The organism is Paenibacillus arenosi (assembly GCF_014841135.1).
Lineage (GTDB): Bacteria > Bacillota > Bacilli > Paenibacillales > Paenibacillaceae > Paenibacillus_B > Paenibacillus_B arenosi.
Window position 1 is genome coordinate 1 of record NZ_JACYTN010000008.1, and the last position, 57671, is coordinate 57671.

At 44.0% G+C, this 57671-nt stretch carries 50 protein-coding genes and 1 riboswitch; of the genes, 18 read left to right on the forward strand and 32 right to left on the reverse strand.

Annotation, left to right across the window (positions count from 1 at the left end; translation table 11 throughout):
• Positions 1-388 (forward strand): transposase (locus IFO66_RS12220; protein WP_192025426.1); only part of this gene is annotated, 388 nt, incomplete at its 5' end.
• 183 nt (positions 389-571) lie between these two features.
• On the opposite strand, the gene IFO66_RS12225 is transcribed toward IFO66_RS12220, so the two are convergent.
• From IFO66_RS12225 to IFO66_RS12235, 3 genes are all read right to left on the reverse strand, one after another.
• A complete protein-coding gene (locus tag IFO66_RS12225) occupies positions 572-1366 on the reverse strand; it encodes an SDR family oxidoreductase (protein WP_192025427.1) in 795 nt (264 codons plus the stop codon).
• A 67-nt stretch (positions 1367-1433) separates the two neighbouring features.
• Complete coding sequence (locus tag IFO66_RS12230; protein WP_028594094.1) at positions 1434-1889, reverse strand: chemotaxis protein CheX; 456 nt, start codon at positions 1887-1889, stop codon at positions 1434-1436.
• Between the two features lie 194 nt (positions 1890-2083).
• Entirely contained in the window at positions 2084-3406 is a 1323-nt protein-coding gene (locus IFO66_RS12235) for a glycoside hydrolase family 125 protein (RefSeq protein WP_192025428.1), read from the reverse strand.
• 271 nt (positions 3407-3677) lie between these two features.
• Here IFO66_RS12235 and IFO66_RS12240 point away from each other — a divergent pair, with 271 nt between their 5' ends.
• Positions 3678-4703, forward strand: a complete 1026-nt coding sequence (locus tag IFO66_RS12240) for a zinc dependent phospholipase C family protein (protein WP_192025429.1) — start codon at positions 3678-3680, stop codon at positions 4701-4703.
• A gap of 173 nt (positions 4704-4876) precedes the next feature.
• Here the strand turns inward: IFO66_RS12240 and IFO66_RS12245 are convergent, their stop codons facing one another.
• Positions 4877-6421, reverse strand: coding sequence for a Ppx/GppA phosphatase family protein (locus IFO66_RS12245; protein ID WP_192025430.1), 1545 nt, complete (start codon positions 6419-6421; stop codon positions 4877-4879).
• 352 nt (positions 6422-6773) lie between these two features.
• Here IFO66_RS12245 and IFO66_RS12250 point away from each other — a divergent pair, with 352 nt between their 5' ends.
• Positions 6774-9509 carry a calcium-translocating P-type ATPase, SERCA-type gene (locus tag IFO66_RS12250; protein ID WP_337912962.1) on the forward strand — a complete coding sequence of 912 codons (2736 nt, stop codon included), beginning with the start codon at positions 6774-6776 and terminating at the stop codon, positions 9507-9509.
• Positions 9510-9621: 112 nt separating this feature from the next.
• Here the strand turns inward: IFO66_RS12250 and IFO66_RS12255 are convergent, their stop codons facing one another.
• A complete protein-coding gene (locus IFO66_RS12255; RefSeq protein WP_192025524.1) occupies positions 9622-10431 on the reverse strand; it encodes a GNAT family N-acetyltransferase in 810 nt (269 codons plus the stop codon).
• A 37-nt stretch (positions 10432-10468) separates the two neighbouring features.
• Positions 10469-11737: an MFS transporter gene (locus IFO66_RS12260; protein WP_192025432.1), complete on the reverse strand. Its 1269-nt coding sequence runs from the start codon at positions 11735-11737 to the stop codon at positions 10469-10471.
• A gap of 400 nt (positions 11738-12137) precedes the next feature.
• Between IFO66_RS12260 and IFO66_RS12265 the strand changes: the two genes are divergently transcribed.
• The 3 genes from IFO66_RS12265 (at position 12138) to IFO66_RS12275 (ending at position 15129) form a co-directional block, all read left to right on the forward strand.
• Positions 12138-13040 carry a LysR family transcriptional regulator gene (locus IFO66_RS12265; protein ID WP_192025433.1) on the forward strand — a complete coding sequence of 301 codons (903 nt, stop codon included), beginning with the start codon at positions 12138-12140 and terminating at the stop codon, positions 13038-13040.
• A 47-nt stretch (positions 13041-13087) separates the two neighbouring features.
• Positions 13088-13903: a histidinol-phosphatase gene (locus tag IFO66_RS12270; protein WP_192025434.1), complete on the forward strand. Its 816-nt coding sequence runs from the start codon at positions 13088-13090 to the stop codon at positions 13901-13903.
• Positions 13904-14175: 272 nt separating this feature from the next.
• Positions 14176-15129 carry a cation diffusion facilitator family transporter gene (locus tag IFO66_RS12275; RefSeq protein WP_225445717.1) on the forward strand — a complete coding sequence of 318 codons (954 nt, stop codon included), beginning with the start codon at positions 14176-14178 and terminating at the stop codon, positions 15127-15129.
• A 167-nt stretch (positions 15130-15296) separates the two neighbouring features.
• On the opposite strand, the gene IFO66_RS12280 is transcribed toward IFO66_RS12275, so the two are convergent.
• On the reverse strand, positions 15297-16046 hold the full coding sequence (locus IFO66_RS12280; protein WP_192025435.1) for a metallophosphoesterase family protein: 750 nt from the start codon (positions 16044-16046) through the stop codon (positions 15297-15299).
• A 160-nt stretch (positions 16047-16206) separates the two neighbouring features.
• Positions 16207-17202: a metallophosphoesterase gene (locus IFO66_RS12285; RefSeq protein ID WP_225445718.1), complete on the reverse strand. Its 996-nt coding sequence runs from the start codon at positions 17200-17202 to the stop codon at positions 16207-16209.
• A gap of 143 nt (positions 17203-17345) precedes the next feature.
• Here IFO66_RS12285 and IFO66_RS12290 point away from each other — a divergent pair, with 143 nt between their 5' ends.
• The gene (locus IFO66_RS12290) at positions 17346-18707 is read left to right on the forward strand and encodes an aldehyde dehydrogenase (protein ID WP_192025436.1); all 1362 of its coding nucleotides are present in this window, start codon (positions 17346-17348) and stop codon (positions 18705-18707) included.
• A gap of 142 nt (positions 18708-18849) precedes the next feature.
• Here IFO66_RS12290 and IFO66_RS12295 read toward each other — a convergent pair whose 3' ends face one another.
• From IFO66_RS12295 to IFO66_RS12310, 4 genes are all read right to left on the reverse strand, one after another.
• Entirely contained in the window at positions 18850-19227 is a 378-nt protein-coding gene (locus IFO66_RS12295; RefSeq protein ID WP_192025437.1) for a hypothetical protein, read from the reverse strand.
• 422 nt (positions 19228-19649) lie between these two features.
• Positions 19650-20414 (reverse strand): succinate dehydrogenase iron-sulfur subunit, encoded by a 765-nt coding sequence (gene sdhB / locus IFO66_RS12300; protein WP_192025438.1) that lies wholly within the window; start codon positions 20412-20414, stop codon positions 19650-19652.
• A 2-nt stretch (positions 20415-20416) separates the two neighbouring features.
• Positions 20417-22174 (reverse strand): succinate dehydrogenase flavoprotein subunit, encoded by a 1758-nt coding sequence (gene sdhA, locus IFO66_RS12305; protein ID WP_192025439.1) that lies wholly within the window; start codon positions 22172-22174, stop codon positions 20417-20419.
• A 17-nt stretch (positions 22175-22191) separates the two neighbouring features.
• Positions 22192-22866: a succinate dehydrogenase cytochrome b558 subunit gene (locus IFO66_RS12310; protein ID WP_192025440.1), complete on the reverse strand. Its 675-nt coding sequence runs from the start codon at positions 22864-22866 to the stop codon at positions 22192-22194.
• A gap of 344 nt (positions 22867-23210) precedes the next feature.
• Between IFO66_RS12310 and IFO66_RS12315 the strand changes: the two genes are divergently transcribed.
• Positions 23211-24128, forward strand: a complete 918-nt coding sequence (locus tag IFO66_RS12315) for a LysR family transcriptional regulator (RefSeq protein ID WP_192025441.1) — start codon at positions 23211-23213, stop codon at positions 24126-24128.
• A gap of 165 nt (positions 24129-24293) precedes the next feature.
• On the opposite strand, the gene IFO66_RS12320 is transcribed toward IFO66_RS12315, so the two are convergent.
• Together IFO66_RS12320 and IFO66_RS12325 are read right to left on the reverse strand one after the other, a co-directional pair.
• Positions 24294-24959, reverse strand: a complete 666-nt coding sequence (locus IFO66_RS12320) for a potassium channel family protein (RefSeq protein ID WP_192025442.1) — start codon at positions 24957-24959, stop codon at positions 24294-24296.
• Positions 24960-25073: 114 nt separating this feature from the next.
• Positions 25074-26432 (reverse strand): TrkH family potassium uptake protein, encoded by a 1359-nt coding sequence (locus IFO66_RS12325; RefSeq protein ID WP_192025443.1) that lies wholly within the window; start codon positions 26430-26432, stop codon positions 25074-25076.
• A 63-nt stretch (positions 26433-26495) separates the two neighbouring features.
• Positions 26496-26653: riboswitch (cyclic di-AMP (ydaO/yuaA leader) on the reverse strand.
• A gap of 262 nt (positions 26654-26915) precedes the next feature.
• On the opposite strand from IFO66_RS12325, the gene IFO66_RS12330 reads away from it, so the two are divergent.
• Entirely contained in the window at positions 26916-28643 is a 1728-nt protein-coding gene (locus IFO66_RS12330) for a CPBP family intramembrane glutamic endopeptidase (protein WP_192025444.1), read from the forward strand.
• Between the two features lie 149 nt (positions 28644-28792).
• Here IFO66_RS12330 and uvrC read toward each other — a convergent pair whose 3' ends face one another.
• Complete coding sequence (gene uvrC / locus IFO66_RS12335) at positions 28793-30778, reverse strand: excinuclease ABC subunit UvrC (protein ID WP_237684621.1); 1986 nt, start codon at positions 30776-30778, stop codon at positions 28793-28795.
• A 398-nt stretch (positions 30779-31176) separates the two neighbouring features.
• Positions 31177-31497, reverse strand: a complete 321-nt coding sequence (gene trxA, locus IFO66_RS12340; protein WP_028594075.1) for a thioredoxin — start codon at positions 31495-31497, stop codon at positions 31177-31179.
• 243 nt (positions 31498-31740) lie between these two features.
• On the opposite strand from trxA, the gene IFO66_RS12345 reads away from it, so the two are divergent.
• Positions 31741-31890 (forward strand): YqzM family protein, encoded by a 150-nt coding sequence (locus tag IFO66_RS12345; protein WP_192025446.1) that lies wholly within the window; start codon positions 31741-31743, stop codon positions 31888-31890.
• A gap of 262 nt (positions 31891-32152) precedes the next feature.
• Here the strand turns inward: IFO66_RS12345 and dnaI are convergent, their stop codons facing one another.
• The 5 genes from dnaI to IFO66_RS12370 form a co-directional block, all read right to left on the reverse strand.
• Positions 32153-33142, reverse strand: coding sequence for a primosomal protein DnaI (gene dnaI / locus IFO66_RS12350; protein WP_192025447.1), 990 nt, complete (start codon positions 33140-33142; stop codon positions 32153-32155).
• A gap of 87 nt (positions 33143-33229) precedes the next feature.
• Positions 33230-34801, reverse strand: a complete 1572-nt coding sequence (locus IFO66_RS12355) for a DnaD domain protein (RefSeq protein WP_192025448.1) — start codon at positions 34799-34801, stop codon at positions 33230-33232.
• A 126-nt stretch (positions 34802-34927) separates the two neighbouring features.
• Complete coding sequence (locus IFO66_RS12360) at positions 34928-35470, reverse strand: flavodoxin family protein (protein WP_192025449.1); 543 nt, start codon at positions 35468-35470, stop codon at positions 34928-34930.
• 149 nt (positions 35471-35619) lie between these two features.
• Complete coding sequence (locus tag IFO66_RS12365) at positions 35620-37455, reverse strand: ABC-F family ATP-binding cassette domain-containing protein (protein WP_192025450.1); 1836 nt, start codon at positions 37453-37455, stop codon at positions 35620-35622.
• Positions 37456-37961: 506 nt separating this feature from the next.
• Entirely contained in the window at positions 37962-38243 is a 282-nt protein-coding gene (locus tag IFO66_RS12370; protein WP_192025527.1) for a YuiB family protein, read from the reverse strand.
• Positions 38244-38530: 287 nt separating this feature from the next.
• Here IFO66_RS12370 and hemQ point away from each other — a divergent pair, with 287 nt between their 5' ends.
• Positions 38531-39280 (forward strand): hydrogen peroxide-dependent heme synthase, encoded by a 750-nt coding sequence (hemQ, locus tag IFO66_RS12375; protein ID WP_028594070.1) that lies wholly within the window; start codon positions 38531-38533, stop codon positions 39278-39280.
• Positions 39281-39420: 140 nt separating this feature from the next.
• Here the strand turns inward: hemQ and IFO66_RS12380 are convergent, their stop codons facing one another.
• Positions 39421-39675 carry a hypothetical protein gene (locus IFO66_RS12380; RefSeq protein ID WP_192025451.1) on the reverse strand — a complete coding sequence of 85 codons (255 nt, stop codon included), beginning with the start codon at positions 39673-39675 and terminating at the stop codon, positions 39421-39423.
• A gap of 3 nt (positions 39676-39678) precedes the next feature.
• A complete protein-coding gene (locus IFO66_RS12385) occupies positions 39679-40875 on the reverse strand; it encodes an NAD(P)/FAD-dependent oxidoreductase (RefSeq protein WP_192025452.1) in 1197 nt (398 codons plus the stop codon).
• 590 nt (positions 40876-41465) lie between these two features.
• Here IFO66_RS12385 and IFO66_RS12390 point away from each other — a divergent pair.
• Entirely contained in the window at positions 41466-42401 is a 936-nt protein-coding gene (locus IFO66_RS12390; RefSeq protein ID WP_237684622.1) for an NAD(P)/FAD-dependent oxidoreductase, read from the forward strand.
• Between the two features lie 447 nt (positions 42402-42848).
• On the opposite strand, the gene sda is transcribed toward IFO66_RS12390, so the two are convergent.
• Together sda and IFO66_RS12400 are read right to left on the reverse strand one after the other, a co-directional pair.
• Entirely contained in the window at positions 42849-42989 is a 141-nt protein-coding gene (gene sda, locus IFO66_RS12395) for a sporulation histidine kinase inhibitor Sda (RefSeq protein WP_192025528.1), read from the reverse strand.
• A 302-nt stretch (positions 42990-43291) separates the two neighbouring features.
• On the reverse strand, positions 43292-43954 hold the full coding sequence (locus IFO66_RS12400; protein WP_192025454.1) for a YheC/YheD family protein: 663 nt from the start codon (positions 43952-43954) through the stop codon (positions 43292-43294).
• A 238-nt stretch (positions 43955-44192) separates the two neighbouring features.
• Here IFO66_RS12400 and IFO66_RS12405 point away from each other — a divergent pair, with 238 nt between their 5' ends.
• Entirely contained in the window at positions 44193-44408 is a 216-nt protein-coding gene (locus IFO66_RS12405) for a hypothetical protein (RefSeq protein WP_192025455.1), read from the forward strand.
• Positions 44409-44464: 56 nt separating this feature from the next.
• Here IFO66_RS12405 and IFO66_RS12410 read toward each other — a convergent pair whose 3' ends face one another.
• Complete coding sequence (locus IFO66_RS12410) at positions 44465-45967, reverse strand: thiol-activated cytolysin family protein (protein ID WP_192025456.1); 1503 nt, start codon at positions 45965-45967, stop codon at positions 44465-44467.
• An 872-nt stretch (positions 45968-46839) separates the two neighbouring features.
• The gene (locus tag IFO66_RS12415; RefSeq protein ID WP_192025457.1) at positions 46840-47199 is read right to left on the reverse strand and encodes a HesB/IscA family protein; all 360 of its coding nucleotides are present in this window, start codon (positions 47197-47199) and stop codon (positions 46840-46842) included.
• Positions 47200-47488: 289 nt separating this feature from the next.
• On the opposite strand from IFO66_RS12415, the gene mqnE reads away from it, so the two are divergent.
• Complete coding sequence (gene mqnE / locus IFO66_RS12420; RefSeq protein ID WP_192025458.1) at positions 47489-48613, forward strand: aminofutalosine synthase MqnE; 1125 nt, start codon at positions 47489-47491, stop codon at positions 48611-48613.
• Positions 48614-48799: 186 nt separating this feature from the next.
• Positions 48800-49873 (forward strand): NAD(P)/FAD-dependent oxidoreductase, encoded by a 1074-nt coding sequence (locus tag IFO66_RS12425; RefSeq protein ID WP_192025459.1) that lies wholly within the window; start codon positions 48800-48802, stop codon positions 49871-49873.
• A gap of 41 nt (positions 49874-49914) precedes the next feature.
• On the opposite strand, the gene IFO66_RS12430 is transcribed toward IFO66_RS12425, so the two are convergent.
• Entirely contained in the window at positions 49915-50169 is a 255-nt protein-coding gene (locus IFO66_RS12430; RefSeq protein ID WP_192025460.1) for a DUF1450 domain-containing protein, read from the reverse strand.
• Positions 50170-50259: 90 nt separating this feature from the next.
• Between IFO66_RS12430 and IFO66_RS12435 the strand changes: the two genes are divergently transcribed.
• Positions 50260-50502, forward strand: a complete 243-nt coding sequence (locus tag IFO66_RS12435; RefSeq protein ID WP_144993888.1) for a NifU family protein — start codon at positions 50260-50262, stop codon at positions 50500-50502.
• A gap of 144 nt (positions 50503-50646) precedes the next feature.
• Positions 50647-51294 (forward strand): nicotinamide riboside transporter PnuC, encoded by a 648-nt coding sequence (gene pnuC / locus IFO66_RS12440; RefSeq protein ID WP_192025461.1) that lies wholly within the window; start codon positions 50647-50649, stop codon positions 51292-51294.
• Between the two features lie 562 nt (positions 51295-51856).
• Here pnuC and IFO66_RS12445 read toward each other — a convergent pair.
• The 4 genes from IFO66_RS12445 to IFO66_RS12460 all read right to left on the reverse strand — a co-directional run bounded on the left by IFO66_RS12445 (position 51857) and on the right by IFO66_RS12460 (position 56528).
• Positions 51857-52999: a glycerate kinase gene (locus IFO66_RS12445; protein WP_192025462.1), complete on the reverse strand. Its 1143-nt coding sequence runs from the start codon at positions 52997-52999 to the stop codon at positions 51857-51859.
• Positions 53000-53079: 80 nt separating this feature from the next.
• Positions 53080-54348: a GntP family permease gene (locus tag IFO66_RS12450; RefSeq protein WP_192025463.1), complete on the reverse strand. Its 1269-nt coding sequence runs from the start codon at positions 54346-54348 to the stop codon at positions 53080-53082.
• A gap of 231 nt (positions 54349-54579) precedes the next feature.
• Entirely contained in the window at positions 54580-55746 is a 1167-nt protein-coding gene (locus IFO66_RS12455) for a sugar diacid recognition domain-containing protein (protein WP_192025464.1), read from the reverse strand.
• Positions 55747-55802: 56 nt separating this feature from the next.
• Positions 55803-56528, reverse strand: coding sequence for an SDR family oxidoreductase (locus IFO66_RS12460; protein ID WP_225445732.1), 726 nt, complete (start codon positions 56526-56528; stop codon positions 55803-55805).
• 460 nt (positions 56529-56988) lie between these two features.
• Here IFO66_RS12460 and IFO66_RS12465 point away from each other — a divergent pair, with 460 nt between their 5' ends.
• Positions 56989-57588, forward strand: coding sequence for an alpha-helical endospore appendage domain-containing protein (locus IFO66_RS12465; protein ID WP_192025466.1), 600 nt, complete (start codon positions 56989-56991; stop codon positions 57586-57588).
• Positions 57589-57671 lie beyond the last annotated feature (83 nt).

Genomic DNA, 57671 nt, shown 5'->3' on the forward strand with positions numbered 1-57671 from the left:
GCTCCTATACAAAATGCGCTGGGGCATTGAAACTTCATTCAGAGCATTAAAATATACCGTCGGTCTGACTAATTTTCACGCAAAGAAGCAAAAGTCCATTGTTCAAGAGATTTTCGCAAGAATGATCATGTACAACTTCGCTGAAATGATTACCTCGCACGTAGTCATTTCTCAAATGAATAAGCAGCACCCATACCAAGTTAATTTCACGGTCGCTGTTCACGTTTGTAGACACTTTCTGCGCTCAAGAGACAATGGACCTCTGCCCGATGTAGAAGCGCTGATTTATAAGAACATTTTGCCGATTCGACCAGTCCGCCCTGGACAGAAGAGTACACGCAAAATACGTTATAAATCAGCTGTTAGCTTCGTATACAGAGTAGCATAATCCGGTTCAGATGAACAATTTTTAAAGCGGCAATTCTATCCGCTTAGTTTGTTGTGCGCATTTTTCCTTGCTTGCACAAAAAAACAACGGCATAGGGAACTTCACCATGCCGTTTTAGATAATATTTTCTTTTAAGATCTAGTTTATGAGTTTAACTTAATGACATTGGCCAAATGGCTGCCTTTATTTTTTGTTCAACATACGTCCTGCAACGCGCCTAGATAGTCCGGGGAACAATTGCATCAGCTTCGTACCTATCGCTCCAAGCAAAGGCATATCCACCTCAGCCGTCTGACGTTCCATGACACGAATAATGCGACGAGCCACCTTCTCCGGCTTCATCATAAACCAGCGCACGTTGTTCACATATTGCCCGCTTGGATCAGCTAACTGGAAAAACGGAGTATCAATCGGTCCTGGATTTACTGCTGACACCTTTACACCGGTTTGCGCCAGCTCCATGCGCAGCGAGTTCGTAAAGCCAAGTACTGCGTGCTTGGATGCCGCATACCCTGCGGACTTAGGCGTCCCTACTTTTCCAGCCATTGAAGCTATGTTGACGATATGTCCGGATTGGCGCTCTAGCATATGTGGCAGCACGGCCTTCGTGCAACGGACAATCCCCATATAATTCACGTCCATCATCGCTTCAAAGTGTTCAAGCCCCATCTCATCTGTAAGCTCGAACAAGCCAAACCCAGCATTATTTACTAAAATATCAAGTCGACCGTATCGCTCAATTACATCATGAATGACCCGCTCTACATCTGCTGCATCCGTTACATCCAAGGTGATACATTCATGACGCTGTTGAATTTGACTCGACACCTCTGCTAATCGATCCGCAGAGCGAGCTGCTAAAATAGGAACGGCACCCGCTTCAGCTGCATATCGAGCTATTAATGCACCTATGCCACTCGATGCACCCGTGATCAGAATGACTTTATCGCGCAATGAATGATTGTTCGTATAACTCATATTCCACCTCTTCTGTACAGCAACTTTCCTTATAGGACCAATGATCCATCATGAATGTAACCTGCGTTTATCCTTCTATTTTCATCATAATATCCAGACGACCAACATTATGTACATGCAATGGAACTGCCATTGCATTGGTTCCACAGTTCGGTATTGCTTGGAGTGGAACGAGCTGCGGAGGCAAAATATCAACATGTATCCCTTGATTGTACAACATCGTTGAAGCGTTGCCACTAATCATGTTGCCCAACTCTGAGATCGCACTTTCCCCCATTGCGTCTAGCGATTCTAACGGATAGCCTCCCATCATTGCGGAAGCCATCTTCACTGCTGCCCCTTCGTTCAATCCAAATGCGATAACACCTGACATCTGACCTGTCAAGCCAATTTGGATATGTAGATCATGCGTCCCATGCCAAGCTAGCATTTCAAGTTCCCCACGCTCTGGGCGAACTTGTAAGATCTGTTCAATAACGCTGCATGCTGACTGTAAAAAAGGATGTACCCACTCGGCTTTCATCTTACATCTTTCGCCCCTTTCTGACACCAAGAAGTATGTTCAAGATGTAACATACGTCCTATACACCCGAAAACACTAAGACTATTATACTGAAATCAGCCTATAAATCACTACTTCCATGTCATATTTATTTCAAGTTTCGTGAATAAAAAAGAACGAGCCATGCTCGTTCTTACTGTATCTCCCATTTTATACTATTTCATCAATCCACGCTGCATCGCTTTAAGAACAAGCTGTGCGAACAAACTATTGGACCAAGCAAACCATGGACGTGTAAAAATAGTAGGATCATCCGAATGGAAACCTTCATGCATAAAGCCTGTATCCGCATCTGTCGATTCCAGCATCGCAATCATGTCCAATACTTCTTCATCGGAAGAAGCTGTCAGTCCCTGCATGGAGAGCGCCATATGCCATATGTAGCCATCTGGGGTATGAGGACTGCCAATTCCTTTCGCTGCTTTCCCTTCAAAATAGAACGGATTGTCCTTACTTAAAATAAAGCGACGTGTATTTTGATAAATAGGATCATCTGCTGACGCATACCCGAGATAAGGAATCGATAGTAAGCTTGGTGTACCTGCATCATCGAGCAAGCAGTTGTTGCCGTAGCCATCTGTCTCATAAGCATACATGCGGCCATAGATCGGATGTGTCACGACACCGTACAACTGAATGCCATGATCAATTTCTTTCTCCAACTTGTGCATTTCCGCTACGAATGCTTCATCGCGGAATCCATATTTCGCGATTTCCTGCATTTGACGAAGAGATACGACTGCGAACATATTGGACGGAATATGATAATGGAAGTCACAAGCATCGTCACTAGGACGGAAACCTGACCACGTCATTCCCGTATAGTTTACAGGCATGCCCATCCCATCATTGCGAAGCGTATCGATATCTGGGCAGTTCTCGCGATGGAAACGATAAGAAGAGTTCTCAAAATGGCGCTGCTCTGTTTTCCACACGTCTACGATTTTGCGCATCGCTGACTTAAAGTTTGTATCGAAAATATCAGTGCGACCCGTCTCCTTCCAGTACGTATAAGCGAGACGAATCGAGAAGCACATCGAATCAAGCTCATACTTGCGCTCCCATACCCAAGCTGACATATCGGTTTGATCGTTCGCATCCCAGTGCCAATCGTTTGCCGTCTCGTTAAATGCATTTGCATACGGATCCAAGTTAATATAGAACATATGACGCTTGATAAGACCGCCAATAATGCGTTGAAGATCTGCATCATCTTTAGCAAATGGCACGTAATGAATCACTTGCTCAACAGAGTCTCGCAGCCACATCGCTGGAATATCACCTGTTAGAACAAAGGTAGTGCCATCATCCAATAGCTTTGTTGTCGTTTCGAGTGTGTTAGGGAAACAATTTTTGAACATTTTCAGCAGCTTCGGTCGATGCGCTAATTGCGCTTCTGCTTCAGCCAATACCTGCTTTACTGCTTGAGGCAGTTCCAGCTTAGGTACATCAATTTTCGGTAATCGGAACTGTTCCATACTTCTCTCCACCTATCTCTCCACATATTGTCTAAGCAACCTTATGAAAATTCTTATATGTTAACGATAACACATAGGAACACTACTTAGTGTACATGTAAACGCTTTATCTCGCTAGTATGCAATTGCAGTTATTGCTCATGATTCCTTTGCGACAAACCGATTTACATAGAGAAAGGGTTGACAATAGACGATGAGCCGTTCATCTTTGTAGAGTATAGAAGGAAATCGGATTACAGATAACAATATGACATGTTTAGGGGGAAGACTTATGCCTAACATTTGGACGCATATGATTTTTGGCCAAGAAGTAGTAAAGCAGGCAGGCCTTTCTTCGTGGATCGATAACCAATCCCATAGCAAATGGTTCAATATGGGCTGCCAAGGCCCAGACTTCTTGTTCTATCATCACTTCTTGCCTTGGAAACAAGATAAGACGATGAACAAAGTTGGCAGCGCGATGCACAATCAACAATGCGGCCCTGTCTTGATGGATCTACTCACACGTACCAATCCTGCTGATCGTGCCGATGCGGTCTATGTACTCGGATTTTTGCTGCATCATATTCTCGATCGTCATATGCACCCTTATGTATTTGTTCGTTCCGGGTTTAAGAAGTGGGATCATCAACGGTTTGAGGTGCTGATGGATACGCATGTTGCTAAGCGCAAGCTAGGTGTGGAAACATGGCGAACTCCAGTATGGAAGTGGATTGACGTAGGTCCTAGCTTCTCAACGAATATGCTGAATTCATTTGAAGCAGTCGTAACCGCTCATTATCCCGAATTCGAAGATCAAATTCGTCGTGAAGCATGGAATGAGTCCATTCGTGATATGGTGCAAGCACAGAAGCTCTTCCATGACCCATATGGCTGGAAACGAATTGTTACCTTCAATCAGATCGAGCCGATGATGTACAAGAAACAAGTTGCCCCATATGACGTTATGAACGAGGCACGCCGCCCATGGCCTGATCCAACAGGTCTAGATAAGCAAACAAGCACAAGTGTGTGGGATATGTGGGAGGCAGCTGCCGAGGATGCAGCGAGCGCCATACAGGCTGTTCTAATCTACTGGCGAGCAAAAGAGCGTGCCTCTGTGGATAGTAAAAGTACAGTCGAAGCACAAACGACGCATTGGAACGAAGTATCTTGGATTCACAATACACAAATTCCTCATGTAGAGGCTGCCAAACAAGCGCTTCAGCAAGCCGTTGGCAATCATTCCTACGAGACTGGACTACCGCTTGAACAGAACCGCCCTATCGTAGTCGAAGACCCTATATGGTCCTCTTGATTGCTCTAAAAGTAAGCTTATGAAACTTACAGCTGCTTGCAGCTATACGATAAAAAGCCGCCCTCAAGCCAATTATGCATGTCCATTCCGACATTGCAGGCTTGTGAACGGCTTTTTGCTTTTTTCCTTTATGCTTATCGATCATTAACTATCGCTTAGTTTACCCCGTCAAATCAGGATAGCTTCAATTCTCGCTTCAGCCAACGACGGAAACCAGCACGAAGTCCATACATCTCTGTTCCGCGCCACGGCATATGAGCGGCAGCACCTTGCAGCGTAATAACGACTTCCCCATCCTTAACAATACAAGACACATCCTCTGCCATTTGGCAGCCATACGTTCGCGTTAAATCAAGCGCCAAACGCATAAGCAGCCCCATTTTAGCAGCCATAACTTGATCTCCAGGTTGAAGAATCGCTTCTACTTCCGCCCATTCCCTAGGAACCTTATGCTTAAAGTCCATCGTAGCTACGAGAGCGCTTAGTGCAATTTGACGAGGTGTCAGGCCATACAATTCTGCATGACGAATCATGTAAAAAGTATGGCGCTCTCGTTCCATATGACTTACGGATACGCCAATATCATGCAGTTGTGCAGCTGCATATACAATCCTCTTCCATTCCTCTTCCCAGCCAAGGATAGGCTTAAGTTCATGGATGAGAGCATCCGTAAGCTGCCACACCCGATCTGCTTGCTTCCTATTCAAGCCCAAACGGTGCTGAAGATGATAAATGCTGAACTTCAGTGGGTGATCAATATGTATGCCTTCTCCACGCAGCATATCGAACAGCACGCCTTCACGCACACCTTTAGCGCTGACCATTACTTTTGAAGAAGCAAATCGAAGCAAGCATTCATCGATAAAAGTTAGAGATCCCGTCAGTATAGCTGCTCGATCCTTAGACAGACCAGGCAGTGCCTGCTTCTCTTCCAAGTCCATTCCTTTTATACGCTGATGCCAGCCCTCGACCTCTTCTGGCATAAATTCATAATGATGCAGAGAGTCAACTCCATACTCCCGTTCATCGATATCCATCTTGGCTAACGTACGAAGCGTTCCTCCAATAGCTACCAGAGGTAACCCCTGAGCTTCCTTAAGCCAATGAATATGCCTTAACCAATAGCGAGTCATAGACCTCAGATACGTTTCTGTGTCTGCTGCCAGCGCCTCTTCTACCTCGTAATCTTCCGCGATCGTCAATGCTCCGACAGGCAGACTAATGCTCTCCTTGAATTGGCGGTTCTCCATCCATATAAATTCCGTAGAACCTCCACCCATGTCCATAATGACCGCATCTTGAACGTCTACCGTTGACAAAACAGCCACATAATCGAGATAAGCTTCGCTATCCCCGCTAATCATTTGCACCGTAATGCCCGTTTCCTCATAGATTCTACGGACAATATGCTCACTATTCGCAGCTTTGCGCATAGCTGCGGTCGTCACCGCTATCCATTCACATCGCTGATAGTTCGATCCAAGCTGTTTGAATCGATGAATGACCGACAGCAGCTCGTCCACCTTCTGATTTGGAATACTCCCTTCTTCGTCATATCCAGCTCCGAGCCGTATCGTTTCCTTTCCTTGATCCAACATATGAAAGGTACGATTCGCAAACAACTTAGCTATCATATAACGGGCGGAGTTCGATCCAATATCCATAATGCCGATGTGGCGAATCGCAGCCTGTTCATCGCTGTAGACAGAATCGTGCATCTCCCGTTCCTCCTTACCAGTAACAAACTTTTCTTCAATGACCTTACTCACGTATAACTCTATTTAACCATGAACATTCGCATTTGACTAAACATATATGATATGCGAATGGATTTGTACGTTTTTCCACATGCTATTGTGTGATGCTATACAATCATGGTCCAATTTTTCAACTAGTTATAACGCTTCATATCTCGTCAATGACGTTACTATATGATATCGATATTTTTTATCGAGCTTCATCGACGCTAGGTAACCGGAATGCCATATCCCTATTCTTTTATTCCAGGCTTGTACGAGTCGTACATGGCCTCGCTTCAGGTACAAGACTAATCGCTAGGAGATGACATCAGTGGAACAAGTACAAAAACAGCCAGAACGTACATCCTCGCAAGAGGCTTATCACACCCTAACTTACGATGAAACCATTGCCAAGCTTGATTCTTCGCGGAATGGCCTTACAGATGCTGAAGCTGCCGCAAGACTTGAGCGCTATGGTAAAAATGTGCTGCAAGAAGCAAAGCGTAAGTCTATTATCGCAAAGCTGATCGCTCAATTCAAAGATGTAATGATTATTATTCTGCTTGTTGCTGCCTTAATATCCGGAATTCTTGGCGAGCTGACAGATGCGATCATCATTCTTGTCGTTGTCGTCCTTAATGCTGTACTTGGCGTACTGCAAGAGAACAAGGCGGAACAAGCGCTAGATGCACTTAAGCAAATGTCGTCACCGAACGCCCGGGTTATACGCGATGGTAAGACGATTGAGATCAAAGCAGAAGACCTCGTACCAGGTGATGTTGTCGTCTTAGAAGCTGGAAATGTGGTGCCTGCGGATATTAGATTGATTGAATCAGCATCGCTCAAAATTGAAGAAGCTGCATTGACAGGGGAATCTGTCCCCGTTGAGAAAGATACGGCTCCATTAGACAAGCCCGATGTCGTTATTGGTGATCGAAAAAATATGGCCTATATGTCAAGCAGCGTAACCTATGGGCGCGGTGTAGGTATCGTAACGGGAACAGGTGAAACGACGGAAGTCGGTAAAATAGCCAGCTTTATTTCGCAAGAAGAGGAAGATATCACACCACTGCAAAAGAAGCTCAATGAGTTGGGGAAATATTTCACCATCATTATCATCGCTGTGGCGATTCTCATATTCGGTATAGGCTTGTTTCAGGGGCGGACGTGGCTGGAGATGCTACTCGTATCCATCTCCTTAGCCGTAGCAGCCATTCCAGAAGGGCTGCCTGCGATCGTCACGATTATATTGGCTCTTGGTGTTCAACGAATGGCGAAGCGACAATCGATCATTCGCAAACTGCCAGCTGTTGAAACACTAGGCAGCACCGAAATAATCTGCTCAGACAAAACAGGAACCCTTACACAGAACAAAATGACGGTGAAGCAAGTCTATGTCGACAGCGGGCTGCAAGATGAACAAGCAGATCTAAGCACCGTATCAGGGAGCGATATTCTCCTGCAAGTTATGACCCTATGTAATGATACGAAAATGACGGAAGGAAATTCGAGCACGAATGCGGATGCTGACCGTTCTGATGATTCTGGCAAAAAGGGTATGCAATTTATCGGGGACCCAACCGAAACAGCACTTGTCGAATTCGCCCTACATCGGAATTTTGATAAGCGTGAAGGAGAAGTGCAATACCCGAGGCGAGCTGAGCTGCCATTTGATTCAGACCGCAAGTTAATGACGACGGTGCATGAAATGCCTCAGACAGAAGGTAAAAAGGTATTTCGTGTGATGACCAAAGGCGCACCCGACGTGCTCTTGGAACGATGCAGCAGGATCCATATGAACAATCAAACCGTCGACATGTCTGAGGAGCATCGCCGTAATATAGAGGAAGCTAACAAATCAATGGCACAGAAGGCACTGCGTGTTCTTGCACTTGCTTACAGCGATAAGCCTGAGCTGCCGCATTCCATGGAACCAAGCGAGGTTGAAGCGAATCTGACCTTTATCGGACTAGTAGGCATGATTGATCCACCGCGCGAAGAAGTAAAGGAAGCTGTTCGCATATGCAAAGAAGCTGGTATTCGCCCGATTATGATAACCGGCGATCATCGTGATACAGCCGCTGCTATTGCGAAGGAGCTTGACATTATACAAGATGAGAGCGGTGTGCTTACCGGTCGTGAACTAAGTGAGCTGGATGAAAAAACGTTCATGAGCAAAGTGACCCAGTATTCCGTCTATGCTCGTGTTTCTCCTGAACACAAGGTACGTATTGTCCAAGCTTGGAAAAAACATGGTAAAGTCGTTGCCATGACAGGCGATGGTGTCAATGATGCACCAGCACTGAAAGCATCGGATATCGGGATTGGTATGGGGATTACAGGAACCGATGTCTCCAAAGGCGTGTCGGATATGGTACTGGCGGACGACAACTTCTCAACCATTGTCGTTGCAGTAGAAGAAGGACGAAAAGTTTACAGCAACATTCGAAAAACGATTCAGTTCCTTCTATCGGCCAACTTAGGTGAGGTTGTCACGTTATTTATCGCAACTGTGCTTAATTGGAAAATCTTATTCCCGATCCACATCCTGTGGATTAACCTTGTAACGGATACACTGCCAGCGCTCGCGCTTGGCTTGGAAAAAGCAGAGAAAGACATTATGAAACAACCGCCGCGCAGTTCAGAAACAAGTGTATTTGCAGATGGTGTTGGCTCGAGCATTATTTATCAAGGATTGCTTGAAGCTGCCTTAACTTTGTTTACCTATTGGTGGGGACATACGCATTATGATGAATCTGTCGCTGTTACGATGGCCTTTGCTACACTGGGCCTCATCCAGCTTACACATGTATACAACGTTCGCTCCAATACGAAATCCATATTCACAATTGGCGTCTTCTCCAACCGATACTTGAACTGGGCTGCGCTTGCAGCAGGTGTCCTTGTATTAGTCGTTATTTGGGTACCGTACATGAACGAACTGTTCAGCGTTGTACCTCTGAATGGCGAACAGTGGTTGATTGTCGTCGCTGCTGCATTCAGTATTTTGCCAATTGTAGAAATTGTGAAGCTGTTTATTCGTATGAGAATTCGAAATAAAGGCTAATCACATTTATCATATTTTCTATACGCACGCACACTCACACAAACAAGAAGGCAGTTCCATCCTGCGCAACATCCGTAGGACTGGAACTGCCTTTCCCATTTTCACAACATTATCATGCTTTCTTGTTGTTCTCTTTCACACGATACCAGTAAGTGTAGATCTCTTTATATCCCAACTTCTCATACAGTCTTGTAGCACTATGATTACTCTGTACGACAAGAATATAGCTTTTCGTCGCACCAACAGACAAGGCCCAATTCAATATTCCTCGAATAAGCTGTTCTCCATATCCTTTGTTGCGATAAGGCTCCGCTGTAACGATGTCATAGAGACCTATATAATCTCCTTCAATGACGCCTAATCCACAGGCAACGGGTACAGACTGCACATATAAAATGAAAAACCCTTTGCGCAGCAGCGAATCCGATAAAAGCTGTCTTGTAATTTGACGATTATGTGTAGACAGCTGATTAAAGTCGGCAACGACATCAAGCCACTTCTGGCTTATATATTCACACACTTCCACTTCTATTTCCGTTTGATTAGCTTGTTCACGACACACTATATGCCCATGCAGATCGTCCAAGGACTCAAGCACTTGCACACTGGAAGGTTCAACATACTGATAACCTCTATCTGCTAACAAAGTATCAAGAGAACTCGGTACGAACGGAGTCATTTTAAAAATAACATCAAGACCCATACCCTCATATAATTGTTCACAAATATGAATCTTTTCTAATAACTGCTCGTAAGATTGGACCTCTGGCTGATGATAGATAGCGCTTACCGAATTAGACCGCTTCGTATACCCTTCAGCAAAGCGCAGCAGCCACCCATCTAGTACATTCGTCTGGAGAGCTGGCCAAGCGTTCAATGCATACTGTTCAATACGGCGATTACGATCGATATCCTTGATCATTTCCACGTTCAAGTCCTCCCCAACAGCTCCATAATGGTTATGACTGACCTTCACCCGCTTCAACTTTTCCTTTTGCGATATCTACTCTCATGAACAGCAATATGCCCACAATAAAGAACAGTAAAATAGATAAAATCGCCAATCTTGTAGAACCTGTTAACAAACCAACGATCCCGAATACAGCCGGACCAATGGAAGCTGATACTTTGCTGGAAAGACTGAAGAAGCCGAAAAACTCAGACTCTCGTCCTTTTGGAACCAACTGACTAAAGATCGAGCGTGCTACCGCTTGACTTCCACCTTGTACCATTCCAACCATAAAGGCAAGCATGTAAAAATGAACCGCAGTTTGCATATAATAACCGAGCAGTACGATAACCATATATATCGATAAAGAGATATACAAGGAACGCTTAGAACCAAGACGCTTGGCAAATCTGGCAAATAAATAGGTGAATGGAATACCCACGAACTGTGTAATAAGAAGCGCAGCAATTAAATGCGTCGTTCCGATGCCAAGCTGAGCTCCATAAATAGCAGCCATACTAATAATGGTGGTGATGCCATCATTAAAGAACCAAAATGCCAGCAAATATTTCAATAGTTCTGGATAACGACGAATTTCACGAATGGTACGGATAACGCGGCTGAATCCTTGATTCGCATAATAACGAACAGGCTTCCTATTCCACTCCACAGGATCTTTTATCGTACGGAACAGCGGAATTGAGAAAAGAAACCACCAGATTCCAACAGATACAAATACAATCTGTGTAGCAGCCAGCTTATCGGGAATACCGAACCAAGTATATTTTTCTAACATCAAAATGTTCAGTGCGAGCAGTATGCCTCCACCGATATAGCCATACATATACCCTCTTGCTGATAGCTCATCCCTCTGCTCTGATGAGGCAATGGAGGGAAGTAACGAATCATAGAACGTGTTGCCACCTGAAAAGCCCAGCGTACCGAAAATGAACAAGGCCGATACAAGCAGCCAATCACCCGTGCCAGCTAAGCTCATAAGTATACAACTTAGTGCACCCGTCCATGCGAACGCTCTCAAAATTGCCATTCTGCGCTGTGATAAATCGGCCACTGCCCCTAGTACGGGAGAGATGAGCGCAACAAGAATCATGGCCGTCGTCTGTGTAAAAGACCAGTAGCTAGTCGCCACATGCTTGTCGAGTGTAGAAGCTGCCACGGTCTGATAAAAAATCGGAAGCACAGCCGCTATCATCGTTGTAGCAAATGCCGAGTTAGCCCAGTCATACATCATCCAACTGCGTTGCTGCTTCGTAATCATTCTGTTCCTCCTCATGAGGCTCATCCAGCTGTTTGTTTATCGCTATTATATGCTGCTATCGGATGACCATCACTATATTTGAGCAAGCGAGCGATTATTCATATTTTGAAGTAAGATAAACCTTGCGTCAATAAAGACTTACACGGATACTGCATCGTTTTTTTGGCTCTTCATTTACGTTTTTCTATCTGGGAATAAGATGAAGATTTTTACTTTTAAATGGAAGAAATGGCTAATTCATTGCCCATTTCCAACCCTTCATCTATAATAATCATTATGACAAATTTTATTTACAAAGCACGTTATGATTTAACTTTACTTGTTTACGCCTAGTACGTAAAAGTAAGGTTCTTGTTTCTACATATAAAAAATCCGGTAATCAAGAGGAGGACTGACTGTCATGAACTTGAGCCAACTGGAAACACTACTGACAATCTCAAAGACGATGAGCTTCCGTAAGGCAGGAGAGTTACTTAATCTTACTCAGCCCGCTGTGTCTGCTCAAATTAAGAGCTTAGAAGATGAGTTTAAGACTGTTTTAATTGATCGCAATCAGCCTGTTACACTAACGGACAGCGGCAAGCTATTTCTGGAACACGCTGAACAAATTCTGAATACAGTAGACAACCTGAAGCAGAAGCTGGCGGATCTGAATCAAGTACCACAAGGCCATATCGTCCTTGGCACGACAACATCCATTGCTATTCAGATATTGCCGCGTATCTTATCTTATTTTCAAGATCAATTCCCGCTCATTAAAACAACCATATTGTCTATGTCATCTTCTCAAATCGTAGCTCAGATCGAGAACGGAACCGTTGATATTGGCATCGGCTATTTGCTGGAGAAAAGCCCTAGCTTAGTATCTTCGATTCTCTATTATGACACGTTTGAGCTGGTTGTTAGCCCTGAGCATCCGTTAGCACAGTACTCTCATGCCACGATGGACATGCTTAAGGACGTTCCACTTATTATGCTGTCACCGGACACAGTCGGCAGAAGATTTGCAGATGAAGTATTCCGTAAGCATAACATTCATCCGCATGTTGTTATGGATTTATCCAGCAGTGAAGAAGTAAAGCGTATGGTTGAGCTGAATCTTGGTGCTGCAATCGTCTCCAAGCTAACGATCAGTAACGAGCTTAAGCGCGGTACAATTAAATTTGTTCAAATTCGCGAGTTGGAAACCGCTCACCCAGTTGGTGTGATGTACCGTTCTGGACGTTATTTAAATTCGGCCATGCAGCAATTTTTGAATGACTTGAAAGGTATGCCTGAGAATCAATTTGTTAGTTCCGAGTAAAAATAGGAAAAGTCGTTTCACAACAAGTAGAGGAGGTGCAGTGCATTATGAAGTTCGATTTACATACTCACCACGTTCGATGCGGTCACGCTAATGGGACAATTAGAGACTATATTGAAGCAGGTATAGCTCGAGGCCTACAGGTGATCGGTATTTCCGATCATACTCCTTACTTTGGTTATGAAGAAGATCAACCATTCCCAAACATAACGATGCGCAAAAGTGAACTATCTGCCTATGTGGAAGAGGTTCTTGCGTTGAAGCAAGAGTATGAGGGTCGTATCGATGTACTGCTTGGGATTGAATCAGACTATTTCCCTGAATATGCGAAGCTGTATCACGAAACGCTGTCCCGTTACCCATTTGATTATATTATCGGTTCTGTGCACCACACTTTTGGTATTAGTATTTTCAACAAATCACGTTGGAAAGAATTGAACTCCGCTCAACACCTGGAAGTAAAATCAGAATACTATCGACTTATTCAGGAATCAGCACGTTCGAATATGTTCCAAATACTTGGCCATATCGATGCGATGAAAGGTAACTATCCAGCATTTTCAGATATCGAAGCGCCGGATGTGATTGATGCGACTTTACGAACTATCGCAGAACAAGGAATTGCCATCGAAGTAAATACTTCGGGCAAAACAAAGAAAAGCGGCGGCTGGTATCCTGCGGATGCTATTTTAGAGCGCGCGCTTTATTTTGGAGTCGATATTACATTTGGTTCTGACGCACATAAGCCAGAGCGCGTTGGAGATGAGTGGGAAGAAGTACAAGGTCGCCTACAGGAAATTGGCTTCTCCTCTTGGGTGTATTACAAAGCCAAACAAAAACAAAGGGTACCGCTACATATTTGACCACGTAAGCTGTTCTTATCGCTCATTCATGCGAGTTCGAGGAACAGCTTTATTTTTTGGAGTGATTTACAAGCTGGCCCCTCTATTACGAACATCGCCTCCCAGTCCGATAAATAAAAAAAGAACCTGCCATCGCAGGTTCTATTCAAGGGATATATATTCATCAAAAGGGGGTCTTGCTATTATATTACCCTCCGAACATTATGTGACGTTAACAGCAATATTACGGTTATGTAACAAAAGGTAAAGTAAATGTAAAATGAGGTGTTTGAATGAAATCTTCTCCATTGCCATCCTCCGATTATCACCATTTAGAGCATGCTAAAGTACAATCCTCTTCATTGAAAACGTTATGGGTTACACTTTTGCTCACATTATTTTTTACAATTGTTGAAATCATTGGCGGCATTATGTCACGCTCACTCGCACTTTTATCTGATTCTGCTCACATGATTTCCGATGTCATCGCACTCGGCTTGAGTATGACCGCCATTTATATGGCAAGACGCGCATCTAACTCCCGCTACACCTTTGGTTACTTACGCTTTGAAATTATCGCATCCTTTCTAAACGGCTTAGCATTAGCGATTATTTCGATTGGAATCTTTATCGAAGGCGTACGCCGCTTTTTCAATCCTGTCGAGATCGACTTCCAGCTGATGCTCATTATTAGCAGCATCGGACTTGTCGTCAATATCGTCCTTACGATCGTACTGAGCCGAAGTATGAAAGAAGAAGAAAACTTAAATGTGCAAAGTGCCCTCTGGCACTTTATTGGCGATTTACTAAGCTCGATCGGCGTTATCGTTTCGGCTGTGCTTATTTATTTTACGGGCATGTTCTGGTTCGATCCGTTCATCAGTATCGTAATCGGCTGCATTATTTTCCTAGGCGGAGCACGTATTATACGGGAATCATACTGCATCCTGATGGAAGCTGTCCCCGACAAGTTCGATCTTGAACAGATTCGCGCAGATATTCATGAAGTTGAAGGCGTAGAGGATGTTCACGAAATGCATTTATGGGCCATTTCAAGCGATCATTATTCATTAACTGCCCATGTCTTTGTGAGAGAAAATATTCAACCTTATTGCGTCATATTGGCTATAAACGAGACACTTAAAGAAAAATACAATATTACTCATTCCACCATCCAAACCGAACACGCAGACATCCATCCTCACGGTGAATACGGAAAAATATTTGCGAAGCGCAGTCGCACGTAATTCCTTTAATCTGGGTATTTCCACTTCGTGTATGTACGCGAGTACATCTATATAAAAACGGTCTTACTAAAGGGCAATTGCCTTTCAAGTAAGACCGTTTTTATACTTCACGCACAAATATGATAAAATGGCCGTGCTTAACCGTGTTCGCTGCATGCTTGATATGATCACTCTGGCTTCTGCAGGCCTCTGTATACACCTGTTCTCAATTCACGCACATAAGGTTTAACTGCTGGCATATCGCTCTTCTCAGCAGCTCGTACGGCCTGTTCAATATCATACGGTACACGACAAAATTGAACAGAGAACGAATCTTGCTCAATGCTGCCAAACTGCCCTGTAATCAGCACATAGGAAGCTTGCGTCATATCAAGAGGATTGCCGACACTCCCGCAATTCAATAACGTACGACCTTGGATATGTTGTAAATAGGCTTGATGAATATCTCCATATATGATGATATCAGGAGACTGACAAGGATGAAGAGGATCATTCAGCTGAGCTGTAAATTCAAACAAGCCTAGACGCTTCTCCTTATCATCCCAAGGTTGTACACGATGGTAAACACTTTGTGGAGAGGCATGCAGCATTCGTACATGACGTCCGCTAATAATGCAATCATAGGAAAATGGCAGCTGCTTCAGCTTAGCTAATCGCTCAACCCCTAACTTCTCAGCATGCCAGAGGAAATTTTCATCATCTTGTATGTTAACAACGAGCTCATCCCAATTCCCTCGTACAACGACATCACATTGTGCAAAAATCAAATCAGTCACTTCTGTAGGATTCGGTCCTTTACCGACGAGATCGCCCAGACAAATGATTTTATCAGCACCCTGCCGTTCAATGTCCAGCAGAACGGCTTCCAATGCTTGCAAGTTACCATGTATGTCTGATAAAACAGCTATGGTCTGCATAGTTGGTGCTGCCTCCTCTCAAATACGCAATTCTGTACTTCCAACTAGGATATTACTATGATCTTAATAGATTTGCAGGAAGCTCGGCAATAGATAATTATCTCATCTTAACGCTAACATTTCTAAGTACGGTATTTTTTTGAATCGTATACGTTCCATCTTATGATGTAGATGATTTCGTTACATTTCTTAAGGTGATAAGTGTCCATTCAGGTGGGCAAAAGAAACGAATCGGCATAAGCGTCATGCCTACGCCTCGGCTTGTATGTAATTGCAAATCTGATATTTCAGATGTACTCGCCTGCTTACGCGCAATTTGATACATTCCGTCAGGGTATTTCTTTGCCATCAAAGGCAGCATAAGCGGCCCAACTATAGGAACGCGTACTTGCCCGCCATGGCTATGTCCTGACAGCTGCAGATCAATAGGATACCGACTAGCGATGTCCGCCCAATCCGGCTCATGTGCCAGCAGCATACACCACAAATTTGGAGGACACCCCTGAAGTGCTGTTTCCATATCAGGGTTACCTTCTAGTGCATCATCAATACCAGCAACTGCTATAGATGAATCTTTATAGTGAATTTGATGATGCTTGTTCGTTAGTACACGGAAGCCAGAGGCTTCCAATGAAGCGGTAACGAGATCTGTTCGATCACTACTAAAATAAGCACGGCTATCTCTCACATAATCGTGGTTGCCTAGTACGGCATATTTACCTAACGGAGCCTGCAGCTTGTGCATTACTTCAATGATTGCCTCAGCTGGCATGACATGGTCTTCAACTAAGTCACCAGTAAAGCAAATCATATCAGGCTTATTAGCCATGATTTGTTCGAAGATACGGGCTACATGCTCCTTCGTCACAAATTCACCGTAGTGAAGGTCTGACAGGTGAGCAATGGTCACTCCATCGAATGAAGCTGGAATACGTTCAGACGCTATCGTAAGCGTCCTTCTTCTCAGCTGATAAGGTTCCACCCATTTAGCATAAGCACCACTTAAGAGAGGTATTCCGACTGCTGCACCAATGCTATACTTCATAAACGTTCTTCGGGTCATCTTCTTGGAAGTCCATGTCGCCGGCTGAGTCTGATCCGTCGGTTGTTGTGCTTGTTCCAGCCTTGTGGACGAGTTGCTCGGGCGTGGTGCCAAAGATTATCCCTACTTTCATCTGATATGTATTTATTATGAAGGACGACTGTTGTCAATGCAAACCTACAAAGACTCTTTTGAATACGATCTAGCAAGTGTGATTAAATAGTTATATACCTAACAGCTAAGGAGGCCCTACAGCAATGGAACAGCTATTACAGAGCCAACAGCAGTATTTTCATACAGGGCGAACACGGGATGTCCAACAGCGCCGTCAAGCTTTGCAAACGCTCATAGATGGGATTCGTCGCTATGAGCTGGAAATTGCAGAAGCATTGCGTCTTGATTTAGGCAAAAGCCATACGGAAGCCTATGCCACGGAAATTGGAATCGTCCTGCATGAAGCACGACTGGCACTGAAGCACGTTGGAAAATGGACAAAGGCAAGACGTGTTCGCACGCCGCTTACTCATATAGGTAGCAAAGGATACGTGATTCCGGAACCGTATGGGTCCGTCCTCATCATCGTTCCTTGGAATTATCCTTTTCAATTGGCCATCTGTCCACTTATAGGAGCTATCGCGGCAGGCAACACAGCTGTAATCAAGCCTTCTGAACTAGCTCCTCATACGAGCACCTTGCTGAAGCGCCTCATACAAGAGCTGTTCCCTCCTTCCTTTGTAACCGTCGTTGAAGGTGGCATAGACACGAATGAAGCGCTGCTCGAGCTTCCATTTAACTATATTTTCTTTACCGGAAGTACGAGCGTAGGGCGCATAGTCATGCAGACTGCTGCCAAACGACTGATCCCAGTAACTTTAGAGCTAGGTGGGAAAAGTCCTTGTATCGTGCATCATGATGCTGATATCGAACTAGCTGCCAGGCGAATCGCATTCGGGAAGTGGACAAACGCAGGTCAGACATGCGTAGCTCCTGATTACATCTACGTTCATCGCTCTCAGCACGATGCTTTGCTTTCGCGTTTACAAGCAATTGTCCAGCAATTTTACGGCGATGCACCTTTATTGAGCGACAATTATCCTTCGATTATTAACGATAAACACTTTACTCGACTCACCTCCTATATGGAAGGTGAACGGATCGCTTATGGCGGTCGTCATGATCGGGATAGCCGTCGTATCGAGCCAACGATCCTGACAGATATCACGTGGGAAAGCCGCGTCATGCAAGATGAGATATTTGGACCGATTTTGCCGATTCTTCCTTATGAGGATCTAGAGGAAGTAATTAAGGCGGTAACAGAGCGCCCTAAGCCACTTGCCCTATATTTGTTCTCACAAGAGAAAGCTATTCGGCAGCAAATCACAGAGCGAATATCGTTTGGTGGAGGCTGTATAAACGATACATTGATGCATTTGGCTACTCCCTATCTTCCCTTTGGAGGAGTTGGTGAAAGCGGCATGGGCCGTTACCATGGCCAATTCAGCTTCTCTACCTTCTCTCATGAGAAAAGCTTGCTCGTTCAATCTACCTGGCTCGACATACCCTTCCGATACCCTGGGACTCGACATGCACTAAAATGGCTGAAGCGGTTTATGAAGTAAATGTCTAAAGTCTAAATGGTCTAGAACAAGCTCAACTGCAAGCAAAAGAGTGTGAACCCTTCCGTTACGTCGGAGGTGTACACACTCTTTTCTTTAAATAAGGATAAATACGATATTTGTATAGTTGCATGCATGTATATATCTAGTTAGCCTTCGTTCTGCAAATCTCCATGAACTTGTGCACTTCAAGTTCAAGTGTTTCACGATGGGTACATAGGACATAACAGAACTGATCAATGTGCTCATGCCATAGTTGTGCACGCTCTCGTTTCATCATACATGGCCCTATTCCAAAATGACCTTCAATAAAGGAACATAAATCATGTGTAAGCTGTGAGCGGTTCCAATCTTCTAAACATCTTTCCATCAAGTATAATGTTAAACAGTCATACTCATCGTCAGGTGCGCCCAAAGCAAGTAATCCTAGAGGATCCCATTCATCAACTAACGGCTTAATACATCGATACAAGCCATTAGAACCCCATGTGACTTTCTCATTTTCGCACCATTGAACCATCATGAATGATGCCCCCCCGTTATTCAAACTCAAATCCCAATTAAGAGCGCGTACCGATTCATTTGTATGTCTTTCCTTACACTAGTAAGCACTGTCATCTTTGCACGGAATAATTTGTATATCGGTAGGAACGTTCTAATCGTTAACTCCAAAGTCACATTTTTTTCTTTTTTTGGATAAAGTTAGCACGCTTTTACTTTTTAGACGAGGATGTCTTTAATATGTAGTATACAATGTTTTACTTACTGTGAGGTAAAAAGTTACGATCTCAAGAAAATTTTGTAACCGCTTTAATACATTCTTCGCTTTGTTCAATATATTTGACAAAATATCTAAAATCCCTGCTACCAATCGTCACATTTCTATAAAAAATACACTCCCTTGCGTATTAAAAAGGTAATCGCAAGGGAGTGCTCCATATATGATTATACTTTGAACCAGTTCTTAAACATAAGCTTGGTTGTATCTCGGTTCATCTCTGCAATGGATGTTGTAAGTGGAATGCCCTTCGGACATGCACGCACACAGTTCTGTGAGTTACCACAGCCCTCAATACCACCATCATCCAACAATGTCTCCAAACGCTCATCTTTGTTCATTTCACCTGTTGGATGAGCATTGAACAAACGAACTTGGGAGATTGGAGCTGGACCGATGAAGCTCGTCTTGTCATTCACGTTCGGACAAGCTTCCAAGCATACACCGCATGTCATACATTTAGACAATTCATACGCCCATTGACGCTTTGGCTCAGCCATACGTGGACCAGGTCCCAAATCGTATGTTCCATCGATCGGAATCCACGCTTTAACTTTCTTCAAAGCGTTGAACATGCGCTTGCGATCAATAACCAAGTCACGCACAACTGGGAACGTACGCATTGGTTCAAGTCTAATTGGCTGCTCTAGCTTATCGACAAGCGCTGTACATGCCTGTCGAGGCTTGCCGTTAATAACCATCGAGCAAGCACCGCATACTTCTTCCAAGCAGTTGGATTCCCAACAAACGGGTGCAGTGCCTTTGCCTGAGTTATTAACAGGATTACGTTGAATCTCCATGAGCGCACTAATGACGTTCATATTCGGACGGTAAGGAATTTCGAACTCTTCCGTATATGACTTCGCATCCGGATCATCTTGGCGCGTCACAACAAACTTAACTTTTTTTGCAGCGGTCATCGATTCGGCCATCGTTATTCCCCTTTCTTCTTGTCCGTCGAATAGTCACGTTTACGTGGCTTCAACAAGGATGTGTCTACTTCTTCATAGCTAATTACAGGACCATCCGCTGTCCATGAAGCAATCGAAGATTTGAGGAAGCGGTCATCATCACGTTCCGGGAAGTCCGGCTTGTAGTGAGCGCCACGGCTCTCATCACGAAGCAACGCGCTTAACGTCATCGCTTCTCCAAGCTCAAGCATGTTCCACAACTGGCGAGTAAACGCCACGCCTGGGTTATTCCAGCGAGCCGTATCATGGATGTTGATGTTCGCATAACGGCTTTTCAACTCTTTAATCTTGTTAATCGTTTCTTGCAATTTATCGTTGTAACGAACAACCGTCATATTGTTCGTCATCCACTCGCCAAGCTCTTTATGAAGCACATATGCATTTTCGTTGCCGTCCATTTTGAGGAGACTTTCGTATTTGTCGGATTGCTTGTTCTTCTCGCGATCAAATACAGTCGAAGAAATATCTTCAGCAGACTTGGACAAGCCGCGTACATATTCTACTGCCTTAGGTCCTGCTACCATACCTCCGTAGATCGCGGACAGCAAGGAATTGGCACCAAGACGGTTAGCACCATGATATTGGTACTCACACTCACCAGCAGCGAACAAACCTGGAATGTTCGTCATTTGGTTATAATCTACCCACATACCACCCATCGAATAGTGAACGCCAGGGAAGATCTTCATCGGAATTTTACGAGGATCGTCACCCATGAACTTCTCGTAAATTTCGATAATACCACCGAGCTTAACATCCAGTTCCTTCGGATCTTTATGGGACAAGTCCAAATAGACCATGTTCTCGCCGTTGATGCCTAGCTTCATGTCAACGCACACATGGAAAATTTCACGAGTCGCGATATCACGCGGAACAAGATTTCCGTATGCTGGATACTTCTCTTCAAGGAAGTACCAAGGCTTACCGTCTTTATACGTCCAAATACGACCGCCTTCACCACGAGCAGACTCTGACATAAGACGAAGCTTATCGTCTCCTGGAATTGCCGTTGGGTGAATTTGAATGAACTCACCATTGGCGTACTTAACACCTTGTTGGTATACAGCTGCTGCTGCTGTCCCTGTATTAATAACAGAGTTCGTCGTCTTACCGAAGATAATACCAGGGCCACCTGTAGCAAGAATAACCGCGTCCGCCCTAAAAGTAAGCGTCTCCATTGTGTGCAGATCTTGTACCGAAATACCACGACATACGCCATCGTCATCAATAACAGCGGATAAAAACTCATGATGCTCGTACTTAGATACTAGCCCTGCAGCTTCCCAACGACGAGCTTGTTCATCCAATGCATACAACAACTGCTGTCCTGTTGTTGCACCTGCAAATGCCGTACGGTGGTGCTTCGTACCACCGAAGCGACGGAAATCTAGCAATCCTTCTGGCGTACGGTTAAACATAACGCCCATACGGTCCATTAAGTGAATAATGCCAGGTGCCGCGTCACACATTGCTTTAACTGGTGGTTGATTCGCTAAGAAGTCTCCACCATATATAGAATCATCGAAGTGCTCCCACGGGGAGTCCCCTTCACCTTTTGTATTTACAGCTCCATTAATGCCGCCTTGTGCGCATACAGAGTGAGAACGTTTAACAGGTACCAAAGAGAACAGATCAACATGCACGCCTGCCTCTGCTGCTTTAACGGTCGCCATCAAGCCAGCTAGACCGCCGCCTACGACGATAATATTCTGTTTAGCCATCGCGAGTTGCTCCTCCCTTAACCAATAACCGATTTAGCAGACGCGAGGATCGCGCTTGCCGCTTCGAACTCTTCTTTACGCATGCCAACGATCGCCAACACGAACATCACAGACATAATTACAAATAAGCCCATGCAAATTTTTGCGAATACTTTTTGCGAGCGAGGGCCTACAGTGATGCCCCAGCTTACGAAAAATGCCCACAAGCCGTTCGCGAAGTGATACGACGCTGCAACTGCACCGATAACATAGAACGCCAACATGAACGGATTCGCAAAAATGCTGTTCATATGGGTTCCAAGATCTTCAGAACGAAGATTGCCAAGTGCAATTTGGACACGTGTTTCGAAAACATGCCAAGTTACGAAGATAAATGTAATAACTCCGGTTATACGCTGCATTAAAAATGCAAAGTTACGGCCGTAATTGAAATTGCCTACGTTGTTACGAGCTGTATAAGCAATGTACAATCCGTACACCCCATGGTATAAGAGCGGCAGCCAGATTCCGAATATTTCTAAGACAAGCACTAACGGCAACCCGTTAATGAGTGCTACTTTGTCCTGAAAAGAATCAAGTCCGCCTTCGAATGCAGAGAAGTTAGAAACCATGTGCGTAATCATAAAGAAGCCCAATGGTATAACTCCTAGTAACGAGTGTAACTTTCGAGAGTAAAAATAACCTCGTTTCATTCTCTGTCGTTTCCCCTTTCCGTTGCGTGCATGTAGTTTTTGGTAGATTGGCATCCTCATTTTACTAGTCGCTGTCGAAAGCGTCAATAATTTGTCACAACCCTCTGTCTCCCCTATTACCCGTTTTTTCGACAAATAGACCACTTTTCTGCAAGCGCTTACCGCTTTTTTATACTTGTGAACAACTTGTGACACTTCCATCATACTCCTTAAACACTTATAATGGAATTGCAATGTTTTTATAATTTTAATAACCTATATGCATAAGGATATGACTGAAGAAGGAAACCTACTGTTTTTTCAAATATAGAGACAAGATCATTGATCACAGGAGGATACGGTTCATGTTAGATTTACTAGAGACATTTGCCACAGTCGTAGACCACACCAGCTTGAACCAAGCAGCTAAACGGCTCAATATTTCGCAGCCCGCGCTTTCCCGCCAGATCGGAAGATTGGAGCAAGAACTAGATGTACAGCTCTTCAATCGACAAGGCAAACGACTAGAGCTGACGAAGGTCGGCCAAATGACCTATGAATTCGCACTCGACATCCGCAGTAGACAGCTAAACTTCATGAAATCGATCGCTGCCTATAAATCAGAAGGACTATCTACGGTAACGATCGGGGCAAGTCTCACGACACTCCAAACAACACTGCCTCTATTTGTCGAAGTGTTTATGCAGCAATGTCCTGATGCCCAATTAAAGGCCATCACCGGCAAAACCCACGAAATCATTTCGTATGTAAGAGAGAAACAAGTAGACTTTGGTTTAGTGGCAGATGCTATTAAAGAGCAAGGACTCGTATCGATACCACTGCTGTCTGACCATCTGATGCTTGTCGTCCCGCGCACACACGAAATGGCTCTATTAGAGCAATGGAAAATGGCCCACCTACATGCACTCCCAATGGTTCTGTTCTCCCATGGAACTTGGTACCGTAAGTTAATTGATGACCTATTCCGTAAACATCGAGTTATGCCGGACATACGTATGGAAATTGACTCATTTGAAGCGATTATTCGATTGTTGTCCACGACTCAAGCTGTAGCTTTACTGCCTAAGTCTTATTTGCGGAGAGCATCACTAGAGGACAACAACTTAATTGCAGTAGATATGGAGGAACTCGAACATACAGAGCGTATTACGTCACTCGTCTACGCTGAGCAAGCACCGTTAGGTGAAGCACTCCGACTCTTTATATCAGAGGCTGCTCATCGCTCAGAATCATGGAATATGGACGATTTAGCTTCTTCCTAAAATATAAATGGATCTATTGCTGTTAGACAGCATCAAGTCTATCTACCTATTGAATACGTAAAATTTAACTTATATACAATTATACTCACTAAAAAAGAACTGCTTCATGTAAGAAGCAGTTCTCCTCTCATTTCATATGCTCACACATTTCTACCTTAAAGGTAATTAATGCATCATATCTTCTTCAAATTCCTCGATTTGCTGGTTTTTACCAATCATAACCATCACATCATTCGTAGCCAACACATCATCTGCTGTCGGAGCAATAATAACATCACCGTTCGGCTTGTTCAAAGCAACAATACTGCAACCGAAACGTCCTCGCGAATCAAGCGTCTTGAGACTTACACCGTCCAAGCATTGTGGCACACTCAATTCTGCTATCGTGTAATCTTTAGACAGCTCTATATAATCAACCAAGTTGGGTGAAACCAGATGATGTGCCATACGAATCCCCATATCACGCTCTGGATAAACAATACGATCCACACCTAGTCGCCCAAGCACCCTGCCATGAAGCTCAGACAGTGCCTTGCAGACAACCTTTTTCACTCCCAGCTCCTTGACTTGAATACTTACTAAAATACTCGTCTGAATGTTATCCCCAATACCGATAATGACGCAGTCGAAGTTGCGAATCCCTAGTGAACGCAGCACTTCTTCATCGGTTGCATCAGCAACAACCGCATGGGTAATATCATCAGCAACTTCTTCAATTGCCTCTTCACTTTTATCAATGCCGAGCACTTGATGACCCAGCTCCATTAATTCACGAGCTAAGCTAGAGCCGAAGCGTCCCATTCCGATAACAGCAAATTGTTGAACTTCCATAGTGTATAATTTCCCCTCATCCATTAAAGCTTCTTTAAGTCTTTTCTAAGTTATAAATTCTAAGCTATAAACATCTATATTGGTCGTATTAAATACGATTACCCACTTTTTCATTTAGCCTATCGTTATTTTGCCTTCTGGATGTCGGTATAATTCACGTTCCGACTTCGGCCCTAATGCATACGCCAACGTAAGCGGCCCTAATCGCCCGGCAAACATCGTCAGACTGATGAGCACCTTACCGAACGTGGACAACTCTGGTGTTACCCCCATAGACAAGCCTACCGTACCAAAGGCTGATGTCGCTTCAAATAAGATCGGAAGAAACTGCTGATCTTCTGTCGTCGACAAAATCATCGATACGGTCAATACAAGCCCCAATGCAAGCAAGGTCAGCGTAACTGCTTTGAAAATACGATCTTTAGCAAGGCGGTATTTGAACATGACGATATCTTCTTTGCCCCGAATCATAGCCAGTACAGCACCGATTAGAATCGAGAAAGTCGTCGTTTTAATACCACCCCCAGTGGAACCTGGAGATGCACCAATAAACATTAAGATGACGATAAAGAACTGAGACGCCTGTCGCATATCAGGGATATTTAAGCTGTTAGCCCCTGCTGTACGAGGTGTAACTGACTGAAAAAAGGAAGCCCAAATTTTATCCATCAAAGGCATATTGGCTATTGTCTTCGTATTAGTGAATTCAAAAATGAAAATGACGATAGCACCAATCACAATTAGAAAACCTGTCGTCGACAACACGACTTTACTGTGCAAAGACAGTCTACGAGTACGTCGATAATCATACAATTCAGATAGTACGATAAATCCGATACCCCCGGATATGATTAAAAACATCGCCACCAAGTTAACGATCGGATCACCCACATAGCTGGTCAAGCTCGAGAACGGTCCAGTAATCGGTCCGAACAAATCAAAGCCCGCATTGTTAAACAGGGAAATCGCATGGAAAATACCATAATAAATAGCTTGTCCAATTGGCATGTCATAAGAAAACCGAACAAAGAACAATAATGCGGCTACACCCTCTATGACGAGCGCATATCCAATGACTTTGCGTATTAATCGGACAATCCCTTCCATGGAGCCCTGATTCATCGCTTCTTGAAGAATAAGGCGCTCACGCAGCGATATTTTTTTCCGAAACGCAATTGCGAACATCGTAGCCATCGTCATAAAACCAAGACCGCCTATTTGAATGAGCGTCAATAGTACGATCTGGCCAAACATTGTAAAATGAGTACCTGTATCCACTACGACAAGACCGGTTACACACGCGGCTGAAGTCGCTGTGAATAGCGCGTCAATAAAGCTCAATGTTTTGCCATCTGCATTCGATATAGGAAGCATAAGCAAGAACGCGCCCAGTAAAATAATAAAAGCAAACCCGCATACAAGCACTCTCGGAGGCGTTAGCCGCCAACGTCGTTTTTTGTTGGGATCTCTCATGAGAATCACCTCTTTAATGTAAAAAACATCACAAAAAAAGCACGGGATACCCCAATGCTTGCGGAATCCTGACGTCATTCGCCTACGAGGTTAGCTGACGGATTCGGGCACGTCCAGGCTGCCCTATTCACGCTACGACCATAGCAATCGTTTCGCAAAATTCACCCCTACTAATCGGGTCCCCCGCTTTCATCAATGATGAAACTCGGCTCTATATCGCTCATAACGAGATTATATATCTTTCATGTCACACACACAAAGTCACCAATTGTGCAAAAACCTAGTAAATCAGCGGAAAACGCCATCATTAAGCGCTTACAAAACCTTGTTTTCTCTCCGTGGTTCATCCGCGCGCGCGTTTGCTTGACGTAGCTATTTCTAATCGGCTAATCTGGTTGGAAACAAGGAAGACGATACAGGCAAGTCGTGCTGCGTACTATGTAATAGTAACCATAATCATTTCGTTAATAAGGAGGATTGAAATTGTCCATTTCACCAGCTGACTATTCTCACCACTCCAAGACGCGTAAACGATCAGCAGTATGGATTGCTCTATCCGTACTCGGTTTTATAAGCTTTGTATTATTCCAAATTATTTTGCCGAGTGTAAAAAGTGATGAAGCGGCAGAAAAAAGTATTTCAGAGCAGCAAGCCATACAACGAGCAGAGAATTTTTTGCTTCAGCCCGAAATAGCGGCCTTTATCCAGCCCCCTACAAAATTGTCGACGACAAAACGAATCGAGGCCTATTACCACACCAATGATGAGCTATCAGGTTATATTAGCCACTCAGGCACAGAAAACACCTATCGTTCTTGGGAGAAGAAGGCCCCTTATGACGTGTATCGTGTTCTTGTTCTTGAGCAGGAAAATCAAGATCCGTTACTATCCTCTTTCCCTTATGAACGGTTAACGAAAATAGATATACATATGAAAACAGGGCAAGTCGTAGGCTTTCAAACGGAATCCAATGGCAACCCACCAGCTCGGGACAATCGAACCGAACCAAATGATCCATGGAAACAGTCCGATCAAGTATTGCGTCTATTCGGCTGGTCAACAGAGCATGTGAAGCGAGTGCCACTAGCATCGGAAGATGGAGGCTCTGTTTATTATGAAGTGCCTCGTGCTGCTGTAGGTGAGGCCAGACTGGAGCTTCACTTGGAATGGAATGATCACTCCTTGCTACAGATGCTACCTAGCTGGGAAATTCCATCGTCCTACAGCACCTTAATCGCACAACAGCAAGCTAGCGCAGAACGCATACACAACGTTGTATACGTGGGAATGTCATTGCTGCTTTCCATAGCTTCTATCATTATTACGATCCTTTACCGTAAGCCAATTGCGTTCCGCTCGCGAACATTAATTTTACTAACCGTTATGTCTTGTTCCATTTCGCTTGTTCACGTCTGGAACATGACAGAAGGCTACTTTATGGTATCTGAACATCAACTATTACCAGAAAAGAACTTGCAAACAGCTATTATTATCCAAGCTGTTATTACACTTATACAAGCCGGATTGGCCCTTTATTTCTCTCTTGTAGCAGGGCGCTGGATGTGGCGGCAAACAAAGTATAACAACATTATGCCTAGTTGGAGCGATGAGAACTTTGGCGAGCATCTTGTCCAAGCCTTTTGGAGGGGAATTGGTTGGACCGGGATACTGCTAGGAGCACAAACCCTTATTTTTAGCATCATGGAAAAAGGGCTAGATACGTGGGTGTCTACAGAAGCGCTTAACTCACCGATTAATCTTCATGCACCTATATTGTTTCCGCTACTAGCATGGGTTGCTGCCATATCGGAGGAAGGATTTTTCCGTTTATTCGCAATCGGTCTATTCCATCGTTTTATTCGAAACGTCTGGATTGCAAGCCTTATACCAACGTTTGTGTGGGCAGCTGGACATGTCATGTACCCAATCTATCCGTTCTATTCCAGACCCGTAGAGTTAATGATTATCGGGATGTTGTTTGTATGGATGATGCTGAAGCATGGCTTCTGGACTGCCGTAGTGGCACATTTAATGTTTGATACGGTACTAATGGCCATCGGATTCTTATTCGGCACCGATTGGACAGATGTCCTGATTGGCGCCGCCTATATCCTACTCCCGCTCGTTGTTGTCTATGGGCTTCGTTACTTGCACAGCAATCGGAAGCAAACAGCACAAATAGCTTATCCGCAACCCCCTCCATCATCGTAAGCAACAACAAACAAGCTCCCTACAGCAGACAGAATGTCGAACTGGAGGGAGCCTATTTTTGTGGACGGAATACTAGATTGAACAACAGCATCATCAGTACTCTCAGAACAATCGGAATGATATCGAATTAAGAGATAAACTCGATAATTTTACTCTTCAAATTGCTCAGACTCTGAAACATGCTCTGTCACCTGTTCAACCTCTGCTTGCTCCTCACGTAACGATGACAAAATCGTACGAGCTAATTTATCGCCTATTCCAACTTGACGGAACTCTTCTACGGAAGCTTCGCGAATTTTCTTCAATGATCCGAAATGCTTCAGCAGCATTTTACGGCGCTTCTCCCCTATACCAGGAATCGAATCCAAAGTGGATGTCACCATCGACTTTGCTCGGCTTTCACGGTGGAATGTAATCGCAAAGCGGTGAACTTCTTCTTGGATACGATGCAGCAAGTAAAACTCCTGACTATCTCGCGCAAGCGATACGGGAACTGGAGGGAAGCCTGTCAGCAGCTGCGCTGTCTTATGCTTCTCGTCTTTGACCAAACCGCATACAGGTACGTCCAGTCCAAGCTCATTTTCCAATACGTCCAAAGCAACTGACATTTGTCCTTTACCGCCATCCACGATAATAAGATCGGGCAGTTCCAAGCCATCCTTCAAAACACGCTCATAGCGACGGCGGATAACCTCACGCATCGTTTCGTAATCATCAGGTCCTTCCACCGTGCGCACCTTGAATTTGCGATACTCTTTCTTAGCTGGCTTGCCATCGATAAAGCACACCATGGCAGATACAGGACTCGCACCTTGAATATTGGAGTTATCGAATGCCTCAATACGCTGCGCATTACCGATACCCAACGCTTCACCTAGGCGCTCCGCTGCACGGGACGTGCGCTCTTCATCACGCTCCAGCAGTTTAAATTTCTCTTCCAGCGTGACACGAGCATTATCGATAGCCATCCGTACCATCTGCTTCTTCAAACCGCGCTGCGGTAGACGCACTTTTATGTTTAACCATTGTTGAAGCGCTTCTGCACTCGACATCTGCTCATCACTATCACCAGCAGTTGAAGCATCAACACTCGCTGTATCATTCACAACAGCATCCGCATCGAGTCCTTCATCTTCTTCATCCGCAGCCAATAGCTGCTCCTCAGACCAGAATAAAGGCCGTGCGAGAGCTTTCGCATGAGGATCTACAATTCGAGGAGTAGGTGATTGCTCTGTTTCCTCCTCCACAGACCACTCACTGCTGTTTGCTTGCGGCAGTAAAATTTCCTTCGGTAGCGCTGGATTATCGCTGTAGTACTGCGTAATGAACGACATAAAGTCACCATAGGCATCCCCATAAAACGGAAACGTAGTGGTGTGTCGCTCTACCATTTTACCTTGGCGAATATAAAGAATTTGCACACACATCCAGCCTTTGTCGATAGCAAATCCGAATACGTCTCGATCTTTTAAATCCGCTGTATTGATCGTCTGCTTCTCATTAATCGCCTCAATCGCTTGCAGTTGATCACGATACTCCTTGGCACGTTCGAAGTTCAGCTCTTCTGCAGCCTCACTCATCTTACGCTGCAATTCTTTCCGCACTTCTTCTTGCCCGCCGCTTAAAAATTGATTAATCTTCAATGTCACCGCTTCATACTCTTCCGGCGATACCTCACGGGCGCAAGGCCCTATGCATTGACCAATGTGGTAGTACAAGCACGCTCTACCCTCTGTGCCGCTGCACTTTCGCAAGGGATACAAACGATCAAGCAGCTTTTTCGTTTGGTGTGCCGCATAGGCATTCGGATAAGGGCCAAAATATTTCGCCTTGTCCTTCAGCACACGCCTTGTCACTTCCAGCCTTGGATGGCGTTCATTCGTAATTTTAATATATGGGAAGCTCTTGTCATCCTTCAGCAATACATTGTAACGCGGATGATGCTTCTTAATTAAATTACACTCCAAAATAAGAGCTTCCATATTGCTTCCCGTGACGATATATTCAAAATCCCGTATTTCCGATACGAGACGCTGAGTCTTGCCATCATGACTTCCCGAAAAGTAGGAACGAACTCGATTTTTCAATACTTTGGCTTTTCCGACATATATGATCGTTCCATCATTGTTTTTCATCAAATAACAACCCGGCAAATCCGGCAGCAAAGCTAACTTGTTATGAATCCGCCCCAATGCTTGCTCCCGCTCCGCTATATCCTCAGCTGTTAAAGCCTGTTCTTCTGAAGGGGCATAGCGATCGTTCCAACGTTCCTTCCAGCGCTCTGATCGCCAGTTAGCTGCGGACTTGTCTTCTTTAGCAGCTTGGTCATTCGAATGTTGCTGACTCAATCCGTTGCCTCCTCTCCATTTCGTAAAACAGCATTCCAGCACACAGTTCTCTTCTCTATTTTAAACGATAGGCCAACACAAACAAAATCCCTTATACTCGAAATATTTGGGTAAGAAAATATAAAAAATAACCCCTCAATCCGCAACGATTGCGAAATTAAGGGGCTATTCCTGCAAATTAGCTCTTATTTGTGCTTGTCGATAAGGCCTTTAAGTGCATCTTTGGAGTTAAGACCAACTACTTTATCAACAGGTTGACCGTCTTTGAAGACGATAATAGTCGGGATGCTCATTACGCCAAAACGGGATGCAGATTCAGGGTTCTCATCCACGTTAATTTTAGCAACAACTGCGCTGTCACTTACTTCTGCATCAAGCTCTTCAAGAATAGGAGCAAGCATTTTGCAAGGACCACACCAAGGAGCCCAGAAATCAAGTAGTACTACACCTTGCTTATTTTCTACGTCTGCTGAAAAAGACTGATCAGATACGTTTACGATAGCCATAAGTAACTTCCTCCTTTATAGTAAATAACAGATTATCACCTTATACATGTAAAGTATACCACAACTCGAAAAGTTATGCGCAATATAGATGTTGATTTGTTCATAAATTGTCACAAAGTTGACAAGGTTAAACTTTACAGCTCCTAGTGTGTTCGCTATACTAAAAAATAATTGGATTAAAATACCTGTTCAGATCATGACCTATGTCACAGCAGCTGAACTATACAGATAGGAGGAACGTCGATGAAAGCGAGTACAGTAGATCCTCGTGCGCATGTGAATGAAGAACCACGTAATGACTTCTCAGATACATTTATGGGCTTCGGTGTTATGTTTGGCATTATGACAGTTGTCTTTTTTGGTATGGTCATTGTTAAGCTCATCATATCTTAACCTTCATTCGACGTTATCCTGATCTACCTTGAACATTCATTTACCTCAGAACTTACCTAAGTACGCAAGAAGTCCGGCTATCTACTCGATCAGCACGGACTTCTTTGTTGTCTATATCCTATTATGCTCCATCATGTCCAGCTCATGTGTACTGGTACAAACTTCACTTGGCTTCCATTATACACATATACCCGCGAACGGTAGATACAAATCACTGTCTTGATTAGCACCCCACGCCTAGGCAGTCCCGTAACGTTCCTCTTCAGATATAATGGTTAGGATTTGAGTTATCTGAGTTGCTTCCGCTGCCACCACGCTTGTTCCGACCACTAACTTGTACAACATCAACATACGGTCTAATGCGATCCATTAACCGCTCTGCCTTATGAACATCTTCACCTTCACGCGTATAGCTGAAATGTCTCAGCAAAGCATCAAAATCATAATTCGAGGTAAAGAACGTCGGCTTATTGTTCATTCGATAGTTCAATATCGAGCCGAGCACATGGTCACGTACCCATGGCGTCATATTTTCCGCACCAATATCGTCAAAGACGAGTAAATCCGTCTCTTTCATCATTTCGATCGTTTCACGAAGTCTTTGTGGTTCTTGGAACATGGACTTCAAATCTTCCACGAAGTCTGGCATATAGACGATAACGCCTGAATGATTCTCCTGCGCCAACTTATGCAGCATATATCCCATCAAGAACGTTTTTCCCGTACCGAAAGAACCTGACAAATACAAGCCTCGTGATGTTAGTCCATGCTCTTTCGCTTGCATGACGTAGTCCATCACCTGTTGAACAGCAGGTCCACGCTCATAATCGATCGTTATCATCTCTGCAGCTGAATACCCCTGCTTCAATGCTGTTTCATCGACAAAGAAGGAACGGACACGCTTGCGTACAGCCTGTTGGATATCGTGGGCTGCTTGTCTTTGGCATGGTACTTTGCGGTCATCAATAATAACCCGCCCATTCAATGTAGTAGCAGACAGCTTCGTGAAATGCCCTGGCATATCATTGCGACATTCCCCTAAACTCGGACAATTACTACAGCCGTCATGCTCCTTTACATATTGATACAGCTTATTAATGTTCATTCTCATCGTACGCTGGTCAATATCAGGATGCTGCTTCCACCATTCCTGAACTACCGGGTGCTGCAGCAGCTCTTCAATCTTCGCTTCTGCTTGCTGACGTCGATGCGAAAGCGGTAGTTTCTTCAACACACTACCTAGTGATTCCATATTGTTCACCTCTACGTTCTCAACAGCAAAGTTGCACGCTGCTCGCGAAGCCTAGCAGCATAGCACCTTATGCTAATGTAGCATCAACTATTTTCCTTCATCCAATCGACGAGCCAACTCCAGCGCTCGCTCTCGATCCGATTGGGACCAAGCAACGGATTCCGTGGAAGGCTGTACGATAGGAATTGCTGGACGCTGCTGCTTCGCATAGCGTGAGTTGCTGCCTCTTCCACCTGCCGCACGCGGCTTCGATCCAGCTTGTCCTGTACGATTAGCCGAGTCCGTCGTTACGGATGCTTGCGTTCGAATATATTGAACCGCTTGTTCATACGTCTGAACTTGTTTGACAAGCATATTGGACGCAATACGCTCAACGAAAGCACCACTAATGCGCTGTGTTCCTTCTTGTGCAGTCAGCATCATAATATAATGAATAAGGACATTAATCACTTCGTCTGGCAACTTGTAGTTCAAGTCAATCTTCGTAAACATATCTAGGAATGAATCTGGCACAGCCCCAGGGAAATACTTCTCCAACAACTTCGTATAAGGAGCATTGCGCAACATCATATTGTATTGATGAACATCGCACTTATCCTTACATTGTGGTGCTACTTCTACATAGAACTCCATCTCAACAGCGACTTCCTCTTGGATTTGAGCAGCTGCTCGATCTGGAGAATGCATCTCATGAGAAGCTGAACGTTGAGCCTTCTGATCCTTCTGCACTTGTTCTATCTTCTGCTGCTCGCGCTCACGCCATTCTCCACGCCGCTTCGTCTGACGGAATTGCAAATGGGCGCGGTGCTGAAGCTCATCAAGGACTAGACGTCCTTCCGTATTAAACACACCGTCTTCATCAAGTAAACGACAAATCTCTACAGGAGTAAGCTCGAACTTGCGGGCGATATAATCTAGAATACCCATCCCTTCACGATCCAAGCGCAGCTTCTCCACATAAGGACGATTATACGAATATTTCGGAAAGCGTGTAATAATATCTGCGTAATTCAGTACGGGTTCTTCTTGTGCAGAATCTTGTGCAGCTGCACCTCTTCGGCTCGGCGTTACTTCATGCAAAGCCTGTTCCAATTCATAATCAATTACATGCGTATTCAAGCGGAACATCTCATAGAAAGGCACTGATATATTTTCACGGTGCGCATCTGCTTGAAGCTGTGCAAATGGCTCGTCCGTAATAAATTGTTCTCGTAAAGACAACACCGTATACTTCCCAACCTTGTCACGAAGCAGCAGCGTTAAATGCTGAGTGCTGAAAAATTCATCAGGTGACAACGGGGACTGCAGCGCATATTCGAACATGTAATCTTCAGAGTCCTGAAACATAAGTCGTGATGTTTGCAGCAACCCAACTGCCTCCAGCTTTGTTGTCTGTTCAATAAAATAAGCTCTTCCCTTTTCACTAGGCTCAATTCCTAGCAGCAAGAACAGCTTGCGTTGCGAATCCATCGCAGAGAATCCGACCTTATCCGCGGCGATATGCTGATACAAGAAGTGATACAAACCAATAGCAAATGCCCCTATTATCGGCTGATACACTTGTGAGAGCATACGTTGATCGAGCTGACTAAGACTGAATTCCCGATAAGCAACATAACGATGATGCTCTGTAAAGTGATGTAGATTGTTCATTCGCATTGGCAGTACACCTCTCCTCCGTAATCATTTCTCTAGTGCAACTATTGTAACATAAAAAAAGCCCATTCGTCTGACAAAATGGTGGTAACAGACGAATGGACACTATTGTTGTCTACTGCTGTCTAATTAGCTTTGCAGTTGACGAAATTGTAAATTTAACTGCTGAACTTCCGCAATGGTTTGCTTATCTTCCAATACATCACCAGGCTTAGAGCCGCGCCCGATAATCCATCCTTCAAACGACATTCCCATAAACTCGCAAATATGACGGAACTGCTGTACGAACGGTAATCCTGTCATTTTCGCACTTGGTCCACCTACGACAACAAGGTACACTTTTTTGCCCTTCATCCGCTCCTTGAATTGAAGCTGATCATCGCGTAAACATTGCGACCAACGATCAATGAACACTTTCATCAATCCAGACATCCCGTACCAATACAGCGGTGTAGCGAATACAAGCGTATCATGTTCCAGCATCTGCTCTACAATGGTACGCAGCTCGCCCTCTACAGGTGCAAACCCTTCAGACGCGTGGCGTTTATCATCAATTTGCTCAATTTCATATTCGCGCAATCGGATAGTAGTCGCAACCACTCCTTCTGTAAGAAGCTCCGTCAATTGCTCCGTATTCCCTTGTTCACGAGCACTGCCTTGAATAATAAACATCGTATTTCCCTCCAAGTTCTCCTGTTATTAGGAATCATTTATCGTCATCATAGCAAGAACCGGGGACAGCAACAAGCAGCGATACATACGACTAGCCGAACTATCATTTCTCCTATCGTTCCTACAACCTGCTTGTTATCGTTCATTTCTTACAAGTTCATCTTTCTCCGCTGCACCAGAAGCTGACTGTACTGCTGCTCCAGTTCGGCTTTGGCCGCATCCGATTGAGGAAGTGATAAGGCTGACAACACCCGATTCCATTCCAACTCAAACCTCATGCGCTCCTCATAAGTCGTTACATTTTGCTCTTTACTATTTACAACTCCACTGGATTGCGCGTTTGGTTCCGTGGCAGACCAAGTAACATCGCTCTCGCTCCTGTTCACTTCGTCCATTGCTTTAAAATAAGGTGCTGTGTAATCAACACGAAGCTCATGTGTAGCTACCGCCGATACGAATGCACGGTCATGAGAAACGAACAGTACGGTGCCAGGGTAATCTTTCAACACCCGCTCCAGTTGTTCACGAGCTTGAATGTCCAGATAGTTTGTCGGCTCATCAAGAATGAGTACGTTGCAGCCACTTAGGAGAAGCTTAATAAGCTGCACTTTCACTCTTTCCCCACCGCTTAATGTCCCTACAGGCTGCAAGGCCAAACGCCCAGACAGATGCAGCCTTGCGAGCGCAATTCGGACAATCGATTCTGAATAAGAAGTCGTTGCTCGCACCTGTTCCACAGCGTGCTTACTTTTATCCAATTGATCTACACGTTGATCAAAATACCCTACCTGCATACGGGGAGATAGTCGCCATTGCCCCGCCGCATAAACTCCCTGATCATTGGGTTCAACTGCTCGCTTCCATTCTCCATCGTGACAAGCTTGTTCATAAGCACGCAGCAGCGTATGCAGTAACGTTGATTTACCTGATCCGTTGTTTCCTGTAATCGCTACTTTCATGCCCGGTCGGATGCGAAAAGATAGTTGCGACAACAATACTCTACCAATACAGGTCGCAGTATCCATACCATGCTTTTGAGAACCTGCAGGATCGAAATCTAAGTCTGATGATACCGAATCTGAAGAGAGAACAGAAGGCAGCCTTAGCTGTAAATTCTCCCCTTCCAGCAGTGTCTTGCTTCGTATAGGATTATGGTAGTTCACATCGAATACAAGCTTCTCTTCTTCATATGGCCTTGGTAAAGATACCAATTTGTTAAGGCGCTGCTCCATCGCTTTGACCGTCTTTTCCTGCTTCGCTTGCTTGCGATTAAAGTGAGGTCGAGCAAGACGCATTTCTTTACTCGTCAAACCCTTTTTAGGTCTACTTGCTTTACTGGCACTGCTCTTCTTCTCGCCAATCATCTCTTGAAGCCGGTCTCGCTCTGCTTCTCGATTATGATAAGCCCGCCACATTTCCTTGTTCATTCGCTCTTTCTCTTCTCGGTATTGCTTATACGCACCCGGTCGCTCGCCACTGTATATATGAAGCTTCTGATCTTCCAGCTCCCAAATTCTCGTACACACTTCATTCAAAAACGTCCTATCGTGTGAAATAACGATAATGAGTCCATCATACGCACGTATTTGCTGCTCTAACTCACGAATCGATTGAACATCCAGATGACTCGTTGGCTCATCCAGCATCAATATATCCGCTTCTGTCGCCAAGGCCGCTGCAATACGTCTCTTCGTCCACTCGCCGCCACTTAACGTTTGAATTTCTGCTGATGGCTGCTCCATTTGACTGCGTTCATCCCATTGACTAACGACCTCAATCGTACCGCGACATCGTACATGACCCGCGTCAGCTTCTAGCTGCCCTGCCAACACTCGCATTAGCGAGGTTTTACCTGCTCCATTTTCGCCAATTAAACCAATGCATTCCCCTCGATACATACGCACTGCATCTGGGATATGCGCAATAAGTCGGTCTCCGTAATAGACCTGAAGTGCATCTATTTCAAGTAACATAGTTGTTGTCATAAAAAAACCTCCCTAGGATGTCCTAGAGAGGATAGCTATGCGATAGTTACATCACCTGCAAGACGAATAGGCAGGATGTACGACACTTCTGCAATACGTAATCATGCACTTCACACTCCCGCACGTAACATATAAAAAGCGTGCAGAGTGAATGTAATACAATTACGCAATCGCATGGCATAACTGTACATACATGTACAGCGCCAAAGTATCATCATCAAGAGTCGTACGAGTCGATGTAAATAGACAGACTAATCCCCTCAGAACTATCATTAAAGAATCGATATGTGATTCCAAAAATGCAGTTATTAACTGATCGGAAATTAGTTATTATCCATCGTCCGGCGTACCTTACCCTTTCCTTCGTCTTATACAGTGATGATACATAAATAATACCAACCACTGTTGTCACCAGTATATAAAAGTTGCTAGAAGCCGTCAACCCGCAGATGGTCCCTATGATATTCTTTCTAAACTCGCCTAACTTTTATTCGGGATTAACACAACTAAAACATTTTATATCCGCCCGCTCGCAAATATCCAATTGTTTTTCCGCTAATATACGCCCCAAACAGCCCTGAGATAGCGACTAAGATATCAACAATGTTATAGTTCGTCACATTCCCTACAAACGTCAAGGAACTATCCCACAAATACCACATCGCTAACGGAATGACTAGAATCACATAAAGTACCATCGGGAACCAGGTTGTTTTCATAAGCATATTTAAAATAAAACCGATTCCAAACATCATAACAAATAGCAGTACCAATAATACAATGTACATTAACCACTCCACTTCGTTACGCCCCCTCTGCTGCGAATCATTGAATCTTGAATCCGATCGCTGAGAATAAATGTACAACCCATATCTAGATCGACATTTCTCAACATTTACCTATTTCGCGATTCATTTTACTTTTCCTTCCTTGAAAAATCAACGAACATTCGGTGACATTTCTCACAGGTACATTGCCGCGCCTACTTAGATAAGCTACAATGTGGATAATGTTTGGAAACGTAATCAACACTATATATAGACAATTCTCATAATAAAGGATGGTGGCTTACATAATGAGTGAAGCAACAAAAACACTTGAAGGTTGGTACGCCCTGCATGACTTCCGCACGATGAACTGGGCGCTATGGAATAAAGCTGACGAGGAAGAGCGCGCTCATGCATTAGATGAGTTGCAAACGTTATGGGAGCAGTGGAAGCAAACAGAGAACGACAATCAAGGCAGTACAGTCGTGTATAGCATTGTTGGTCAAAAAGCGGATTTTGTTATTTTCCACCTGCGTGAAACGTTGGAAGAACTTAACGCACTAGAGACTGAATTGAACAAATCTGCATTTGCTCGCTTTACCATTCCTACTTATTCCTATGTAAGTATCGTGGAGCTCAGCAACTACATGACGAAGCCAGGATCAACAGAAGATCCGATGGAAAACCCAGAAGTGCTTGCACGTCTGAAGCCGATCCTTCCACAGGCGAAGCATATTTGCTTCTATCCGATGAATAAGAAGCGTGACCTGGAAGATAACTGGTACATGTTATCCGTTGAAGAAAGACGCGGTATGATGCGCAGCCACAGTATGATTGGACGCGGTTATGCAGGCAAAGTAAAACAGATAATTACCGGTTCCGTCGGCTTGGACGATTGGGAATGGGGCGTAACGTTGTTCAGTGATGACCCGCTTCATTTCAAGAAGCTTGTATACGAAATGCGCTTCGATGAAGTTAGTGCTCGCTTTGGCGAGTTCGGTTCCTTCTATGTTGGTAACCGACTAACACCTGACCACCTTAAAGATATGTTGAAATAATATCTTTACGCATACGAAAGCCCCTTAATCTAAATCAGATAAAGGGGCTTTTTTGTTAGGTTTAAGTATGCTGCAAACGGAAGTGCCGTGCCAAGCAAAAACCGCCCTAAGATAAGTTATCCTAGGGCGGTACATTTCACTTAATTATCATCGTCGTCATCTTGTTCATCCATGGATGCCAAATATTGCTCGGTCATTCTATCCCGTTCACGACTTTTTTCTTTCAGTCGTTCAATGCCTGGCTGAATGAGCAGATCAACTTCCTTCTGCACCGTATAAGCCAGATCATGCCGGTTCTGCGACTCTAGAAAAGAGCCAACTTCCATAAGCGCGTTGTAGCGATCCAGCTCATCGCGCGTCAACAATCCTCGAACTTGCACGCTGCAGTGTCTCATCGCTTAGAAGAACTTCCCTTTGCGAAGCGCCAAGGAAATACCACCGATGATGAACAACCAGCGAATATCGATTACTTTTTTCAACTGTGCTGCCAAGAAGCCTGTAAGCTTCGTATTGCCAACAACACCAATCGCTTGACCTTTACCCAAAGATGCCACTGTACCTTTGTTATGGTACGTGAACGTCTTAAGTGGTTGCTTACGAATGGAAGCAACGATATTACTTGCTACAACAGGGCCTTGCTGCATCGCCATTTGAGCTGTTGGCGGATAAGGACGGTCGATAGCTGTGTTGATCATCAAAGAGTTGTCTCCGATAATGTATACATTTTCATGTCCTGGAGCACGCAAATGCTCATCTACCTTAACACGGCCGCGCATTGCTTCGAAGCCAGCTTGCTCGATCAAACGGTTACCGCGTACGCCACCTGTCCATACAACAGTCGCAGATTTGATCTCTTCTTCAGTAGCCAAAAGAACGCCTTCTGGTGTGCACTCTTTAATCGCAGTAGCGATTTTGAACGTTACACCTTTGTCTTGAAGCACTTTCATCGCATACTCAACCAATTTAGGGTCGAAACCTGGAAGAGCTGTTGGAGCTGCTTCAATGTTGTATATTTTAACCAAGGAACGGTCGATGTTATGCTCACGGCAAAGCTCTGGAATACGATCAGCTAGCTCACCAACGAACTCGATACCTGTGAAGCCTGCACCGCCGACAACAAACGTCAAACGATCAACGCGAGTTTGATCTTGTTTGAACAATTTGAATTGCTCTTCGATATGCTCACGAATTGCTTTAACAGAGTTGATGCTGCGGATAGTCATTGCATGCTCAGCCAATCCTGGAATGCCAAACGTTTCTGGCTCGCCGCCAAGACCGATAACCAAGTAGTCATAAGACAAAGCACCATCTTCAAGAATAACCTTCTTCTCTTCAGGACGAATTTCTTGAACAGTAGACTTAACGAAATCAATTTTGAATTCATCAATCAACTTTGTAATTTCTACATAGGAGTTCTCCAGCTTGTCCGTACCAGCAGCTGGCATGTGGAGATGAGTTGTGAAGTAGTGATACTCATGTTTGCTGACGAGTGTTACATCAGCCTCATTATAATTCAATTCTTTTTGCAGACGCTTAGCGGCCATAAGACCACCGTAACCCGCACCTAAAATAACAACCTTAGGAATATGGCTCATTATTGTCTCGTCTCCTTCCATGTCGATTCGGCTGAGCATCTCTGTTGCTGCATCATTTGCCCGATATATTAATGTGTGAAAAACACCACATAAACGACTATAAAAACTCATGGTCCTGTAATATGTCAGGCTTACAGTATTACATCGATCACATACAACACCGAACGATCCCGATACGATATATTGGGGTAGTACATACAATTTTCATCATTCGTGAAAATTGCAAATCTAACTGCAATCATAACGATTTTCTACTGAAAATACAAGAAAAAAATGATCCCCCACATCTTTGTAAGCGCTTTAAATGAAGGTTTATTAATAAATTGTAACCCATTTTTTATTTGAATACGGTGTCATGAAATAGCTTTTGCTTTGTTGAAGGTTTTTATTTGAGGGTGTCCCTGCATATTATGTAAATGTAACATTTGATAATTAAAACGATAGGATTATAATAAATACATATTTATATCTTAACCAATGTGTATCCATATTTAGGGTCACCCACTATTTTGGAGGTGTGCAATTTGACGACAACATCTACGCATCAAGATATAACAGACATCATTATCATCGGCGGCGGGCCTGCAGGTATGTTTGCAGCTTTCTACGGTGGAATGAGGCAAGCATCAGTACGAATTATCGAAAGTATGCCTCAACTTGGCGGACAGCTTGCTGCATTATATCCGGAAAAATATATTTATGACGTTGCCGGCTTCCCACAGGTTACTGCTCAACAATTAGTAGATAGCCTCAAGGAACAAATGGATCACTTTAATCCTGATGTACGTCTTGAAGAGAAAGTGCTTCATGTAAACAAACTCGATGAACGTTTATTCGAAGTCAAGACAGATAAGGAAATACACTATGCGCGTGCTGTAATCATTACAGCTGGTATCGGTGCTTTCGAACCACGTAGACTTGACTTGCCTGAAGCAGCCGCATTTGAGAAGACAAACCTTTATTATTTCGTCAGTGACTTGCAAAAGTTCAAGGGACAGAAGGTTCTCATTAGTGGTGGCGGTGATTCAGCTGTAGACTGGTCACTTATGTTGGAGCCGATCGCTGAACAAGTTACTCTTATTCATCGTCGAGACAAATTCCGTGCCCATGAGCATAGTGTTGAGCAATTGATGAACTCCAAAGTTAATGTAGTTACGCCTAAAGAAATCGTGCAGTTGCATGGAGAAGAACGCATTGAGCGAGTGACGATTAGTGATGTAAAAACAAAAGAAACGACTGATATTGAAGTTGATGCGGTTATCGTCAATTTTGGATTTGTATCTTCATTAGGACCTATCTCAGAATGGGGAATACATATCGAAGGCGGTTCAATCGTGGTCGATTCACGTATGGAAACGAATGTCGCAGGTATTTTCGCGGCAGGAGATGTTACCACTTATCCGGGTAAATTAAAGTTGATCGCGGTCGGCTTTGGTGAAGCACCTACTGCCATTAACAATGCAAAAGTGTACATTGACCCGACAGCTAAGCTCTCGCCAGGACACAGCAGTAATATGAAACGCTAAGCCTATACAAGCCAATCATAAGAACATATACAAGACAAGAAAGCTTCACGCTTTCACTATCTCATAATAAGCATAAAGTAAGGGTATCCTACTCCATATATCTATGTGTGGAGGTAGGTACCCTTGTTTAATGTTTGTCCACTGTGCAACGGCTTGATCAGTCCGGAATGTTTATGCCCTAACTGCTTGAACCCGGCCGTCGATTGCGGCAAACGAGATGACTACACTGGACCGTATGAACCTTATCAAGAGTTGCCGTCAGTACCATCTCCTGTTTTATCGAATATCGCCTCAACAGAAGAAGACAATAACGGAGTCTGCCTGCATGTGTTCTATTGTGCATCCTGCCAAAACCTCTCTTACGTAAATGGTCATAAATTCGAGGACGGGCAGCATATCATATAGAACAACAGGATTCTCTCTATTGGGTAATGTGCATCATGAGGATTAATGATACTGCGGGATGGTCGGACGAAAACGGCGTCTTTGCATTTCCGCGAGCAACAATGCAATGAATTCTTCATCCAGTTGCAAACGTACCGCTTGAGAATACGATTCAAAAAGCATCTCATCGGAAAGTAATGCCATCACAACCACAACCTTTCCTCATATTTCCTTACAGACCAACTATAGCACGGCCTTATTTCTCAGAACAAGCGTTCTGTTATCCACAGCAAATTGTGGAAAAATTGTGCATACGATGTTGATAACTGTCGGAATCGCCCATCCATCAAGTGGTATAATGTGGATATTTATATTCACATCATTTTTGCTGCTTTTTTACATAAAAATGTTTAATCAATCTGCGATTCTATAAAAATAGAATCTATCAACTTATTTGCCAGCTGATAGATTCCGATTCTATTGCAAATCCTATCTCTCTAACCTCATTATCGAGGCCTCGTATTTACTTCCAAAATCCATATGAACCCTGCTTGATCAATTCCATAATCAAACCCCAACCTACCTACACCAGGGAAGCTCGCATCCATAATTTCACTGCAAATCCGAGTCAACTGCTTCATTTCCTCTCTTTTCGTTTCTACTATATTCTCAGACAGCGAGAGGCTGAGTGCTTCGCTAGAAGTAAGCTGTGTCCCGCCCTTACTTAAATTTGTAACGAATAGTCCATCCTTCGCTAAACGACCTACAATCGCCCGAAACACCCAAGTACTGTCTTTCTTCACAACTTTGACCCTATAATCAATTGGCCTGCCTGAAATAGTAGCCAAATGAATACCTTGCTGAATCAAATATTTACGCTTCTTTTTTGCTTTAGCTAATGCTCGAACAAGAGCCTGAAAGGAAGAAAAAGTTCGCGTACTTGATAACGAGGTAAAGGAGTAGAAACTATGTGTTTTCGTGACTTTTATAACTCCGTAACCACCACCACCTACGACTGGCTTAATCACCACAAACCCAAACTCATTTAACATCTGCAGCAGTTGTGCTGGCGAATACATACGAGTAAGCGGTATGTGCGAGGCTACACGAGCATCGGATAGAAGCGCCTCTGTCTTCAACCACTTGCTGGCAACTTGTGTCCCTTCCATTCCGATCCCCCTTTCCCGTACCGTCATTCTATACAGTACTCAGTGTACATGCCCGCTTCTTGTACCCTAGTCCAAGTTGAGAGCCTAATTATTTCAGATGCTCTTCACTTCAATTATGTAATCAGGGATTGTCATTCCCAATATTAGGGTGGTATCGTAGAGTGGATGGTTACATTTAGGCGAATCTTGAATCCCTATTTCGAAATAACATACCTTTCATTAGCAAGGAGAGAACGAGATGGAAACAGCCGAACTTTTTCGAGTTTTATATTGGATTGCAATTGTGTCCATGTCCATTATATTGGTCGTTGTTAACGCAGGAATATTAGTTATTAGCATTCGTTTTTTGCAGCAGCGCAAAATTGGTCTCGGTATCGGGGCTGGTTTGTTCTCTGTATTTTGCTTCTATCTCATCGTCATCATGCTGGGCAAAACATTTCCCGGGTTGTTTTAAATTTAATACGATTAACAAAAAATCTCCCCAGTATGGGGAGATTTTTTAAGTAATACTTAATAAGTAATTGATCCTGTTGGATGCAGCGTTGTTCCACCAATCGAAACTTTTATATGACTTGTTAACGGAACATCCGTTTCATGGATAACGGTTCTCCACCAATCCCATGCAAGACCTGTGCATTCTCTTGCTACGATCTTTATATTTCTGGCGTTAGGCGGAAGTGGAATCTCTGTCGAGAAAGATGCTGTTTTGTTCCAGCCGCTTTCTTCCCACACTTTAGGAGTAATGACTTCTTGTCCATTTGTATCATAAGTCACTTCGTCCCAAGACACTTCAAATTGAGCTACATAAGCACCCTTATGATTGAGCGTAATTTTACCCTTCGTATATTCAGTCGTTTTCGTCTCAATATATTCTGTGTTGTTACGAACAGCAGCAACCGCATTATCCTTTAGAAACACACTTGTATAGGAGATTGGGTAAGCTGGATTTTTGGGGCTAAATTGTGCATTGTCTTTAATAATATTTTGGATAACGTTAAAGTCTTTTGTCACGATCTGATTATGTGTGTGCGCATCTCCGCCTAATACAACAGCAGTAAAGGAACTGTTCTCATAAATATCTTTGTACTGTCCACTTGACTGCGCGGAAGAATCACGAAGCAGCGCTTTAAATGCAGCCTGCACATCACTGCTCTTTGAAGTAGTCTCCAATTTTACATAGATGGTTCTTCCATAAGCAACATTGGATACCATAAGAGGTGGCGCATCATTACTTACGCCTTTACGAGCTAATTCGTTGAACGTCACACTTGGATCAAATAGATCTGATGGATTGTTAGGAAGAGCTGCATTTACCGTGTAGAAAATTTGCTTATAAGCAGCTACCATCACTTTTTTCTCGCCGCTTTCCACCGCATTAAAGTCAATTCCGAGCGTATTGTTAAGCACTTGAGCATTCACATTTAGCGCACTAGCGATTTGATTTTTGCTGTGAACCATAGATTCTGCATATTGCAGTCTTGCAGGTAATGTATGCGTGGATGAATATTTATCAACCCAAGTCGATACTAACTGATCAACTGCACCAGACACACTGCTGTAAGTTGGATTTTGAACGGTAATGGTATTTTCATTTTTCAATCCAGGCAAATCGATGCTGATATCTAATGGTTGACGTTTAGCCATAATCAAATCCGGTTGATTATCCGCGAACGATTGATTAGCAAGCTGGATGGCGCCTGGATACGTCCGATTGGTCATCGAATCAATAATGGATATATCTACTGGTGAAGTAGCGAGTGATTTTTTCTCACGTTCGACCACAATAAATTTACCATTTGATTGGAGACCTTCTTTCGGAACAAAGCTACTGATCTGATCGCCATTTACAGCCAATACTGCATTGCGATCATACTTCAGATTCGTGATACCGGTATCGATATCATTAAGCTCATTTGCAGTTGCTACAGAAATGTTGGAATACGTAAACAAGTGCAGCATAACTAATAAGCTAGCGAGCCATTTTGTTCCGTTTGCAAGTTTTGAAGTTTTCATACAAGACCTCCCCCTTTTTCTCTACATATTTTGTAAAATAATAGTGTGCATCACACTAAATATATCGGTATTTTTACGCAAAAATATTATATTTTAAAGGGAATATTATTATTACGCATGTTAATTAACTAGTTACATATAACCGACTTTCGAATGCAATCAGAGGCTTTGCTACAAAGCGAAAGACACGCTACATCACTTTCTCTTTCTCTTTCTCTCTAACGGGCGCCATAGACGTTATTTCCGTAAAATTGCCCAATGTAGAAATGTAACAGTTGTAGGCGAGCTTATTTGAGCAAAAGCAGGTGTTGAACTCCCTACAGCTAACAAATAAGCTCTGTGACGCCCCTTACAATTGAAAATTCGTCCATCTACACGAAATAGGCTCTACAGCAACTGTTAGCGCAGTTGGAGCTTATTTTAAAACCTTCACTATCCACCGTTACTTCTAAATAAAAATAAAACGCCTCCTAAACGAGTTAATTTTTCGAAAATTAACCGTCCAGAGACGTTTCTGCAGCACCTATTTATGTTGATATAACCGAATCGATTCAATCAGATTAAGCTGCAAAGCAAAAAATCAAAAACCTACTACCAAAATATGTGGTAACATTAAGGTAAAATAAGGAAAGGAGTTGGTCGTACTGCAACTATTTAGAGAGAGAACGTATAGACTTATACTATTGCTTATTATTTCTTCCGCTGCTATGTTACTTGTAAGTTCCAACTGGATCTTCCGCACCATCGCTTATGTCAACATAGCCGTAGCTTGTCTGAACTTAATCATAATATTTAAAAATAACGATAACGCAAAAGAGCCGTAAGGATAATTCCCTGTACGGCTCTTTCTTTTATTTCTTTCAAGACAATCATTAATCGTCACACTTCTCCGCTTTTCCTTCTGCTAGTGCGGTACGGAAAGAAGCTCCGCAGCCGCAAGTCGCAGTAGCGTTAGGGTTGCTTATCGTAAATCCTCCGGACATACCGGATTCTTTATAGTCAATTTCCAAACCTGCCAAATGCGGAATGCTTTCTTTATCCACAAGGACCTTCAATCCGCCTGTCTCTACATATACATCCTGGTCTGTTTCTTCATCATCTAGCCCCATACCATAGGAGAAGCCACTGCAGCCGCCTGGATGAACACCAACACGCAAGAACATGTTCGGATTTTCTTCATTAGCCAGCATTTCTTTTATCTTCTCAACCGCGAATTCGCTGATTGTAATCATGCATATCCCTCCTCATATTTCTAAGTATAACCATCCTCATGCATCTATACAAGATAACCTCCGTCCATGGAAAATGATGTCGATTGTCTTTACTGGATGTATTGCCCCCGTGTGAAGGCAGGGGTATAATGGAGAGGTATGTGATATGATTCACTGCATACTCAAGAGGCTTCAATTTTTTTATATATGGTATATGCAAGCCCATCGAATGAATGCATAGTGAGCAGTTCCGTATAACGTAACGATGTGCAATTATATACGACTTACTTTTCAAGAGGGGGGTACACCAATGATTCTTACACCAACAAGACATGCAGATCCACGTATGGCTGAAATCGCTGATAAAGTAGAGCGAGGCGAACGTCTAACCCTAGAAGACGGCGTGTACCTGTATCAATCGGACGATATTTTGACCCTTGGTCAGCTGGCGAATCTCGCCAATATGCGTAAGAACGGCAACAAAGTTTACTTTATCGAAAATATGTCTCTTTACTTCACCAATGTGTGTGAGGCGCACTGCGCTTTTTGCAGCTTCAGACGCGATGCTGATGCAGAAGGAGCCTACACCTTAAGCGCAGAGGAAATGATTGCCTATGTGGACCAGCATATTCACCCAGAAGTTCGCGAGTTCCATATCGTAGGTGGGCACAATCCTAACGTACCGTTCCAATACTACGTTGATTCCTTGAAAGCTCTTAAGGAACGCTATCCTCAAGTAACACTCAAAGCTTACACAGCAGCTGAAATCGACTTCTTTACACGTATAAGCGGATTAAGCATTAAGGAAGTTCTTACTACCCTTGTCGATGCAGGACTAGAATCGTTAACAGGCGGCGGTGCTGAGATTCTTTCTGATGAATACCGTAAAAAAATGCGTGTAGATAAAGCAGGCGTTGATCGTTATCTAGAAGTTCACCGTACTGCGCATCAGCTTGGCATCAAAACGCATACGACGATGCTTTATGGTTCGATTGAGACGCATGAAGATCGTATTCGTCACTTGATTAAAGTTCGTGAGCTTCAAGATGAGACCAATGGATTCCTTGTCTTTATTCCATTGTCCATGCAGCCAAAAAGCCCGAAAGCAGGCATTAAACGCCGCAACTCAGCTTATGAGGATCTCAAAACGATCGCGATTAGCCGCCTCATGTTGGACAACATCCAGCATATTAAGGCGTACTTCATAAATATCGGTACTCAGCTCACTCAGATGGCCCTTACTTTCGGCGCTTCTGATGCACACGGTACGATTGTGAAAGAGCGTATCAGCCATGCCGCAGGTGCATTAACACCTGAAGGTTTGACGCGCGATGAGCTAATCTGGCTTATTCAAGGAGCAGGACGCATCCCAGTTGAACGAGATACGTTCTACAATGAAATCAAAGTGTATGAGCCAAAGTCTAACAAAAAATAGCAACTATTAACCAACTTACAGATAGAAAAAGTCAGACACTTCACACAAGAAATCTTATGAAGCGACAGACCGAGTAAAGGATTCGTGGGTGGAGCCGTATCATGCTGTACATCAAGTTTCCCTGTTCTCATCATCGGTGAACAGCGGACAGCACATATTAACGGCAACATAGGGGGATATCCGGATATGAAACGATTTGTAGTATGCGGCGGCGGCTATGGTGGACTTGCGATCATTGATCGTTTGCTGGCAGGCGGAATGCCTGAAGATGTGGAAGTAGTTCTCATTGATCGTATGCCATTTCAGGGTTTGAAGACGGAATACTATGCATTAGCTGCTGGTACAGTAACGGATGTAGATATTCGCGTTGCTTTCCCGAAGGACGATCGTGTTCGAATACACTATGGACAAATTACAAGCATTGATCTAGATAATAAGCTTATTCATTTACACGAAGATGATCCTATTTCTTATGATCAAATGGCTATTGCACTCGGCTGCACAGACCGCTACCACGGGATAACAGGCGCTGAGGAATTTGGTAATAGTATTCAATCCTTATCTAGCACTCGACGTACGTACCAATTGTTGAACGATATTAAGCCTTATGGACAAATGACGGTCGTCGGAGGAGGACTAAGCGGTGTAGAGATGGCTGCCGAACTGCGCGAGAGCAGACCTGATCTCAACATTCGTATATTGGACCGCGGACCGCGTGTGCTGTCCTCATTTCCAGTGAAGCTGTCCAATTACGTCTCTGACTGGTTCATCGAACATGAAGTAGAGCTTCGCTCTCATATTAACGTGTGTCAGTTGGAGCAAGGCGTTATTTATAATAGACGCGAACAGGATATTGAGGCGATCCAGTCCGACGTAACGGTATGGACAGCAGGTATACAACCGGTGAAAGTCGTACAAGATTTAAACGTTCCAAAAGACCCGCAAGGTCGCGTACTTCTTAATTCCTATCATCAAATTGAACAATATCCAGAAGTATTTGTCGTAGGTGACTGTGCCAGCTTGCCGTTCTCACCAAGTGCGCAGGCAGCAGGTGCACAAGGCGAGCAAATTGCTGATGTCGCACTTGCTTTGTGGAAAGGCGAACCCCCTAAGCTTGGACGCATTAAGCTTAAGGGCGTACTCGGATCACTCGGCAAGAAGTCAGGATTTGGCATGTTCGGCAAACGTCCTATGGTTGGATATGTGCCACGGGTCATCAAAAGCGGCGTGCTTTGGATTTCCAAAAATCATTTCGGATAAGTCATCATATGTTTTCTTACAACAATGGGAGCAAGTCGATGTTAATCTACATCGATTTGCTCCCATGCTTTTAGTTCTGCAATCTTTTCATTAATTTTTCCCGTTAATAAATCTGCACTCTCTGCAACGATAATTTCACCCTCAACATAAGCAAATGGAGCTAGGTAACATTCACCACAATTACCAAGGCAACCGTACTCCACCACATCGTAATCTGGATTTTGTTCGAAATGCTTCATTACTTCGTCCGTGCCATGATGCATATTATTAACGCAAAATTCGATGATCGGTCTCACTGTATATCCCCCTTTTTGCGTGTATCTCTTTGATTTCAATTAGCTTTATAATATAATAAAAGCAGTATGTATGAAAGGAGTTGGAACAAAATGAGTGAACAAGTACAAGTCAATTATGACGAAGTATTGGAAGTGTTAGATAAACTTCGTCCGTTCTTGCAACGTGACGGCGGCGATGTTGAATTGGTAGATGTAGAAGATGGTATTGTTAAGCTTCGCCTTATGGGCGCATGCGGAAGCTGCCCGAGCTCTACAATTACCTTGAAAGCAGGTATCGAGCGCGCGTTGGTTGAGGAAGTAGAAGGCGTGAAAGAAGTCGTTCAAGTATTCTAAGTTGAATGTACTTCCCTGATTCAGCATATGATTAAGAGGCTTCGACGAAGGAGTCATCCGAATATCTCGAATCGTCTCTAATGACGGTTCGAGATATTTTTGTGTGCATCCACATCGTGCCTAGCTTCGACAGGAGAGATCTGTATGTTAAAAAACCCGTTATTTCTGTTGTTGGCCAGCCTTGTTACCTTATTTGTAGGTTGGTACATGGGATCAAGTACGATTGAAATTGTTGCTTCGGTTGTAGGAATTATTAACGTTTGGCTTCTCGCACGAGAAAAAGTACTTAACTTCCCAGTCGGCATCGTTGCAGTAAGTTTGTTTTTATACATATTTTGGGGACAAGGGCTGTACGCGCTAGTTGTACTAAGTGCATGCCAACTTATCTTTAATATTTTCGGTTGGTACTACTGGCTTACGAACAAAGGCGATGGTGACGTACGTCCAACGGTTCGCCTAGATACGAAAGGCTGGATTATTTATAGTTCCGTCATCCTTGCTGGCTGGCTGGCTTGGGGGTACTATCAAGTCCAATATACGGAGTCTACTCTCCCTTACTTGGATGCACTGACTGCCATCCTCGGTCTTGTTGCACAGTTCATGCTCAGTAAGAAGATTTTCGAAAACTGGCATTTGTGGATTGCCTACAATATAGTCTCCATCGTCATTTACTCCATTTCAGGACTTTATGTAATGATTATTTTAGCGGTTGTAAATTTGTTCCTTTGCATCGATGGACTAATCGAATGGAAACGCGGTTATATGCAGCGTACAGCAAAAAACAACACTTGACACTCCCACCCCTAAAGGGGCAAGGTCACTAAAGTGACTGGGATTCTTAGCTAGTTTTGCGTCCGCAGTCCATTTCTGTTTTGGACAACTGCTAAGATTAGGGCGTGCCATCGCCCCTCCTAAGCCAGATCATATAGATGCTTAGGCTCTCATCCTGTTACCAGATGAGACAGGTTGTTTGCTCAACAGTGTTTTAGCGTCTTGTTCTTAACGACACATATTGTTTTACGTGTAGCATGAATTTGGCTACACAACCGTATACAATATCTAGTTTTCAATGAGCATGGGCGTTTTAGAGACTTGTTCTTGTCTATGTAGTGAGTATAACACCTAAAGAAGTGGGCTTTCCCGTTCGGAAAAGGCTGTAATGTAGTATTGTCAGCGTCTTTCTACTTATCACCAACAGACCATTACAACATACATAAACACATCCCCTAGCTCCTACGAGCAGGGGATGTGTTTTTTGCTGCAGCTGTGTTAATGTCTGCGCTTTACAAACCTAATATTCACACTGCTGCTCACCAAATTCTGAGCCCATCTCTTGCGACAACGCCCTATCACCTTAACGGAGCTGCTGGCCTACCTGTATCACTGCCGCGACATTACGTGCTGTACGCTCCAAATTAACGGCTGCCCTCTGGAGCGCTTCATCCAAGGTACATATTCCCGGAACAAGGGAAAATACGATATCGATGCCGTGTTCGTGTACGGCTTCATAATCTGTTCCTAGGGAACCTGCAATCGCAACCACTTTTACCTGTTGGTTTTTCGCAGTTTTGGCAACACCAATCGGTGTTTTTCCAAATACAGTCTGGCCATCAATGCGCCCTTCCCCGGTTATAACCAAATCCGCATCCTGCACATGATTCGCAAGACCGGTTGCTTCAATAACGATATCCACACCACGCTTCAGCTCTGCATGTAGAAATGCAATTACACCTGCGCCAAGCCCACCGGCTGCGCCCCCTCCAGGAACTGTTGATACTTCCAATCCTAAGTCTGTGCTTATACATGCGGCCAAATGCTGCAACTGTCGATCCAGCACTTCAACCATGACTGGAGTTGCTCCCTTCTGTGGGCCAAATACCGCAGATGCTCCTTTGGGACCAATCATCGGATTGTCCACATCACAAGCGGCAATAAATATCGTTTCCGTCAGTCTCGGGTCTACATCATCGGTGATGATTCGTTCGATTTGACCCAGATTTCCTCCACCAGCCAATACTTCATTCCCATTTGCATCAACGAATCGGTAGCCCAGTGCTTGAGCCATGCCTACTCCACCGTCATTCGTAGCACTGCCACCGAGGCCAAGTATAATATGCCGCACACCTGCTTGCAGAGCATGACGAATGAGCTGTCCTGTGCCATATGTTGAAGTAAGGAGAGGATTACGCAAATCCTTTGGCACAAGAGCAAGTCCCGAGGCCGCTGCCATTTCGATAATGGCAGTCTTTCCATCGCCTAGCAGTCCATAAAATGCCTCAATCGGCTGTCCCAGCGGATCCAATACACTACATGTGACAATACGCCCACCTGTCGCATCTACAAGTGATTGAACCGTCCCTTCTCCTCCATCTGCCATTGGCACTTTAACGATTTCTGCCTGAGGATAGACTTGTCTAAATCCTCGTTCAATCGCTTCACAAGCCTCTAATGCAGTCAGGCTTTCTTTATATGAATCCGGAGCTATTACTATTTTCATCTCTCACCACTCCTCCGCTATGCTGTACCTCATACTGTATCTATCTACATGTATCTACGTCTAAATCATGCACACTTCATTTATAAGAACCAACCGAACACGCCATAAATCAATGTCGATACAAGCGCTAGTACCAAACCGATAGCTGTTTCATATGGAATGAGACGAAGGCGCTCCTTCATTTGCATATTCACGCTGCCGCCTGTCGCATGGAAGAAGCTCCCGTGCGGCATATGGTCAAATACCGTTGCCCCTGCATGTATCATTGCTGCTGCACCTAGTGATGCAATCCCTAGCTCCATAATAGTCGAGCCAAACACCGAACTAGCTACCGCCGTGCCCGCAGTCGTCGAAGCCGTCGCCAGTGACATAAATGCACCACTGATTGGTGCCATCAAGTATGCTGGTAGCCCTGAAGCCGATAGGCCATTCGTAATAACATCCTTCAATTGTGAGTTGGAGATAATCCCCGCCAGTGTACCTGTTCCGATAAGCATTACTGCAACGCCAGTCATTTTGTTAAGCCCAGCAATCGCATAGTTATTGATTTGTTTCCCTTTCCCCATCACAATCGCTCCTACTAAACCTCCAAGCGGAAGAGCAATCATCGGGTCAATCACGATACCTGCAAGCGGTCGAAGTGCAAGCAGTACAATAGCTACCACAGGCGCTACAATCGATGCAGCAAAGCTAGGGAGCTTGCTGTCTGTCTTATCTGCTATTTCAGACAACGCAACCATGGAGCCCTTATTCGTGAGTCGCTTCGCCAGTACATACGTAATCGCAAGTCCAAATATCGCTGGGATAATTCCTGCTGCCATGACCGAAGTCAACGGTACATTAAATGCATCAGCTGCTGCAATCGCATTTGGATTCGGAGACATAATATTACCTGCCTTACCTCCTCCAATCATCGCAAGCAATATAGCCAGCTTAGACAAATTCGCACGCTGTGCGATTGCTAAGGCAATAGGAGCTACCGTTATAACAGCTACGTCAATGAAAACACCCACTGCAGTCAATATCATAGTTGCAAAGGCCAATGCGAACAAAGCACGTGTTTCACCGACTTTTTTGACGAGCGTTTCAGCTATCGTCTTCGCTGCGCCCGATTCAATCAATACACCCGCTAATATACCGGCTGCTAATATACGAAGCACGGCTGGCATCATCGTCTTGGAACCATCCATCATTAGCGTTACAGTATCCACTAGACTAACTCCACCAACAACGCCACCTAATAGAGCACCAATCATCATGCCGTACGCAGGCGGTACTTTACGCAAAATCAATACAATAGCTACTACCAAAGCAGCTAGTGCCCCGAGAACGCTTACAGAAACCGTCATAAGTCTCATCTCCCTATGCAAAATCTTGTCGTAATGTAAGAACGAAGAACTTTATGCTACAAACTAGAGATTGATTTACGTTACACATTTAATGTAACTCAAAAATGTAAGCGCTTCATTGGGCAAAAAAATAAACTCCTCTCTGCTCGCAGCACTGTTTTTTGTGCATTTGAACAAAGAGGAGCAACTTGCGATATCTGCTCAATATTGGCATCCCTATTTCCGGCAAAATTATACGCTAGTTGTACGAATTCTCCCCTGCAGCTCATACAGCCATTGCGCGCTAATAAGCGAGAACAGCTCATCATAGCGCTTAGGATCTTTACCTGTCAGCTCTTGAATACGCTGCAAACGATACCGTAGTGTATTGCGATGAATGACCAGCCTGTCCGCCACCCGATTCAGCTCTCCATGCTCGGCAAAGTATACAGAAAGTGTTTGGCGTAATTCACCACTACGATCAGCTTCCATGAAGGTAGACCATAACTGAATTAATTCTTCTGTCACCCAGCTTGAATGGACGTTAACCATCAAGGCCTCATTAGGCAAGTCCTCACTGTAATAAACCGTTTGGTTCGGATAAATAGCTCTTCCTGCCCGCATTGCATCCTCAGCCGACTGGTAAGATGCTATCATCCCCGCTATACCCCCGCCTGATCTACCTACCGCAATTCGCATCGAAGTAATTTGTTGTTCGGCAAGCCAAGATCGTATTTGATGAATGCCTTCACAAATATCCTCACCAGGCTTACGTTTATGCTGCTTCTCTTTAAACAGTACAATTTGACGCACATTGCGGATCGCGATTAAACGAATCATCGAACGCTTCTCAAGCACATGGACAACTTGCTGCAGCGTTCCGATTGCCAAATCATGAATTTCTTCTTGCAGCTCTATTAGACAAGCCGTATGGACTTGGTTAACTTGAAAACCAATCCGTTCTGCTTGTGCACTTAGCGCCTCATGCTGATTTTCTTTTGCATGTACGATAGATAATACGAAGTCCTCTTTGATACGCTTGTCCCACTGCGCCTGCTCAATGAGGTATGCCTGCTCCAAATGCATCTCTGCTGTCATTTTTACAAGCTCGCCATACTTGGTTACTTCTCTCGGATCACCCGTAATGCCAATTACACCGACGATCTCTCCTTGAAAATAAATGACCAAGTTCGTTCCTGGCATTACCCCTTGCAGTTTAGAAGCGCTCTCCTCATCAATCTCGAACCTTCCTCGACGTTGAATGGCAATAAGCGCCCCTTCATGAGACTGATGGAGTCGACTCCGATCACCTGAACCAATAATTCGGCCATTGTGGTCCATTACGTTCACATTATAACCGATAACATGCATCGTACGATCTACGATATTTTGTGCGAGCTCCTTCGTCAACCGTCCCATGTGAGACACCTCCCTTTCAATATCAAGCACAGTGTGAAGCCTAAATCACGAAGCAGTTAAGCGTGCTTATCGATCATGACACGAATCGGATCTAGACCGCCTGATACATCAATCGTATTGCCTGTCACAAAATCTGATTTATCTTCACATAAGAAACGAATTACTCTCGCAATATCCTCACCAGATCCCGGACGGCCTCGTGGTGAAGATTCATCTTCAATATGAAGCACCTCATCAATATTCTTCTCTTTATAGTCCCCACGGATATCACCAGGACAGATCATATTGACAGTAATCCCGAACTGCGCCTCTTCAACAGCTAGCGTCTTTGTAAACGATACCAAACCTACCTTGGCAGCAGCGTATACGGCACGATGCGGCCAAGATCTAGCCTCCGCAGCATGTCCAAATCCATAATGAATAATCCGCCCCCAACCCTTCTCACGCATCGAAGGCAGTACCATATGATCCAACAGCATAACACCCGTTAAATTTCCGTTTACTAAATATAAAATTTCTTCTCTTGAATAATCAGCAAATCGTTTACGCTCCCTTATAAAGGGACCTGCATTGTTAACGACAATATCCGGCATGCCAAATGTACTTTGCACGGTTTCGATAAGATGTTCAACTTCATCAGGATCTGCAATATTAGCCTGTACACACATACACCTTACACCGAACGCCTCAATGTCCCGCTGAAGCTCCAGCGCTTGATCGGCACTATGCACATAATTGAGGATAATATCGCAGCCCGCTTCAGCTAGCGTAAGTGCAGTCATCTTACCTAACCCCTTTGCGCTCCCAGTGATGAGCGCTACTTTCCGCTGTTGTTTCACGTCGATTCCTCCTTTGAGCACTACGAACGATGTCAACGATCAGTATAAAATATTTGCCAAGTTAGAACAACATAACATCTGTTTGCGCCATCATTATTTTCTGCCAATCATGAAAAAAGAGACAGATGCTCTATCTGCCTCCCTCTGTTATCTATTAATATTCGCTGATTGACACAAGTATTCCGTCGCTAACGTGTAAATAATCTGTATCCTTATTATAGATTTGGAGCATATAGCTGCCGTTCCCTTACTGGCTAACCTTGCATTTACTATAGTACAAGCTGTTACATCCATCGCGATTGCGAGATTTATAGATGAACAAAACGGCTATACGTAGCGAAAGTCGCTCGCTACCCAGCCATTAGGGTCGAGCTGCTTTCCCAATAAGTAAGGGGGGAGTGAAGTGCCACCAGATCTGCATCCCGTCAAGTTGGTTGACCGCACCATTGCGGTCCCTAACCAAATTTTGAAATATACGTTTGTTATTTTTAATTGCGGCGATGAAGACGCGAACAATGTTATTTTTACAGACACGGTCCCTACAGGAGCTACCTTCGTCGCAGAAAGTTTTTGCTTGAACGGTGTAAACCTGCCACTTGCTGATCCGAATGTTGGTGTAAATATCGGTACCATTGTAGCAGGTGGATTTTCTACCGTGAAGTTTCAAGTACGTGTAGATTGCCTTACGACAACTATACCGTTAATCAATCAAGCCTTTACCTTTGATGGAATCATTAACGTACCAAGCAACACGGTAACAACGTATGCTGTTGGAGCTAATCAAGCGTTATTGCTCATTGCATTAGAAGAGCTTAATATGGCAGAGCTGATTAATACACAGGGTGAATTGATACAAGCTGCTATCCAAAGTTCTGCTCCAATTACCCAATTGCTTGAAGTAAACAACGATGCGGCAGCAGAAGTACAGCAAATAGCCGCTCAAGAGTGTGAACTGTTAGCTTTACTTCAAGGTGTGCTCAACTGCATCAATACAACACCGTAACTGGATGAAACACATCGACACTATCATGTATGTCACTATATATGGAAGCAACGTAAAAAGGCAGCTTATGCTGCCTTTTTACA

Coding starts and splice junctions, on each gene's coding strand:
- mqnE (WP_192025458.1), top strand. CDS start 47,489: ATGATTCTTACACCAACAAGACATGCAGATCCACGTATGGCTGAAATC.
- IFO66_RS12265 (WP_192025433.1), top strand. CDS start 12,138: ATGAACTTGAGCCAACTGGAAACACTACTGACAATCTCAAAGACGATG.
- IFO66_RS12400 (WP_192025454.1), bottom strand. CDS start 43,954: ATGGAAGGGACACAAGTTGCCAGCAAGTGGTTGAAGACAGAGGCGCTT.
- sdhA (WP_192025439.1), bottom strand. CDS start 22,174: ATGGCTAAACAGAATATTATCGTCGTAGGCGGCGGTCTAGCTGGCTTG.
- IFO66_RS12325 (WP_192025443.1), bottom strand. CDS start 26,432: ATGAGAGATCCCAACAAAAAACGACGTTGGCGGCTAACGCCTCCGAGA.
- IFO66_RS12405 (WP_192025455.1), top strand. CDS start 44,193: ATGGAAACAGCCGAACTTTTTCGAGTTTTATATTGGATTGCAATTGTG.
- IFO66_RS12225 (WP_192025427.1), bottom strand. CDS start 1,366: ATGAGTTATACGAACAATCATTCATTGCGCGATAAAGTCATTCTGATC.
- IFO66_RS12245 (WP_192025430.1), bottom strand. CDS start 6,421: ATGCACGATTCTGTCTACAGCGATGAACAGGCTGCGATTCGCCACATC.
- IFO66_RS12270 (WP_192025434.1), top strand. CDS start 13,088: ATGAAGTTCGATTTACATACTCACCACGTTCGATGCGGTCACGCTAAT.
- IFO66_RS12275 (WP_225445717.1), top strand. CDS start 14,176: ATGAAATCTTCTCCATTGCCATCCTCCGATTATCACCATTTAGAGCAT.
- sda (WP_192025528.1), bottom strand. CDS start 42,989: ATGGCATTACTTTCCGATGAGATGCTTTTTGAATCGTATTCTCAAGCG.
- IFO66_RS12380 (WP_192025451.1), bottom strand. CDS start 39,675: ATGAGACACTGCAGCGTGCAAGTTCGAGGATTGTTGACGCGCGATGAG.
- pnuC (WP_192025461.1), top strand. CDS start 50,647: ATGTTAAAAAACCCGTTATTTCTGTTGTTGGCCAGCCTTGTTACCTTA.
- IFO66_RS12360 (WP_192025449.1), bottom strand. CDS start 35,470: ATGTTTATTATTCAAGGCAGTGCTCGTGAACAAGGGAATACGGAGCAA.
- sdhB (WP_192025438.1), bottom strand. CDS start 20,414: ATGGCCGAATCGATGACCGCTGCAAAAAAAGTTAAGTTTGTTGTGACG.
- hemQ (WP_028594070.1), top strand. CDS start 38,531: ATGAGTGAAGCAACAAAAACACTTGAAGGTTGGTACGCCCTGCATGAC.
- IFO66_RS12355 (WP_192025448.1), bottom strand. CDS start 34,801: ATGCGAATGAACAATCTACATCACTTTACAGAGCATCATCGTTATGTT.
- IFO66_RS12230 (WP_028594094.1), bottom strand. CDS start 1,889: ATGAAAGCCGAGTGGGTACATCCTTTTTTACAGTCAGCATGCAGCGTT.
- IFO66_RS12445 (WP_192025462.1), bottom strand. CDS start 52,999: ATGAAAATAGTAATAGCTCCGGATTCATATAAAGAAAGCCTGACTGCA.
- IFO66_RS12435 (WP_144993888.1), top strand. CDS start 50,260: ATGAGTGAACAAGTACAAGTCAATTATGACGAAGTATTGGAAGTGTTA.
- IFO66_RS12240 (WP_192025429.1), top strand. CDS start 3,678: ATGCCTAACATTTGGACGCATATGATTTTTGGCCAAGAAGTAGTAAAG.
- IFO66_RS12315 (WP_192025441.1), top strand. CDS start 23,211: ATGTTAGATTTACTAGAGACATTTGCCACAGTCGTAGACCACACCAGC.
- IFO66_RS12320 (WP_192025442.1), bottom strand. CDS start 24,959: ATGGAAGTTCAACAATTTGCTGTTATCGGAATGGGACGCTTCGGCTCT.
- IFO66_RS12455 (WP_192025464.1), bottom strand. CDS start 55,746: ATGGGACGGTTGACGAAGGAGCTCGCACAAAATATCGTAGATCGTACG.
- IFO66_RS12460 (WP_225445732.1), bottom strand. CDS start 56,528: ATGACTGCACTTACGCTAGCTGAAGCGGGCTGCGATATTATCCTCAAT.
- IFO66_RS12370 (WP_192025527.1), bottom strand. CDS start 38,243: ATGTACATTGTATTATTGGTACTGCTATTTGTTATGATGTTTGGAATC.
- dnaI (WP_192025447.1), bottom strand. CDS start 33,142: ATGGAATCACTAGGTAGTGTGTTGAAGAAACTACCGCTTTCGCATCGA.
- IFO66_RS12425 (WP_192025459.1), top strand. CDS start 48,800: ATGAAACGATTTGTAGTATGCGGCGGCGGCTATGGTGGACTTGCGATC.
- IFO66_RS12310 (WP_192025440.1), bottom strand. CDS start 22,866: ATGAAACGAGGTTATTTTTACTCTCGAAAGTTACACTCGTTACTAGGA.
- IFO66_RS12385 (WP_192025452.1), bottom strand. CDS start 40,875: ATGAGCCATATTCCTAAGGTTGTTATTTTAGGTGCGGGTTACGGTGGT.
- IFO66_RS12345 (WP_192025446.1), top strand. CDS start 31,741: ATGAAAGCGAGTACAGTAGATCCTCGTGCGCATGTGAATGAAGAACCA.
- IFO66_RS12290 (WP_192025436.1), top strand. CDS start 17,346: ATGGAACAGCTATTACAGAGCCAACAGCAGTATTTTCATACAGGGCGA.
- IFO66_RS12365 (WP_192025450.1), bottom strand. CDS start 37,455: ATGACAACAACTATGTTACTTGAAATAGATGCACTTCAGGTCTATTAC.
- trxA (WP_028594075.1), bottom strand. CDS start 31,497: ATGGCTATCGTAAACGTATCTGATCAGTCTTTTTCAGCAGACGTAGAA.
- IFO66_RS12450 (WP_192025463.1), bottom strand. CDS start 54,348: ATGACGGTTTCTGTAAGCGTTCTCGGGGCACTAGCTGCTTTGGTAGTA.
- IFO66_RS12260 (WP_192025432.1), bottom strand. CDS start 11,737: ATGATTACGAAGCAGCAACGCAGTTGGATGATGTATGACTGGGCTAAC.
- IFO66_RS12415 (WP_192025457.1), bottom strand. CDS start 47,199: ATGATTACAATCAGCGAATTCGCGGTTGAGAAGATAAAAGAAATGCTG.
- IFO66_RS12255 (WP_192025524.1), bottom strand. CDS start 10,431: ATGATCAAGGATATCGATCGTAATCGCCGTATTGAACAGTATGCATTG.
- IFO66_RS12390 (WP_237684622.1), top strand. CDS start 41,466: ATGTTTGCAGCTTTCTACGGTGGAATGAGGCAAGCATCAGTACGAATT.
- IFO66_RS12280 (WP_192025435.1), bottom strand. CDS start 16,046: ATGCAGACCATAGCTGTTTTATCAGACATACATGGTAACTTGCAAGCA.
- IFO66_RS12235 (WP_192025428.1), bottom strand. CDS start 3,406: ATGGAACAGTTCCGATTACCGAAAATTGATGTACCTAAGCTGGAACTG.
- uvrC (WP_237684621.1), bottom strand. CDS start 30,778: ATGAAAAACAATGATGGAACGATCATATATGTCGGAAAAGCCAAAGTA.
- IFO66_RS12410 (WP_192025456.1), bottom strand. CDS start 45,967: ATGAAAACTTCAAAACTTGCAAACGGAACAAAATGGCTCGCTAGCTTA.
- IFO66_RS12295 (WP_192025437.1), bottom strand. CDS start 19,227: ATGATGGTTCAATGGTGCGAAAATGAGAAAGTCACATGGGGTTCTAAT.